The sequence below is a fragment of the Elstera cyanobacteriorum genome (assembly GCF_002251735.1).
Taxonomy (GTDB): Bacteria; Pseudomonadota; Alphaproteobacteria; order Elsterales; family Elsteraceae; genus Elstera; species Elstera cyanobacteriorum.
Window position 1 is genome coordinate 56,535 of record NZ_NOXS01000032.1, and the last position, 55,023, is coordinate 111,557.

The following is a 55,023-nucleotide window of genomic DNA, read 5'->3' on the forward strand; positions in this document are numbered from 1 at the left end:
GGGCCATCAGCGTCGCCAAAGCAATCGTCAGTGCAACCGCAACCCAGGGCGCCAAGACTAGGGGGCGGAACAGAATGAACCAGCCTGTGCCGATGACGATGGGTGGCAGGGCCAGCGGTAGCGTCCCCAGCCCCGCCACCAACCTGCGCAGCCGGGTAGGCAGGCGCCGCGCCCCCAGCAAAAGCCCAAGCGCACCGAGGACAGCAAGGGGGGCTGCCAGGGCAGTGAGGCGGAGGGAATTTAGCGCTGCCGTCCAAAGATCAGCCTCCCACAGTACCGCCAGGATCGGACCGCGTAGCCCGCCGTGGATCAGGCCGAGCAGCGGCCCGCCGATGAAGAGCAATGCCCCGCCAAGCCAGAAGCTATCGAGAATCCGCGTGCGCCAGAGGTGACGATCGGGCCGCGCCCCATTCCGCCCCGGCCCCAGGCTCAGCGGCACGGCGGGCGGGGTCAGGCGCACCAGCAGGCCACCAACGCCGATGCACAGCAGAGTTTGCAGGAGCGCTAGAATAGCCGCCCGGCTGGGGTCGAAGTCGAGCCGCAAGGCTTCATAGAGGGCCACTTCCAGCGTCGTGGCGCGCGGCCCGCCGCCGAGGGCGAGAACGATGGTAAAACTGCCGCTACACAGAAGGAAAATCAGCGCGGCAACGCTAGGCAGGCTGCGGCGCAGCACCGGCCAATCGATCCAGCGGAACACCTGCGCCGGCGAAAACCCGAGCTGCGCCGCCAGCCGCCAGCTTTCCCCCGGCACGGCCTCCAGCGGGCGCAGGAGGATACGCACGGCGAGTGGCAGATTGAAAAACACATGGGCCAGGAGAATCCCGCCGAGGCCGTAGATCGGTGGCATCTCGCCCCCCAATGTCGCGACCGCCGAGGCGACCCAGCCCGTGCGGCCATAGAGCGCCACCAGGGCCAGCACGCCCACAAGCGCCGGCAGCAGCAGCGGAACCCCCAGCATCTGCACGATCAGCCCCCGTCCCGGAAAGGCGGGTCGGCGCGCCAGTGCCCGCGCCACCGGCACGGCCCCCAGCAGCGAGAGCAGCGTCGAGAGCGCCGCCTGCCCAAGCGTAAACAGAAGCACCCGGTGCAGATAGGCATCGTGGAGAACGGTGGCGAGGCTTTCGGCAAAGCCCCGCTCCCCCGTCATCCCGAGGAATAGTACCGGGCCGATACCGGCGATCAAGGCCGCCAGCACGAGGGTTGCGCAGACGAGCGCAAGCATGGCGCGGGTAGCTTACTGGGCCAGCGCCTTCAGCCATTCGTCGGTCCAGGCCTTACGGTTTTTGGCGACCTGATCGGCGGGCAACAGCAAGGTCTTTTCGGGCTTCGGCAGGGTCTTGAAGGCGTCGGGCTGCGGCGCGCTAGCGGTGACCGGGTACATCCAGTTCGTCGTCGGCAAAATGCCCTGGGCTTTATCGCTCAAGAGGAAGGCCAGGAACTGCTTTGAAAGCGCTGCCTGTTTGCTGGTCTTGGTCGCGGCGGCGACTTCGATCTGTGGGTAATGGCCTTCGCTGAAGATCGCCGCCGCATACCGGTCAGTCTTTTCTTCGATCAGGTGATAGGCGGGCGAGGTGGTGTAGGAGAGGACCATCGGCGCCTCGCCCTTGGTGAACAGACTATAGGCGTCGCCCCAGCTTTTCGTCGTGGTTAGAATGCGGCCACGCAGTTTGCTCCACGCCTCGGGCGCCGCATCGCCATAGACGGCTTTCACCCAGAGCAGTAGGCCGAGACCGGGGGTGGAGGTGCGCGGGTCTTGGATGACGATCTTCTGCTTCGGGTCGCCCTCCACCAATTCTTTCAGGCTTTTCGGCGGCGTCGGCAGCGCCTTGGTATCATAGACCACGGCGAACGCGCCGTAATCGAACGGCACGAAGGTCGCATCATCCCAGGCGACGGGCAGGGCGAGGGAATTGGTATCGATCCCATGCGGCGCAAACAGGCCGGTCGCGGCAGCCTCCACCGTCAAATTCTGATCGAGACCGACGACGACATCCGCCTTGGTCGCCGTGCCTTCGAGCCGCAGGCGGGTGAGGAGGGCCACCCCGTCATCAACCCCAACGAAAGTGAGTGTGCAGCCGCAGTTTTCCTCAAAAGCCGCCTTCAACTTTGGCCCCGGACCCCATTTGGAGGCAAAGCCGGAATAGGTATAGACGGTCACTTCCGGCTTTTGCGCGGCGGCGGGCAGGGCGAGAAGGGAAGCAGCGAATAGCGAGCGCAGCAGAAGGTTCATGTCTCTCTCCCCAGCGGTCGGGGGAGGAGCGGCGCGTGGCCGTCACTCAATCCCTCCGCCAGTATCATCTGGATCAGGTTCGGCGGGTTGGCGAAAGCCTCTCAGCCCCGCGAAGGGCACCCCGTTGAGATGCATTAGTCCTAGCGCCCGGCCCGGTCTCTGTCCAGGCCGAAGCCAAATTTTCGCGGGGCGCGCTCTGTGTTACGGCAGGCTGTGACAAGTGCACTGGCAATTTTCCGTGTGTTTTGAATTGCCTCTAGCCAATGTCTTACAATTTTGGTAAGACAGATGTTATGAATATATCGACTAGAGAAGAGTCGAAAGTGCATCCGAAAGGCCGTGTGACACGTTAGCGCATTATGGATGGAGCGCATGGGGGACAGAATGCGGATGGGAACGATGGATAGGCCAACCCAATTCCTGCTCGGGCGGCGCGGTCTGCTGGATGTCAATCGGCTGACCGAGTTGCGGGATATTCTGCCGCCACGCGATTTGCGCAGTTTGATCGCCGACGTTATCTCGGTCGTCCAGAGCTGTACCCGCGCCATTCGCACCACCCGGGGGCGGGCGACCGATGAAACGCTACGCCAAGCCTATGATCTCTATGGGACGGCGGCCAACTTCGGACTGATACCGTTGGCATCGGCGGCAGAACGGGTTGTGGCCCACGCGAAGACGGGTAAGGCTGCGGGCTTGACCGAAGAGGCCCGCACGCTGGTCAGCCTCGGCGAGACGACGGTTGAAGCGTTGCTGGTCTGGATCGACCATGCCGCCCCGGAAAAAGCGGCCTAACTTGTCCGCACTTGGCTGGAGAAGCCATTGACTTCCGACCTCAGCGTATCCGAATCGCGCACAAGGTCGGAGGCGGTGAGCAGCACCTGCGCCGCCACCTGACTTGATTCGCCCACCGAATTATTGATCTGGGCAATATGCCGGGCAACCTCGTCGGCATCGGCGCTGGCCTGGGTAACATTCTGCGAAATTTTTGCCGACGCGCCCCGTTGTTCCTGGATGGCGGAAACAATAGTCGTCGTGATTTCATTAATATTGGAAATGGTCGAACTGATCGACTGAATTTCCGACACGGCGGCCCCGGTCGCCGACTGCATATTTTCGATCTGGGCGGTAATTTCTTCGGTTGCTTTGGCGGTTTGATCGGCGAGGTTCTTCACCTCGGTTGCGACGACTGCAAAGCCTTTGCCCGCTTCGCCCGCCCGCGCCGCTTCGATGGTGGCATTCAGCGCTAGCAGGTTGGTTTGCTCGGCGATCTCAGTAATCAGCGCCACTACATCGCCGATGCGGGCGGCGGCTTGGTTAAGACTTTCGATGGTGGTATTCGCCGATTGCGCTTGGTCAGAGGCGCGGCGGGCGATATCGGCCGAGTTTTCGACGTGGCGATGAATGCCCGCAATCGCCTGGCTTAGCCCTTCGGCAGCCTGGGCCATCTGGCTCGTCGAACTGCGTGCTGAACTCAGGGCCGCCGAAACAAGCTGGCTCCGTTCGCGGGTTTGTTCCGATGCGCTGGACATGGCTTGCGCGCAGAACTGCATCTGCCCGACCGAATTGGTCACCCCGGAAAGCACTCGCTGCACGGACACTTCGAACGTATCGGCCAGCGCGAGGCGGGTATGCTGTTTTTCGATTTCGGCGCGCCGCTCAATCTCGCGCTGTTCGGCCATATGGGCCTGCACCCGCTCGTTCATCCGGCGGATGATCAACTGCATCAATTGAAAGCCGAAATCGGGCTGCTGGGAAAATAGTTCGAAGACGCGCGCCGCCGACAGATGCAGAAGCTCGACATCGGTTTCGCAGACGGCTGAGGCGGTGCGCTTACCAGCGGGGGAGAAAATACCAATTTCCCCCAACATTTGCCCCGGCCCCAGGGTCGCATTGAACTCCACTAGCTTGATCGTGCCCGATTTGACCACGAACATCGCATCCGACCGGTCCCCGGCACGGAACAGGGTTTCCCCCGCGCGGAACTGTTGCGGCGTCATCGAGGACATCAGCCAATCGAGCGACACATCGGTCTCGCCAGACTGGCGGGCGCTTTCAACCAGCCGGGCGAGGGAGAAGGTGGCGGCAATCTGGATGGCGATCAGCAGCAAGAAGGCGGTCACCAGTCCACCATCCTGCATCCAAGCGCCATAGCCTGCGCCCAGTAGGCCAAGCGCGCCGAAGGCTAACCGCATCCAGGCGCGCGTTGGGTAAAAGAGACTGATGAGGGTGAGAAGGGCGACGCCGCCACACGCAATCCAGGTCAGCATCCCGCTCTCCTTCTACCAACCCCTCATAAGGGTTTAGGTCACGGCGCGCTTCTTCAGTTCCGCAATGAACTTATCGAGGTCGCCACCGTTGCTTTGCATCGCCGCCGCAAAATCCTGCTGCTGCGTCAACGACATGCTGACACCTTCGACGATCACGTCAACCACTTTGGCGCGCCCCTGTGGACGTAAGACCCGCCATTCAACCTTCGCCGCTTGGCTGGAACTGGGCTGTTGCAGGGAACTTGTGACAATCGCGTGATCGTCGCCTTCGTTCCGGCTGTTGGTAACCGTGAACTTAACGCCGCGATATTCACGGAAGCGCGAGGCATAAACCGAGACGATCATTTGCTGGAATGTCGCCTGGTAAGCCGCCTTCTGCTCATCGGACGCGGCCCGCCAGTAGCGGCCCAGGCAAAACCGGGCAATGGCGGGAATATCGAAACCATCCACCAGTAGTTTGGTGAATTTTTCCCGACGCTCAGTATCGCCCAGCGTGTCATCATTGATCGTGGCGATGGCCTGGACGCCAAGGGTTTCGATAAGTTCCTTGGCTTCCTTGGAAATATCGGCAGCTTGGGCAGTAAAAGTGGGGAGGAGCGCAAGACCCACCCCCCCAAGAAGAACCGCCCGACGCGACACCGTCATCTCAACGCTCCTTTAGACCAAAACGAATAAGGGAATGGGATCAGTTCCCGTCTTGTCCCGGGTAGCTGGGCTTGCTGCCTGGCTTGGTACGACCATTGCTAATATCGTCGGCGCGCTGCTGGCGATAAATGCTGCGGATGGTCGCGTAATAATCGAAGGAATTCCGGCGCAGATCATCGGTTTCCCGAATAATGCGCGAACGGCCATCGACGATGCGGGTCCCGGTTAGCGCATAAGGGCCCCAGTCCGGGCCGTGGGCGCCAAAGACATAGGTCATCGGGTCGGTGAAAATATCGACCACTTTGCCAACGGCATCGCGCGGGTTAGACGGACCGAGCAGCGGGAGAACGAGATAGGGGCCGTCGTTAACCCCCCAAGTGCCGAGCGTTTGACCGAAATCTTCCGTGTGACGCTGGATACCGACCGAGGAGGCGACATCGACCAGACCGCCAAGCCCGCCAATCGTGTTGATCCAGAAGCGGGTGAAGGTTATTCCGGCCCGGTCAAACTCGCCCTGGAGCACGTCGTTGAGGAAGACCACGGGCGACGCCAGATTGGCGATAAAGTCGCGCACGCGGTCGCGGATCGGCTCCGGCACCGCCTCGCGGTAGCCATAGGATACCGGGCGGATGACGGCTTGGTCGAGCGCATCATTCACCGCGAAAACACCGCGGTTGAACCCTTCCAGCGGGTCGTTCTCAGCGGTCGGGGACGTCGCGCAGGCCCCCAGCCCCAACGCGACCACGAGCGGCAGCACACGGCACAGGCGGGTGAGGGGCGAGGGCAAGGCTTTCATGATCGTCACATCCATACAGCTAAGACCACCAACTGGGGCCGAACTTAACATAGTCCACTCCACCAAGTGATCCAGTTCCCGCAAAACGGCAAGGATCCCCGCTAAGATAGAGGCGGACTGAGGTTTTCCTACCACAGTTTAGCGCGAAATGGCGAGTCGTCGCAGCCCCCGTAAGACAGGCTTGTTACACTGTGAGGCGGCTTAGCAACAAAGTCACCCGCGCTTGGCTGGTTGAAACTTTCTCAGCAAACTCCGTGCCGCTGTTGGCCGCTGCGGCAATCGCATCGCGGAAATCCCGGCTGCGGGCCGTGTCGGCCTGCGCGGCACAAAGGCAGAGCAGGTCACACCCGGCCGCTAGGGCCTGTGCGGCGGCTTCCGGCGCATCGAACCAGGGGGCAATCGCCTTCATGCCAAGATCGTCGGAAACGATGACCCCGTCGAACCCCAGTTTCTGCCGTAGCAAGCCGGTCAAGATTTCGGGCGCTAAGGTGGCCGGGGTCGCCCCGGCGATCTCGGGAAACAGGATATGGGCGGTCATGACGGCGGGAACCCCCGCCGCAATCAGGGCTTCAAACGGTTTCAACTCCCGCGTGGCCAGAGCCTCCTCGGATAGAGTGAGGCGCGGTAGGGCGTGATGACTATCGACATCCGTATCGCCATGACCGGGGAAATGCTTGGCGCAGCCGAGGATGCCGCCGTCGGCCAGGCCGCGCAGAAACTCGAGCGCGGCCCCGGTGACAGTTTCGGTATCACGGCCAAAGCTGCGGTCCCCTATCACGGGATTGCTGGGGTTAGAATCGATATCGCAGACGGGGGCGAGGATGAAATTCACACCGACGCCGGTCAATTCCGCGGCCATTGTCCGGGCCACGTCATAGGCACGGTCGGCATAGGCGCGCGCCGGGGGGAAATGGGTGATCCCGGGCGGCGTGCGATGAACGCGCCCGCCTTCATGGTCGAGCGCTACCAGGAAACGGTCGCGCCCCAGGGCATCCTGGCAGCGTTTCAGGAGGTCGGCGAGCCGCTGCCGCCACATCGGTTCCGAAGCAGCATGGTCGAAATTGCCCTTAAACAGGGTAATTCCTGCCGGGCGGACATCGGCCAATAGGGCGCGGTCGTGCTCCGCCAGGTCGGGCGACGGCTGAAGGCCGATCAGAAAATGCAGGCCGAAATCGTTCATAGTCTTCAAATGAAAACGGCCCCGCTGGATCGCCAGCGGGGCCGCCCCTTCTTGCGGTCTTAAGCGACCTTCATTTCCTTACGCAGATTTTCCGCCAGCTTGGCGAAGAATTGCGTGGTCGACAGCCAAGGCTGATCCGGGCCGATCAGCAGCGCCAGATCCTTGGTCATCGACCCGGTTTCCACGGTCTTCACGCAGACGCGTTCCAGCGTCAGGGCGAATTCCTTCACATCCGGCGTGCCGTCGAACTCGCCGCGATAGCCAAGGCCGCGCGTCCAGGCGAAAATCGAGGCGATCGGATTGGTGGAGGTTTCGCGGCCCTTCTGGTGTTCGCGGTAATGACGGGTCACGGTGCCATGCGCCGCTTCCGCTTCCACGGTCTGCCCGTCCGGGGTGAGCAGCACGGAGGTCATGAGACCCAGCGAGCCGAAGCCCTGGGCGACCGAGTCCGACTGCACGTCGCCGTCGTAGTTCTTACAGGCCCAAACGAAGCCGCCCGACCACTTGAGGGCCGAGGCGACCATATCGTCGATCAGGCGATGTTCGTAGACGATGCCCTTGGCGGCGAAAGCGTCCTTAAACTCGGCATCGAAGACGGCCTGGAACAGATCCTTGAAGCGCCCGTCATAGGCCTTGAGGATGGTGTTCTTGGTCGAGAGATAGACCGGCCAACCGCGCGACAGGCCATAGTGCAGGCAGGCGCGGGCGAAGCCTTTGATCGACTCATCGACGTTGTACATGCCCATGGCAACGCCCGATTCTTCGAACTTATAGACTTCGTGCGTCACCGGCGCGCCGCCATCGTCCGGCGTGAAGGTCAGGGTCAGCTTGCCCGGACCCGGCACGACAAAATCAGTGGCCTTATATTGATCGCCGAACGCATGGCGCCCGATCACAATCGGCTGCGTCCAGCCCGGAATAAGGCGCGGCACATTCTTGCAGATGATCGGTTCGCGGAAGACAGTCCCGCCCAGAATATTGCGGATCGTGCCGTTCGGCGATTTCCACATCTTCTTGAGATTGAATTCCTTCACGCGGGCTTCGTCTGGCGTAATCGTGGCGCACTTAACGCCAACGCCATACTGCTTAATCGCATTGGCGGCGTCGATGGTCACCTGATCGTCGGTCTGATCGCGGTATTCCATGCCGAGGTCATAATACTTCAGGTCGACATCGAGGAACGGGAGGATCAGTTCTTCGCGGATCATCTTCCAGATGATGCGCGTCATTTCATCCCCATCCAATTCAACCAGCGGGGTTTTGACCTTAATCTTGCTCATGGAATCAGCTCTCCAGCTTGGCGGTGCTGGTCGGCACAGGGCCGACGTTGCGATCCGTATCGGCTACACCGACGGTACTAAAATCGCGCGGCAGACTAGCAGACCGCGCGAGGCGCGCAAGACCGAAGCGCCGGATCACAGCCATTTCGTTTCAACCGGCACCGCCGGGGGCGGGGCGGCCCGGAGCGCGGGCAGAACATCGTCGAGGCGCGTAATCACCTGCCATAAGGCAGCGGTTTCGGGCTTGGCGAAGTTTTGGCCGATGATATGGTTCAGAAGCCCCGTCAAAGGTTCCCAGAACCCGCGACCATCTGTCCCAGGAAGATCAAGGATCAGGATCGGCTTATCGTGCAGCCGAAGCTGCTTCCAGGTCAGCACTTCAAACAGTTCTTCCAGCGTACCAAACCCGCCCGGCAGAACGATGAAGGCATCGGCCCGGTCCATCATCTGCTGTTTGCGGGTATGCATCGTATCGACAACGATCAGTTCCGACAGGCCCGTATGGCCAACTTCGTACTTATCGAGGAATTCCGGGATAATGCCGGTGACATGGGCGCCGCCCGCCATGACGGCATCGGCGACCAGCCCCATCAGGCCGACCCGTCCACCCCCGTAAACGAGATTGATGCCCGCTTGGGCCAGTAACCTGCCTAGGCCCGTCGCAGCGTCGCGATAGGCCGGATCCACCGCCCCGGCAGAGCCACAGTAAACGCAAACGGATGTAACGGATGTCATATCGCCTCCCACTCTGTCCCTTTCAGGGATAGCCCGAGGCTGCCGGGCGGCGCAAGCATTCGGCCCGCCCGGCGTTTCAAGAACAGCCGCCTGCCGCAAGATTGCAGCGGGGAGGCGTCCATAGTAGGGTAGCGCTCCCGAATAAGGGCGGGCAGCGCAGACTTAGGCGTAGGGATCGAAACTCATATGTCGGAACGTCTTTCCAGCCGCCGGGCGTTTTTGCTCGGTCTTATCGGGCTGATTCTAGTCATTGTTGCCCTGGTGCTGAACCGTCCGTCGAAGGACGATCCCGCCCTGCCAACGACCGCCCAAGCACCGCAACCGGTGCCATCCGCGCCGCCCGTTCAACAAACCACGCCGGTTCAACCCACACCCCCTCCCGCGCCGCCGCCACAGGCCGCTGCGGTCGAACCGCCTGCGCCGCCCCCAGTGGTCGCTGTTTCCCCCGAAAAGCCGGTAGAGCCGGCACCGACCCCTGCGCCCGTTGCGGTCGCGCCCTCGGCGCCCGCCACGCCGCCCACTGCCGCTGTGGCAGCGCCGAGCGACCTTCGCCCCAGCTTTGATGTTGTGCGCGTTAACCCGCAGGGCGATGCGGTGATCGCTGGGCGGGCACAGCCCGAAGCGCAGGTGACGGTCTTTGATGGCGGTAAGCCGATTGGGACGGTGACGGCGGATAAGCGCGGCGAATGGGTGCTGCTGCCCGACCGGGCGCTTCCCAGCGGTGACCGCGAACTGTCGCTGTCTGCGGCTGGGCCGTCGGGTCAGACGGTCGAATCGGAGCAAGTGGTCGTGCTCTCGATTCCAGCCGCAAAACCCCCGGCACAGGTTGCCTCGGTCGCCCCCGCCCCGGAAGCGGCGAAGCCCGCCGACCCCATCGACCGACCGTTAGCGCTGGTTGTTAACCGCGACGGCAGCGGCGGTAGTACGGTTCTGCAAGCGCCGGTGGAAGCTGGGGCGGCGGGGCGCTTGACCGTCGATAGTATCGACTATGGCAAGGATGGTAGTCTGCTGCTCGCCGGGCGCGGCGAGGCGGGACACGGCATTCGCGCCTATGTAAACAATGGTCCAATTGGCGATGCCGAGGTTGGCAGCAACGGTCTGTGGCGTCTGCGCCCGGAGGCGGAGATTGCTACCGGCCCTTCGACCCTGCGCATCGACCAGCTTTCGCCGCAGGGCAAAGTTACTCAGCGCCTGGAACTGCCCTTCTCCCGCGCAGCGCCGGAACAGGTGCAGTTAACGGCCGAGACAGACCGGGTGATTGTACAGCCGGGGAACAGCCTGTGGCGAATCGCCCGGCGGGTCTATGGCGGCGGTGTGCATTATACGGTGATCTATCGGGCGAATGCCGATCAGATCCGCGACCCGGACCTAATTTATCCGGGGCAGGTTTTCAGCCTGCCGCCGACGAAATAGCGTTAGGCCGCCGGTTTGGCCCTCATCCCCAGGCCGTAGAGGTTCAGCAGTTCCAGCCACGGACGGGTTTGGGCGACCAGCATCGTCACTGTGGCCAGGATGGCTTGGGCGGTTGTCGCATTTTCAACGGCGGTATTGGCGGATAGATAGACGTGCTGCTTTTCGCCGACACTAACGCGCACGTCGGGCAGATCGCGCGTCGCATAGATGATTTCCGCCACATCGGTTCGGCGGGCAACCCCTTCCGCCGAATAGGGAATTCCGCCAAGATCGGTCCAGATTTCCACAAGCCCACCGTCTTCGCCTTGAACGGCGACCGCATGAAACTGCGTGCCATCGAAGGTGAAGTGAAAGGCGATGCGTGATAGAAGCTGCTTGACCAAACGCCCATCGTCGCCTACCGCAAAACTGTGAATTGCCAGCGGTAGTTTCTGATTGGCCAGTAGGCTGATATTCTCGTTGGGTTGCATCGACGGGTCCACGAAGCTAACGGTCACGCGCATCGGCATTGTGCCACGGTTCGCGGGGCGCTCCAACCACTCGGTTGGCATGCGTTGGCATCCTTGCAAAGGGTTTGGAGGTTTTCAGGTATGCGCCCCACCGTTTTTCACCCGATCCACCGCGAAGGCTGGCCGTTCATCGCCATTTTCGCCGTGGCAACGATCATTCTGGGAACGATCCACGGCGTGCTGGGCTTTGTCGGGGTCGTGCTGACCGCTTGGTGTGCCTATTTCTTCCGTGATCCTGTGCGCGTCACGCCGATGCGGGCCGGGCTGGTGGTTAGCCCTGCCGATGGCGTTGTCGTGAGCCTCGGGCCGACCGTTCCGCCCGCCGAGCTTGGCCTTGGCGATCAGCCCTTGCCCTGTGTTGCCGTGTTCATGAATGTCTTCGATGTGCATGTGAACCGCGCGCCGGTTACGGGCCGCATCCGCCATATGGCCTATCGCCCGGGACGTTTTTTCAATGCCTCGCTCGATAAAGCCAGCGAGCATAACGAGCGCAATGGGCTGGTTTTCGACCTGCCGGACGGGCGGGCCATCGGCGTTGTGCAGATCGCCGGTCTGGTCGCGCGCCGGATCGTCTGGTGGGTCGGCACCGGCGATGCCATGACGTCGGGGAGCCGCTTCGGCATGATCCGCTTCGGCAGCCGCGTCGATGTTTATCTGCCGCAGGGCGTTGTGCCGCAGGTCTGCATCGGCCAGCGCGCCATTGCTGGGGAAACCGTGCTAGCCGATCTTCAATCCGGCGAAGCGCAGCGTCCGGGGTTTGCCAGCTAAATGCTTCGTCGCCGCCCAACCCGTCAGCCGCGCCGCCTGCGGGCGCAGTCGATCAACCGTCTTATCCCGAATATGGTGACGCTGCTGGCGCTCTGTTCCGGCTTGACGGCGATACGCTTTGCCCTGGAAGGGCGCTGGCAGGCAACGGTTGTCGCCATCTTTCTCGCGGCGATTTTCGACGGGCTGGATGGGCGGTTGGCGCGACTGATGAATGCCACGTCGAAATTCGGGGCGGAGCTCGACAGCTTATCCGATTTCGTCTGCTTCGGCGTCGTGCCGCCCGTGGTGCTGTTCCTTTGGGGCCTTAATGACGGCGGGCGCGTAGGGTGGGCTGTTGCGCTGTTTTTCACCGTCTGTATGGCGTTGCGCCTTGCGCGCTTCAATACGGCCCTTGAAGACAGCGCCCGGCCACCTTGGACCTATAATTTCTTCACCGGTGTTCCGGCACCGGCGGGGGCTGCCCTGGCGTTGATGCCCTTGATTGGTTACTTCGAGTTTCAGGCCGATGTGCTGAAGCGGCCCCTGCTTATCGGTGTCTGGCTGCTGATTGTCGGCGGGCTGATGGTCAGCCGCATCCCGACCTTCTCGTTCAAGAAGGTCCGCATTCCCAATTGGCTGGTGCTGCCCTTCATGCTTGTCGCGGGCGGGATCGCTGCCGGGCTGGCGACGGAACCCTGGTTGACCCTATTGGCGGTGCAGACGCTATACTTGGTCTCTATCCCGCTATCGATCCGCGCGGCGCGGCGCCTGCAACGGGCGCTCGACCGCAGCCAGCCCTTGCCCTCTGAGGCGAAGCCGGATTAGCGCTCCAGCCAGCGCTGCCCGTCGAACCACTCGAGCGGGTGGAAGCGAATCTTATAGGCCATCTTGCGGCAGTCTTCGATCCAATAGCCGAGATAGAGATAGGGCAGGCCGCGCGCCCGGCATTCTTCGACCAGGGCTAGGATAAGCTGAGTGCCGAGGCTACGCGCCGCCGGCTCGGGGGCGTAAAAACTATAAACGGCCGACAGGCTATCCGCCCCAATATCCGTTAAAGCGCAACCCCACAGAGCGCCGTTCGCGTCGCGCAGCTCCAGCAGACCAGTCTGTACCGGGCTTTCTTCGATCAGGGCGCGATAGTCGGACAAGACCATACCCGCCATATCGCTATCGCTATGACGATAGTGTTGATAGTGGCTGAACAGCGCAAATTGCTCCTCAGTCGCGCGTGCCGGAACAAATTGCGCGCTAAGATCGCTATTCAGCCGCCAGATTTTGCGCATTGTTCGGTTCGGGGTAAAGCGGCCGACGGGAATACGAACCGGAATACAGGCCGAACAGCCTTCGCAGACCGGCCTATACAGATAGCGTTGACTGCGCCGGAACCCATAATGTTGGAGGAAATCGAAAAACCCACCAGCCGCCATTTCCGGCGACATTTCCGTCAGCACGCGGGTCTCGTCGCGATCCGGCAGGTAGGAGCAGGGGAAGGGGCGCGTACGGTAGAAGATCGGCTCGACGATCCGATCTAACCCGGCAGCCAGTCCACGGTCCGGCGTGTCCGTCATCGCGTCCCCCCTTTCGGTCGGCCCTTGGGTTAAAGGTGACAAGCCCGACCCTAAAAATCAATCTCCCGACACAAGGCCGGGAGATGATTTTCCGAAAACTCGGTTACTGCCGCGGGATCAGTCGCCCATCGGGACCGGGGGGCGGCGGCTGGACCGGAACCGCCGGGGCCGCTGAAGCCGAGGCCGTGGGGGGCGGTGGTTCATTCAGCAAGGTGATGGAAATGCGCCGATTGCTGGCAGCCTTAGGATCTTCCGGCACCTTTGGATCGCGGTCCGCCTTGCCTTCGACCATAGCGATCCGCTCATCAGCAATCCCATTGCGCGTCAGTACCCGGCGCGAGGCGTTGGCACGGTCGGCAGACAGATCCCAATTATCATAGCGGGCGTTCGGGCCGAAGCCGGTCGCGTCAGTATGGCCGGAGATCGATACTTTATTGGGAACGGTGGCAATGATTTTCGCCACCTGGGCCATCAGTTTTTCGGTCTGGGGCAGGGGGCGGGCGCTGCCCTTGGGAAACAGTTCCTGCTTTTCGTTATCGATCAGGTCGATCCGAGTGCCATCCAAGGTCTGGGCGAACTGAACATTCGCCTGAAAGCCTTGAAGATCGGGCACGCCTTGCAGCGCTTGACGAACCTGGCGTTCAACCTCTTGCGCTGCCGGGGCCTTAGCGCCAGACTTGGCGCCGGGTTCGGCTTCCACCCCCAGCGGCTTCGGAAGCGCGCCAGGGTAGCCGGGAATATCGGTATTGCCGTCGCCTTCCTTCGGCAGCGACGGGCCGCCGCCGGGCGTACCAAGCGGGGCGGAGGGGTTTTTCAGCGCGCCTTCTTTGCTGATGGTTTCCCCATTCAGCATTTGCCCAGAGCCGGACGGATTACGTGACGCGCTGACCGGGGCAAAATATTCAGCAATGGCAACTTTCTGTTCTGGCGTGGACTGATTGATAATCCACAGCATCAGAAAGATGATGAACATGGCGGTCATAAAGTCCGCCAGTGCGATCTTCCAGGTCGAAGACCCATGCGCGTCGTGATGGCCGCCCTTGACCTTCTTGATGATAATCGGCGGAAGGTTGGAGTTACCGGCCATTCTGAATTCCTTTCACCCGTTGCGCAGCTCTGGTCGATCCGAAGATTAGACCGGCGGCAGCGACGAAACGGTTGCTTCCACTTCATAGAAGGTCGGGCGCACGTCGCTCATCAGCGCCTTACGGGCAAATTCGACCGAAACCGCCGGGGCATAGCCCTGCATATGCGCCAGAATACCGGCCTTCATGCACTGCAGGAACTTCATCTCGGCTTCCACATCGTTCTTCAGCGCCGTCGCAATCGGGCCGACGAACCCGTAGGAAAGCAACACCCCGAGCAGTGTGCCGACGAGCGCGCCGCCGATGGAGGCGCCGATGACGGCAGCCGGTTGGTCGATGAGCGCCATGGTCTTGATAACGCCGAGCACCGCCGCGACGATCCCGATGGCGGGCAGCGCGTCGGCCAGCACCTGCAAGGCGCCCGGGATCTGCATCGATTCCTGGTGATGGGTTTCGATTTCCTCGTCCATCAGCGCTTCGACTTCGTGGGGATTATCGGTCCCGAGGGTCAGCAGGCGCAGGTAATCGCAGAGGAAGACCAGCGAGGATTGATCGTTCATGAAGGTTGGGAAGCGCATGAACAGATTGCTTTCACGCGGGTTTTCCACGTGCTGTTCCAGCGCCAGCATACCCTTGGTCTTCGCGAGCTTGAAGGAGGTGTAGAGCAGGCTCAGCAGCTCAAGGTAGCTGTCCTTGCTATACCGGCGTCCGCCGAATATCTTGGCGATGGAGCCAATCGTCCGCCCCAGCACCGGGCCGCGGTTGGCGATCATGTAGGAGCCGACCCCGACCCCGCCAATGATCACCAGCTCGACCGGCTGGATCAAAATGTCAAAGCGGCCGCCGAGGAGGGCAAAACTGCCGAAGACCGCGAAAAGGATGACTGCGAAACCGGCGATCTTCAGCATGGACTCACTCCGACGTTCTGTTCCGATTGTCCAAGTCGACAAAATGAAGGCTGCGCAAGCGCTTCGCCCCAATAACTCTTTATACCGTTTACCAGTCGGGCGGAAACCCGTCAAGGTAAGCAATGAATTGTATACGTATTACAAGGGCTTGGCAAAAGGACATAAGATCGTGTTAGAAGCAGGGGCGTGGTCCCCGCTTTCCCTTTGCCGTGAGGTTGGCCGATGCAGACGCCTGCGACCCCCAAGTTTACCACACGCGAGTTCCGCGATGTGCTGGGCAATTTTGCCACAGGTATCGCCGTCGTCACAAGCCGCGATACCGAGGGGCGGCCCGTGGGCTGCACGATCAACTCCTTCGCCTCCGTCTCGCTCGATCCGCCGCTAGTGTCCTTCTGCATCGACCGGCAGGCGGGAACCTTTGCCGCTTTTCAGTCGCACGGTCACTTCGCCCTGCATTTTTTGGCGGAGCATCAGGAGGAGGTCAGTCGCCGGTTTGCCAAAGCGGGGGAGGATAAGTTTGGGGCGGTCGAGCCGGTCGCTGGGATCGGCAATGTGCCGCTGCTGTCCGATTGTTTGGCCCATCTCGAATGTTCGGTTTATCAACGGATCGATGCCGGGGACCACGTGCTGATTTTGGGGCGGGTCGAGGCGTTTTCGTCGCGGAAAGATCTGCCGCCGCTACTCTATTTTCGGGGGCGCTATGCCCGCGTCGCCTCAGAATAAGGGCTTATCTCTGACAAAGATTTAATCGTGATTTAAGCTGCGGGGAGGCGGGGGCTGCGGTACATCGGTAGGGCCAGCCCCATCTTTCTTCGAAAGCCTCGCCATGTCGCTGCGTTATGTTCTTCTCCTCGCCCCGCTTGTTGCGCTTGCCGCCTGCCAAACGCCGGAAGAGCAGATGGCCGAGTACCGCTATAAATGCGCGCAGTTCGGTCACCGCAATGGCTCGCCGGAGCATAGCCGCTGCGTTGAAGGCCTTTATCGCGATGAGCAGAAGAACGACGCTATTCGCGACGCCGCCCGCCCCCGCTCGCAGACCTGCCGGGAGGAGCGCGATAAGAAGGGCCGCAAGACGACGTATTGCTATTGATCAGTCGGTCAATAGGCGCGACGGAAACCCAGCCTCGTTCAACGCCTCTAGAATATCGCGAACGTGATCGGCGCCGCGCGTTTCCATCATCGTATCGATTTCGGTCTGCTTGATTGGCACATCGAGGAACATGCGTTGATGGTGAACCTCAACGATATTGCCACCCGCCTTACCGATCACGTCGGAATAGCGGGACAGGGTGCCCGGCAGATCGCCGAGTTCGGAGCGGATGCGCACAAGCCGCCCGTCGCGCACCAAACCGCGCATGAGGATGGACGACAGTAGCCGCGCATCGATATTCCCGCCGCAGAGCAGCGTCCCGATTTTCTGACCCGTGAAACTTTCAGGACTGGCCAGTAAGGCGGCAATACCCGCCGCGCCCGCGCCTTCGGCGATCAAGTTCTGGGTTTCGGCAACCGTCTGCACCGCCTGTTCGATCCGTTCTTCTTCGACCGTGATAATCTCATCAACCAGATCGGCGATGACGGCCCGGGTCAAGAAGCCGGGGGTTTTGACGGCAATCCCTTCCGCCAACGTCATCCCGCCCGCCGGTTGCGGCTCGTGCTGCAATTGGCGCCGCATGGCATCGAACCCCTGAACTTGCACACCAACCAATCGAATAGTGGGCTTTAAGTGCTTGGCTGCGCAGGCGATCCCCGCCAGCAACCCGCCGCCCCCGATGGGGATAACCAGCGTGTCGAGGTCGGGCCGGTCGGTCAGCAACTCAAGCCCAATAGTGCCTTGGCCAGCCATGACCCCAAGATCGTCGTAAGGATGCACCAACGTCAGCCCGCGTTCTGCCGCGAGCCGGTGCGACGCGGCTTCCGACTCGGAAAAATCCTTTCCGATCAGAACGATATTCGCCCCATAGCGAGCGGTTTTTGCGACTTTAACGAAAGGCGTATGGGCGGGCATACAGATGGTGACCGGGATGCCAAGCCGCTGACCGTGATAGGCAAGCCCCTGGGCATGGTTGCCCGCCGAGGCGGCGATCACGCCCTTGGCCCGCGCGTCCGCCGACAGCAGATGAAGCCGGTTCAACGCCCCCCGTTCCTTAAAACTGCCGGTCCGCTGCAAGGTTTCGAGCTTCAACGCCACGGTCAGCCCGAGTTTCGCCGAAAGCGCCAGGGCATCGACGGTCGGGGTATGCAGAACTGCGCCGCGCAGGCGTTCGGCAGCAGCGGTGATGGCGTCGAAAGTCAGCGTCATGAAAACACTCGATCAGCAGATTAGGGCGGGGTCAGAGTCAGCAGGGTAGCGCCGGAGCGGGCGAGAGTGCTGGGTGTTCCGGTCAGCGGGCGCAACTCGCCGTTCTGCGCGCGGGTTAGGAACGTGTCATAGAACGGCGACAGCCGATGGCCGGACTGCCCCGTCGAAATTATGAAACCCGACCGGTCAAGATCGGCCAGATCATAGACTGCGCGATACCCGGCGCCATGCCCGGCATCGAAACTATCCCCGCGATAGGCCATGCGCTGAAGCGTATCATTGCCGCCATCCGCAGGCACCGACAGGCCGAACAACCGCCCGAGAACGGGAATACGCCCGAAGGCTGGATGATCGTGCCGGGCACGGTGCGCCTCCCCCCAGGTTGCCGAAGCGCCGACGGCGCGCTCGGCCTCCGCCAGGGACCGGCTGAGCTGATCGCGGCAAGTCTCAACGGTGGGGGTGGTGGAGGTGTCGCATAGCGGCGATTCGGTGCGCAGCAGGGTTAGCAGCACGCTCGACCGGGGGCGCCAGGGCCGCCCGCCATCCTGGACCAAAGCGGCAAGATCATCGGCCAGCAGGTTTTCCATCAGTTTTTTGCTGAACTCGGCAAACAGCAGCGGTTCCCTTGCTGCCTGACGCATCTGCTTATCCCAAGCCCGCAGGTTCTTTAGCGCTTTCGCGGCGGCAGGGTCGGGCGGCTCCCACCCCTCCATCAGGCCGATCAGGCGCCGGGCAAAAAGCGAGGTCGTATCCATTTGCAGGGCGGCCTCATCGTCCCGCCGCCGCCCGTGCGCCTGGTCTAACTGTTCAGCCAGCCGGTCGCCCCGGAAGGAATCGTCCCAGTTCTGGGCGATCATGACGGGATAGTCTGGGCTAACCAGGGCGTTATTGGCATTGGCGACATAGCCCTGTGCCGGGTCGCGCGTTTGCGGTAGCAGCGCCACTGGGGCGAAGCCAGCCCATTCGCTCGACCGTTCCCACCCGGGCATCGGCATCCAGCCGTCGCTTTGACGGCGCAGGGGGATGCGCGCGGCAGAGATCATGCCGATGCTGCCTTGATCGGTCGCCATAATGAAATTCTGCATCGGGGCGCCCATCACACTCGCGGCGGCCGTAAAGCTGCCCCAGTCGGATGCGGTGCTGATCCCGAGGAGGGCATCGGCGGACCGGTCGCCCGGCTGCAGGAAGGTGGCGTGCAGGGCAACCAGCGTTCGCGCATCACCAAGCCCCGGGGTAAGGGCGGGAAGGTCCGACAGGATCGGCCCGTTTGCGGTTCGGCGGACGGTCACAATCTCATCCGCCGACCAACGCACGCGGATCGTTTCCGTATGGGTTTCAATCGGGTCGGGATCGCCCTGCGGGCGGTCAACGGTGGTCGTGCTACCCTCGGTCAGCCGTTCCAGCACTAAATCCTGCGTATCGGCACCCGTGGTGGTCAGCCCCCAGGCCAGACGGCCATTATGCCCCAGCACAAGAAACGGAACCCCGGGAGCGGTCGCACCGACCAAGGTGCCATCACCCGTGACGATGCGGGCAAGATACCAGAGCGACGGCGCCGTCAGGCTAAGATGCGGATCGGACGCCAGCAGGGGCTTGCCGCTGTCGGTTCGGCTGCCCGCCACGGCCCAGGCGTTCGACGCTGTGCGCGGCTCGGCAAGGGGGGGAAGCCCCGCCAACATCTTCCGCATCGCGGGATCAACCTGTCGCCAGAGATCATCCCCGGCATCGGATCGCTGGCTTTGCCCCCCGACCCGCCCGAACAGCAGATCAACCGTCGCTTGGGGCATGCCTTGCGCCCGCATCCGCGCCCGCACGGCCTCGTCCCGCCAATTGCCGGAAAGCGCCATTCCCATCAGCTTGCCCCAGAGCAGACTATCGGTCGGTGTCCAGCTTTCCGGGGCAGGGAACACTAAATATTCGGGCGGCAAGGCACCCTTGCGTTGATACAGGTAGCTATTGACCCCCTCGGCATAGGCAATCAGCGCGGCCCGCGTTTCTGCCGATAGATCGACGAAATCACGCGCGGCCAAAGCCCGGAGGCCGAGCGTGCGCATAAACCGGTCGTTTTCCAACCCCATCGAACCGATGGCTTCCGCAAGGCGGCCGGAGGCGACGCGGCGCATCAAATCCATCTGAAACAGCCGGTCCTGGGCATGGACATACCCTAAGGCCCGATACCCATCGGCGGCGGTGCGGGCAAAGATATGCGGTACGCCGTCGCTATCCCGGTAAATGCCAACCTCGTGCTGAAGCCCGGCAACGGCGACGCGCCCGGTGATTTCAGGCAGGCCGGTCCGCAGATAAAACCACAGCGCCGCCAACGCGAGGACCGGCACGAGCAGAACGCCGATCAGGAGACGCCCCCAACGCCGCCCCCGTATCCGTGGTCCTGTTCGCCCGTACCCGATCCGCGTCATGCTCCCCGTCCTCTTTTTCACGCCTCCTATAGCAGAAACCGCGCGGGTTTGCCGCTGATTCCGCAGCGAAACTTGCCCGGCGGTAGTCGGTGGACGCAGGGAGCGATCGTGATTTATTTCTTAATTTTTATGTATTCATCGCGATGTTTTGATCGATAGTAGGCATATGAAACGATAGTCATAAATATACGAATTGTTAATATCATGTCTCCTGGGCTCTAATAATTTTTTAAGTATTGTTCGGTTAAATAGACGGATCGCGTTTAGGGAGGGGCCTACCCATGCAAATGTTTCGCAATCTGACTTTGACCGGAAAACAGGTGCTCGTATTAAGCGTTATGGCGCTGGTCACCCTGTTCATCGGTCTCTTCGGTGTGCAGTCGGTCCGCACGGGCGAGCATCTTGCATCTCTCGCCAATCGCTACCAACGGGTCGCTTTACAAGCCGAAACCGCCAACCGGCTGATTACTGCCGTCGTGATGGATAGTCGCGGCATTTACATGTCCACCGCCCCGGCAGAGATGGAGCGATTCGCCCCGGCGTTGCTCGGTAATCTCGTTAAGTTGGAACAGACCGTTCAGGAGTGGCGTGATCTGATCGATCCCGCAGAGCGAGCCGACTTTAACAAAGCATCCGCGCTGATCGCAGAGTTTGCAAAATTTCGCCGCGAGTTAGTGCGCTTAGGCCGCGAGGTGTCGATCCCTGAAGCCCGCGCCTTTGGCGATAATGAGGCTAATCGGCGAAACCGGCAGGCTTTGAATGCCGAAGTTGATCGCTTATCCGAAAAGGCCGAGGCAGACGGCCATCGGACGCTCGCTGAACTCGAAGCCTATTTCGCGCAGCGGATTGTCATTTTTGCCGCCCTAATCGCCCTGGCGATTGGCGCCGGGTTTACGGTTGGCCTACTGATGGTCCGCCGTCAGATCATCTCGCCGCTGAAGGCCTTGACCGACCGCATGGGGGCTATGAGCGACGGTACGCTCGATCAACCGATAGAGGACGGTGGCCGCCGCGACGAAATTGGGGCGATGCTCCGCTCCATCGAAGGGTTCCGGGTCGGGCTATTGCGCTCGCAAGAACTCGCCCGGAAGCAGCGGGAAGCCGCCGAGGCCGAAGAACGCCGCCGCCAGATGACCGACCGCGCGACCCACTCTTTCACCGGCAATATCGACGCGATCCTAGTCAACCTCGGGAAAGCCTCCGAACGGGCCAATGGTATTGCCCGAACGATGCGCGACTATGCCGACCATACGGCGCAGCAGTCGCAACTGGTTGCCGGAACCGCTCGGCAAGCTTCGGCGAACGTGCAGACCGTGGCGACGGCGGCGGAAGAACTGTCGGCATCGATTGCCGAAATCGGCCGCCAGGTCGAACAATCGGCGGCGACGACCTACAGGGCGGTGCAGGAAGCCGAGCGCACCGATAAGATCGTGCAGAATCTCGTGCAGTCGGCCCACCATATTGGTGAAGTAGTGACGATCATCAATCAGATCGCCGGACAGACCAATCTTCTGGCGCTGAATGCCACCATCGAAGCGGCGCGCGCCGGGGATGCCGGGAAAGGGTTTGCGGTGGTCGCCTCGGAAGTGAAGGCGCTTGCCAACCAAACAGCCCGGGCGACCGAGGATATTGGCCAACAAGTCACGCAAATTCGGGCCGCATCCGATGAAGCCGCCAAGGCGATCCACGGGATCGGCGAGATCATCACTGAAGTTTCCACCATTGCCGGGGCAATTGCGTCTGCCGTGGAGCAGCAGGGGGCGGCAACGTCTGAAATCGCCCGCAATGTTCAGGAAGCGGCGCGCGGGGCGGAACTCATGACCGATACCATCGGCACAATGGCCAAGGCCGCCCTTGAAACCGGCTCTGCTGCTGAAATGATGCTGGAGTCGGCGGGCGAACTACAAGCTGCGTCGGTGGGTATCCAGAAGTCGGTCGGAACGTATGTGCAGGAAGTGAAACTCGCGGCCTAACCGGTCGATCCTATCGCCCCTTGATCCCGGGGCAAGCCCGATGCGGCGACCGGGGCAGGGGGCGATGAGGCCTCGGGTCTCAAGAGACAATTGGCATCGGTCCGGCTTGCCTCGAGACCAGCGAGATAGGCAGATAGCCGCATTTGGATCGACCGCAGCCCATCTATAAACTGCTGATCAATCGGCAGCTCGGGCCGGAGCACACTATTCTTGCGGGCAACCGCCTTGTTAATGATGCCGACATTAGACTTAATGCTGACCGTCAATCGGTAGGCGGAGGAGCCGAGGGAAAAAATTTTCTCAATGTGATCGCCAAAATAGAAATAAATGTCAGGAAGAATGCTATCCCGACGCTTCATGTGGATGGCGATAATTTCATTAATCTGAAAATTAACGCTGAGAATGTCATGCGTCAATTTTTCATAAGTTTCGTTTTTCTCTTCCCGGCGTCGATTGTTTTCATGCCACCGGGGTAAATAGGCCGCCCCGCCGACCGCGAGAACAGACCCGATGGCCTGAATCCATGCCGCAACATCCGAAGCCCCCATGCCCGCCCGGGCCGAAAGATACTGTCCGGCCAATACCAGCGTGACGATCCCAAACAGAACCGCCGCATAGCCAATGCGTATCTCCGCTAGTTTCCCACGGATCATTGCTGTCCCCGCACCGCCAATTGTCTGTCGGCATATCGCGACGCGGCACGGAAACAGCAATAGGCGGCCTGGGAGACCACCCAGCCCGGTAAGCCCTACAGGGTAAGGCAGCACGATTAACGCGCAGCTATCGTGATGATTGTCGTTTTGCCCTAGAAGAGCGGTTGGCGGAAGGGATGAGATTCGAACTCACGGTACGGTTTAACCCGTACAACGGTTTAGCAAACCGTCGCCTTCAGCCACTCGGCCACCCTCCCGCCGGAGATACAACCGCTTTGGTCGAGCTGAAAACACACGACGTATGCGAGGGATTGTCTAGCCGCCGAAGGGGCAGACTGTCAACCCGTTTAGCTTTCGGCAGTGCTTAGCCGCTGGCGCTCGGCAATCCAATCGCGCACGGTATGGAGATCGTCCATCACGTGATGGGCCACGTCGCGCAGGCTATCGGTCGGGGCGATCAGGTCCGGCACCATGATCACGGTCATGCCAGCGGCCCGCGCGGCGCGCAGACCGTTCGGACTATCTTCGAGGGCGAGGCAGCGGGCCGGGTCCACGTCCAGCAGTTTGGCGGCCTTCAAATAAGGGTCGGGCGCGGGTTTACCCGCCGCCACTTCGTCGCCGCCGACAAGCCCGTGGAAGCGGTCGAACAGGCCAACCTTGGTGAGCTTATAGATCGCATTCTGCCGCGCCGTAGAGGTAGCGACGGCGCGTGGAAAGGCGTGGGCCTCTAGATGATCGAGCAGTTCACCGACGCCGGGTTTTAGGGGAATAGCGTCATGGCCGCCGATGGCGTGCCAGTGGTGATCGATACGGACATTGAGCGCCTCGTGATCCCAATCGGGGCCATAATGATCCTTTAGCCGCGCTTCCGCCGAACGACGGTTGAGACCGATGAGCGAGAGGAACACGGCGTCGTTCATCTCAACGCCCAAATCCGCCGCTGCCAATTGCCAGACGGTGCGGAACATCCGCTCGCTATCCAGCAACAACCCATCCATATCGAAAATTACGGCGTCGAACGGCATTCTACTTCCTAACTCGGGCTCCAAGCGGAAACGCAGCGCGGCAGCCCTACCGCACCGAGGGCGGACGCTAGCAGGGCTGTGTCTTCGCGACCCGTGAAAAAGGCGCAGGACGGACCGTCGCACCAGTCGGGCACCACATCGCGCACCCGCCGGGCAATGGCGGCGCCGCTGTCGAGAAACCGGACCGTGGGGGCGACAGCTTCCAAGGCGGGGCGCAGGAGCGGGAAATGGGTGCAGCCGAGGATAATCGTATCAAGCCCCGTAACTGCCGTCAGCGGCGTAAGCTCGGTAGCTATCGCCGCAGGGTCGGGGAGAATGCCGCGCAGGGCGGCTTCGGCCATCAGCACCAGTTTGGCCGACCCATGCCGATGCAAGGTTACACCGTCGCCGTAACGCGCCATCAGGTCTTCGATATAGGGCCGGTTCACCGTCGCGGGGGTGGCGAGCAAGCCAATGATCTTGCTGGCTGACGTTTCGCAGGCCGGTTTCACGGCGGGGACCGTGCCAATCACGGGGATCGTTAACCGATCGCGCAGGGCGGGCAGGGCGATGGTGCTGGCGGTGTTGCAGGCGACCACCAGTGCGCAGGGGGCGAGCGCCGTGCAGGCGTCCGACAGCAGGCCGACGATTCGGTCGAGCAGTAAGCTGTCGGGCTTGGTGCCATAGGGCAACCAAGCGCTATCGGCGAGATAGGCGATAGCGCCGCTTGGGTGGCTTTCCCGCAGCGCTTGGACGACCGAAAGGCCACCCAGGCCTGAATCGAAGACGAGCAGCGGGCGCGTCATCTTATTCGGGGGAGGTCGGGGGCAAAGCCCCCGACGGTCCCTAACCCTCCAGCTTTGCGCGCAGCAGGTCGTTCAGCATGCCCGGGTTGGCCTTGCCGCCGGTGGCTTTCATCACCTGACCGACGAAGAAGCCGAACAGCTTGTCCTTCCCGCTGCGGAACTCCGCCACCTTGTCGGCATTCTTCGCCAGAATATCGTCGATAGCGGCTTCGATGGCGCCGGTATCGGTGACCTGACGCAACCCACGCTTTTCCACTATCTCCGCCGCGCTTTCACCGGTTTCCAGCATGATCTGGAAAACGTCTTTAGCGATCTTGGTGGAGATGGTGTTGTCGGCGATCAGGTCGATCAGCCCGCCCAAGGCTTCCGCCGAAACCGGCGGTTCCTCGATGGTCTTGCCGAGCTTATTGAGCGCGCCGAACAGTTCCACCGTCACCCAATTGGCGGCGGTTTTGGCATCGCGGCCCTTGGCGACCGCTTCGAAATACAGCGCGGTTTCCTTTTCGGCAACCAGCACGCTAGCGTCGTAGCGCGACAGGCCGAGGGCCATGTAGCGGTCGCGGCGGGCGTCTGGCAGTTCCGGCATCGCCGCGCGGGCGGCATCGATCTCGGCGGGGTCGATTTCGAGCGGCAGCAGGTCGGGGTCGGGGAAATAGCGATAGTCATGCGCCTGTTCTTTGGAGCGCATGGCGCGGGTTTCGCCCTTGGCACTATCCCACAGCCGCGTTTCCTGGCGGATGGAGCCGCCGTCTTCCAGAATTTCGATCTGGCGGCGGGCTTCGTAATCAATCGCCGCCGCGACGAAGCGGATGGAATTAACGTTCTTGATTTCGCAGCGCGTCCCAAACTCCGCGCCTGGACGGCGGACGGAGACATTGGCGTCGCACCGCATCGAGCCTTCTTCCATATTGCCGTCGCAGGTTTCGAGATAGCGCAGGATAGCCCGCAGCTTCTTGAGGTAGGCGGCGGCTTCTTCCGACGAGCGGATATCCGGCTCCGACACGATTTCCATCAGCGCGATGCCCGACCGGTTCAGGTCGATGTAGGACAGGCGCGGGTCTTGATCGTGCAGTGACTTACCCGCATCCTGCTCTAGGTGCAGGCGGGTGATGCCGATGCGCTTTTCCGTACCGTCCGCCAGATCGATCATCAGATGCCCGTCCGAGACGATCGGCTGGGTGAACTGCGAGATCTGATAGCCCTGCGGCAGATCGGCGTAGAAGTAATTCTTGCGGTCGAAGACCGACAGCGTGTTGACCGTGGCGTTGATGCCAAGGCCGGTCTTGATCGCCTGTTCGACGCAGACGCGGTTGATCACCGGCAGCATGCCCGGCATGGCGGCATCGACGAAGGAAACCTGCGCATTGGCGTCGGCGCCGAAGGCGGTTGCCGCGCCAGAGAACAGCTTGGCCTTGGAAATCACCTGGGCATGCACTTCCAGCCCGATGACCATTTCCCAAACGCCGGTCTTGCCCTGAATGAGGTTCTTGTTTTCGGACATGCTCATTAAGCTCCCTGGCCGAAGCTGGGACGGGCGCTGAACTGCGCGGCCGTTTCCAGCACGCCGCCGACGCGGATCAAAGTTTCTTCATCAAAGGGCTTGCCCAGCAGTTGCAGCCCCAGCGGCAACCCATCGCCCGACAGACCCGCCGGAACTGCGAGGCCTGGCAAGCCAGCAAGGCTGGCCGGCACGGTGAAGACGTCGTTGAGATACATGGCGATGGGATCGTCATTCTTCTCATTCAACCCGAAGGCCGGGGTCGGCGCGGTCGGGGTCAACAGCACGTCACACTGCTCGAAGGCCTTCTTGAAATCGTCGGCAATCAGCGCGCGGACCTTTTGCGCCTTTAGGTAATAGGCGTCGTAATAGCCCGCCGACAGCACGTAAGTGCCGATCAGGATGCGGCGCTGCACTTCATGGCCGAACCCGGCAGCGCGGGTGTTTTCGTACATTTCGTCCAGCGTATTGCCCGGCACGCGCAGCCCGAAGCGCACGCCGTCGTAGCGCGCCAGATTGGCGGAGGCTTCGGCGGGGGCGATGATGTAATAGGTCGCCAGCGCGTATTTGGTGTGCGGCAGCGAGACGGAAACCACCTCCGCCCCCGCCTGCTTCAGCCAGTCGATCCCCTGATCCCACAGCTTCAAGATTTCGGGGTTAGTGCCGTCCACCCGATATTCTGCCGGAATACCGACCTTCAGCCCGCGAATATCGCCGGTTAAGGCTTTGCTGAAATCCGGCACCGGAAGATTGGCGCTGGTCGAATCCTTGGGGTCGAACCCGGCCATGCTGGTCAGCATCAGCGCCGCATCCTTGACCGAGCGGGTCATCGGCCCGGCCTGATCGAGCGAGGAGGCGAAGGCGACGATGCCCCAGCGCGAGCAGCGGCCATAGGTCGGCTTCAGCCCGACAATCCCGCAGAAGGCTGCGGGCTGGCGGATCGAGCCGCCCGTATCGGTCCCCGTCGCGCCCATGACGCCGCGCGCCGCGACAATCGCCGCCGATCCACCGGAGGAGCCGCCGGGGACCAAATCGACGTCTGCCCCTGTGCGCTTCCACGGCGAAATCACCGGCCCGTGGTAGGAGGTGCCGTTCGACGAGCCCATGGCAAATTCATCGAGGTTCAGCTTGCCGAGGCTGATCGTCCCGGCGGCCTTCAGCTTGCCCGAAACGGTCGATTCGTAAGGAGGGACGAAGCCATCGAGAATATGGCTGGCCGCCGTGGTCCGCACGCCTTCGGTGCAGAACAGATCTTTGATCCCAACGGGAATACCGTCCAGCGCCCCTGCCGTGCCAGCCGCGCGCCGGGCATCGGAGGCTTTGGCCGCCTCGCGCGCCAGATCGAAGGTTTCGGTGATATAGGCGTTCAGCGGGCGGGCGGCTTCCGACGCAGCAATATGCGCGTCGGTCAGTTCAACCGAGGTAAACTGTTTCGCGGCCAGCCCATCCAGGGCCTCGGCAATGGTCAGATCGGTCAGCTTGGTCATTATTCAACCACCTTCGGAACCGTGAAGAACCGGCCTTCCGCCGACTGCGGGGCGTTTTTCAGCACTTTTTCGTGCTGGTCCGGTTCGGTCACCACATCGTCGCGCATCGGCAATTTCATATTCACGACGCGGGCGAGCGGCGCCACGCCATCGGTATTCACTTCACCCAATTGCTCGATCCACCCCAGGATCGCCGAAATTTCGGTGGCCAGCGGGGCGAGGTCTTTTTCCTCGATCTTGATGCGTGCCAGAGTGGCGACGCGGCGTACCGTGTCTTGATCCAAGGCCATGACGGGCGCGACCTTCCTGCAAACGAAACTAAAACAACCGGGTGGATTGCTAACACCCCAGGCGCGGGCGGCGCAACAGCGGCGCGTTTATTTTCAATAGATGGCCAGGGTTCGCGCGGCTTACGCCAGCGTCCACAGGCCAAAACCGGCAAGACCGAGGGCCGCGAGGGCGTTTAGCAGCGCCAGACGGGGCGGCGATAGGCGCGGGCGTAACCATCCCGCCGCCAGAACCAAAGCCAAAAGGCTGCCGAAGGTGCTCGTGACCAACCCGGCGGCAAGGGCCAGCCGGTCGCTTAACCCGGCTTCCATCCCGCCGAGGGAGGAAAACAGCCCACCAAAATAAAGAATGGTCAGCGGGTTGCTGAGCGTCAGCGCCATAACCGTCAGCACGTCACCGAGAAAGCTCGTTTCGGCCACAACATCGGCTGCCATCCGCTGTTTGGCGCGGCTGCGCCAAGCGCCCCAGGCCAACCAGAGCAGCAGCAGTCCGCCGCCGATCTGCACGGGCAGCGCCACGATCTGCACCCAGGCGCCCAGAGCCGCAAGGCTGAACAGGGCGATCAGCGCATAGGTTGCATCGGCGAGCGAGGCCCCGAGCGCGACGGCGAACCCGCGATGAAAGCCGCCTTGCAGAGAGCGGTCGAGGCACAGCAGCGCAATCGGCCCGACCTGTATCGCCAGCAGCAGCCCCAGGGCGAACCCCTGGCCGTAAAAACCGAGCATCGCCTTATTCCTCCGGCGGTAGGGGCAGCGGCAGGGCCAGGGTTTCCTTGGCCGTCGAGAGGGCGAGCATCGTATGGCTGCGCACGATGCCCGGCAGGCGCTTGATGCGGTCCGAGATCAAGGCTTCCAGCCCGGCAACGCTACCCGCGCGCACTTTCAGCAGATAGGACCAATCGCCGGTGATGTGGTGGCATTCGAGCACCGAAGGGTCAGCCGCCATCGCCGCACGAAACCCGTCGTCGCGGCTTGGGGTGTCGAGCGCAACGAAAATAAAGGCCAGCAGGGTCATATCGACCGCCTGCGGATCGGCCTGCCCAACGATCTTTACGGCGCCGCTGGCGGTCAGTCGCTTTAGCCGCTCGTTTACCGCCGATTGGCTAAGGCCGGTGCGGGCCGCCAGGGTGGCTTGCGACAGACGGCCATCCTGCTGCAGGAGGGCGATAAGATTCCGGTCGATCTGATCCATCTCCGGATGTTAAATCTGCTTATATCGATTATCAACGATAATTTATCGTTTTTTGACCTTCGAAGGAGATCGTTTCGCGGCGTCGACGGCTAATCTTACCCAAGGGCCGAGGGTATCGGGCGCTTGCTGATCCATCGGGATGCGGTAGTAGGGCATGGTTACCAGGGTGCCCTTATCGTTCGTATAGTCGAAGGGCGAAAATCCGGCGTCGGCAAACCGGGCTTTTGTCTGAGCATCGACCTTCAAAAACAGGCCATCGTAAAGCCACAGGCCAAAGATCTTATCGTCAAGGTAAAAACCGTAGCCGCCGAACATGCCGCGCGGGCGCACTTCGCCCTGATCGGCTAGGCAAACCTGAAGCAGCAGAACGGCGGCGGAAACCGGGGCGGGAAGGGGTTTGGCCATGATCAGCGCCTTAAAACCTGGACGGTATTGCCCCGTAAGACGGCCGTTCCCGCCGGTCGGAAGCCAAGTTTCTCCGCGACCCGCAGGGAGGGGTGATTTTCGGGATCAATAATGCAGAAGGCCGCGGGCAGCCCCTGCGCCTCGGCCCAGGCAAAGACCGCCTGCATGGCTTCGGTCGCATAGCCCTTGCCCTTATGCTCCGGGTGAATGGTCCATCCGGCTTCGGGTTCGCCGTGGAACGGCGGATCCATCTCACGCCGATAATCCCCCAGCCCGGCACTGCCAACGAAGGCGCCGCTCGCCCGATCCTCGATGGCCCAATAGCCGTACCCGATGGCGGCCCAATGGCCGATATGCCGAAGAATGCGGAACCAGACATCGTGACGTGACCCGATGACGCCGCCGCCGATATGGCGCACCGTTTCGGGATGGGTCCAGAGCGCGGTCATCGGCTCCCAATCGTCGGCGGTATGCATGCGCAGGCGCAGGTGGGGGGTTTCGAGCAGGGGGGCTAGGGTCGGCACGCCTCGGTCTCCGGCATTGTTTTACGGCGGATACCAGTGCTAGGACAGGTTATGGCTCTTGTCGACCTTCCCGAACTCGCCGCGGTCCTGACCGCCCGCCGCCGCCTGCTGGGGCTTGACCTTGGCACCAAAACCATCGGGCTTGCCATTTCCGACGGTCTCGGCCTGTCGGCCACCCCGGTCGAAACCATTCGCCGAACGAAGTTTACGGCGGATGCCGACGCGCTGTTGAAGCTCTGCACAGCCCGCGAGGTTGGCGGGCTGGTATTCGGCCTGCCGGTGAATATGGATGGATCAGAAGGGCCGCGCGCCCAATCCACCCGCAGTTTTATCGATAATCTGTCGGAAAAGACCGGTCTGCCGATGGCCCTTTGGGACGAACGCCTTTCAACCGTCGCCGTCACCCGCTTGATGTTGGAAGCCGACCTGTCCCGCGCCCGGCGGGCGGAGGTGGTAGATAAAATGGCCGCCGCTTATATCCTGCAAGGCGCGCTGGATCGATTGCGTTTCGCCCGGAGCTAACCGTCTTACGATTTTGCTCGAGGTTTTCTGTTATACGTATTGAATCTAAACATTATTGCAGTTAGGGTGACTGGAAATTCCAGCGCCGGGGGCCTTATGACTCTCCTGACCTCGACCACGCCGAAAACCGGCAAACCCTTGGCTATCCGCCGTCCTCGGCGCGATAATCAGCGTATGACCGCGCCGCGCCTGACGGTGAAGATCCAGGGCCAGTATTACCAGACCTTGGACTGGTCTTACGGCGGTCTGCGCCTTAGCCTGCCGCCGACCAGCGTCGTGCCGCAGCCGCCGCTGATGGGCATTATCATCGGCTCGGACGACGACATCGGCGTGTTTAGCGGCACGATCACCCGCGTCGATCCGGCCAACCGCTCGATCTCGATCCACTTTATCGAAGTGAGCGACGATACCTTCGATTTGCTAGATCGGCTGGTGCGGGAAAAGCTGGTCGGCGCGGTGGTTTAAGCCGCGACGAACAATCCCCCGCGCACGGTTAGCGCAACCCGCGCCCCCGGCGTCGGCACTAAGTCGAGCGTCGGGCCGCGCGGCACTTCGATGCTCAGCGCCTGACCGTCGTCGGTCTCCACCTCGACCCGCAGCATCGCCCCAACGAGCGTGACGTGTTTGACCACCGCCGGGCCGTGCGGGTCCGGGGCAAGCGTCAGAAGATGCGGACGAACGAACAGGGTGCCGTCCCCCTCCGTCTCACGTTCCGCCAGATTGATGCTAGCGGCATCGGCAATTGGCGTATTCTGAACCTTCACCCGGCCCGCCTGAAGCGAAGCGCGCAGCTCGTTGGTTTCCCCGAGGAACCGATAGACGAAGGCATTGGCGGGTGCGTCGTAAAGCTCCTGCGGCGCGCCGATCTGCTCGATCCGCCCCTGGCCCATCACCACCACCCGGTCGGCGAGGTCCAGCGCTTCCTCCTGATCATGGGTGACGAAAATCGTCGTCATCCCCAGGCGGCGGTGTAGATCGCGCAACCAGCGGCGTAATTCACGGCGGACCTTGGCATCGAGCGCACCAAAGGGTTCGTCGAGCAGCAGCACCTGCGGCTCGATAGCCAGCGCCCGCGCCAGGGCGACGCGCTGACGCTGCCCGCCCGAAAGCTGGGTCGGGTAGCGGTCCGCCAGCCAATCGACCTGTACGAGGTTCAAAAGCTCGTGAACGCGCTTTTGAATTTCGGCTTCCGGCGGTCGGGTTTTCGCCGGGCGGACGCGCAGACCGAAGGCGACATTCTCAAAAACCGTCATATGCCGGAACAGGGCATAATGCTGGAAGACGAAGCCGACATCGCGGTCGCCGGGCAGATGCCCCGCCACATCGCGGGTGCCAAAGCGAATGCTGCCCGCGTCCGGCTGCTCCAGCCCAGCAAGCAGACGGAGCAAAGTGGTTTTCCCCGACCCGGACGGGCCAAGGATCGCCAGCAACTCGCCGTTATTGATCGTCAGATCGACGCCATGCAGGGCGGTGAAGGTTCCAAAGCCTTTGATGAGACCGCTGACGGTAATATCCATGCGGATTGCTCCTGGCGTTAGGGTGCGCGCCCCTCGCGCCGTTCCAACACGGCATCGAGCAGGCTTTTGGCAACCAGCGTCACCAGTGCCAGCAAAGCCAGCAGCGAAGCGACGGCAAAGGCCCCCGTGAACGCATATTCGTTATACATGATTTCGACGTGCAGCGGCATCGTGTTGGTTTCGCCCCGGATGTGCCCAGAGACGACCGACACCGCGCCAAATTCCCCCATCGCCCGGGCGTTGCACAGAAGCACGCCATAGAGCAGGCCCCAGCGGATATTCGGCAGCGTCACCCGCCGGAAAATCTGCCAGCCGGACGCACCGAGAACGCGGGCCGCTTCCTCTTCCTGCCGTCCTTGCTCCTGCATCAGCGGGATCAACTCGCGTGCAACGAAGGGGAAGGTGACGAAGATCGTTGCCAGGATAATGGCAATCGGGGTGAAGAGAATCTGAATATCATGGTCGCGCAGCCAAGGGCCGAACCAGCCCTGCAAGCCGAACAACAGCACGAAAATCAGACCGGCGATCACCGGCGATACGGAAAAGGGCAGGTCGATCAGGGTGATCAGCAGGCTCTTGCCCTTAAAGTCGAACTTGGTGATCGCCCAGGCCGCCGTCACGCCGAAGATCAGGTTCAGCGGCACGGCAACGGCGGCGGTCAGCAAGGTCAGCTTGATCGCGGCCCAAGCGTCGGCATCGGTCAACGCGGCAAAATAGGCTTTGATGCCTTGCCGGAAGGCTTCGGTGAACACCAGCGCCAACGGCAGCACGACGAGGGCAAATAAGAAGGCGAGCGCGACTGTAATCAGCAGCAGCCGCACCCAACGCGGTTCGGTCGGTGGGGCCATTACGACGCCTCCTCGTGCCGGCGGGACCAGCGCTGTAAGCCATTAAGGGCGAGCAGCATCAAAAAGGCAAAGCCCAGCATCACCGTCCCGATGGCCGTCGCTTCGGCGTAGGAGAATTCTTCGAGCTTGATCACGATCATCAAGGGCGCGATTTCCGACACCATCGGTAGATTGCCCGCAATGAAGATCACCGATCCATATTCGCCGACAGCGCGAGCGAAGGCGAGGGCCGCCCCCGTCACCAGAGCCGGAAACAGCGAGGGCAACAGCACCCGCCGCACGGTCTGCCAGCGGCTCGCGCGCAGGCACAGGGCCGCTTCTTCCACCTCCGGGTCGAGATCGGCCAGCACCGGCTGCACCGTTCGTACAACGAAGGGAAAGCCGACGAAGATCATCGCGACGATCACACCAAGCGGCGTATAGGCAACTTGGATGCCCAGTTTGGCCAGCGGCGCCCCCAGCCAACCGTTTTCGGCAAACAGCGTGGTGAGCGAAATCCCGGCCACCGCCGTCGGCAGGGCAAAGGGAATATCCACCAGCGCATCGGCAATCCGGCGACCGGGGAAGCGATAGCGCACCAGCACCCAGGCGATGATCGCGCCGAATACGGCATTGATCAGCGCCGCGATCAGCGACCCGCCGATGGAGAGCCGCAGCGCTGCCAGCACGCGCGGGCTGCTGATGGCGTGAAAGAAAGCGTCCCAGCCAAGGGTCGCCGATTTCAGCACCATGCCGCCCAAGGGAATGAGCACGATGGCGCTAAGCCAGAAGAGGGTCAGCCCGAGGCTAAGCCCAAAGCCGGGAAGAACGGAGGGCTGCTTCCAACGCCAGCGCCGCCGAAGAAGGGGCGACGCTGGGGCCGAAGCCTGCTCAACTGTGGGTGGCAGGGTTGTCATCCCCTTACTTTATGATGTCGTCGAAGGTGCCGCCATCGGCGAAATGAACCTTCTGGGCATTCCGCCAGCCGCCGAACTGCCCGTCGATGGTCACAAGTTCCAGCTTCGGGAACTTATCGGCGACCTTGGCGGCTACCGAGGCGAGACGTGGGCGGTAATAATGCTTTGCCGCCAGTTCCTGACCTTGCTCGGTATAGAGGAACTGGAGGTAGGCATCGGCCACGGCGCGGGTGCCGCGCTTATCGACCACCTTATCGACGATGGCGACCGGCGGTTCGGCCAGGATGGATAGCGACGGCACGACGATATCGAACTTATCCGGCCCGAGTTCGTTCAATGCCAGAAACGCCTCATTCTCCCACGCCAGCAGCACATCGCCGATATTGCGCTGCACGAAGGTGATGGTGGACGCACGGGCGCCGCTATCGAGCACCGGAACGTTCTTATAGAGCTTGCGCACGAACTCCTTGGCCGTCGCATCGCTGCCACCCGGCTGCTTTAGCGCATAGGCCCAGGCCGCCAGATAGTTCCAGCGCGCCCCGCCCGAGGTTTTCGGGTTCGGGGTGATGGTCTTCACGTCGCCGCGCAGCAGATCATTCCAATCCTTCACGCCCTTCGGGTTGCCCTTGCGAACCAAGAAAACGATGGTCGAGGTATAGGGCGACGAATTATCGGCATACTGCTTCTGCCAATCCGGGCGCAGCAGACCTTTATCGGCGATTTCATCAATGTCATAGGCCAGCGCGAGCGTCACGACATCCGCCCCCAGCCCGTCGATGACGGAGCGGGCCTGTTTGCCCGACCCGCCGTGCGAGGCTTTAACCGTCAGCGTATCGCCGCTTTTCGCTTTCCACTGTTCCCGAAACACTTTGTTCACGTCGGCATAAAATTCGCGCGTCGGGTCGTAGGAGACATTGAGCAGCGATACGTCGGCGGCGAAACTGGGCAAGGCGGCCAGGGCAAGCGCCCCGGCGAGAACAGTACGGCGGAACAGGGTCATCGGAGCCTCCGTCAATTGGTTCTGTCTTAGATATAGGCAGGACCGAGAACATAGTTCTCGTGGCGGCGGGCGAATTGAGCCTGCGCATAGGTTAGCAGCATATCGGTCGCATCTTCCAGGCTAAGCGTGGCGGTATCGAGCCGAAGGGCTGGGTCTTGCGGCGCTTCATAGGGCGACGAGATGCCGGTGAAATTCGGGATTTCCCCGGCCTGGGCGCGCTTATAAAGCCCCTTGGGATCGCGGGCGATGCAGGTTTCGAGCGCGGCATCCACAAAAATTTCGTGGAAGGCATCGCCGATGATTTGCTCCGCCAAATCCCGATCCGCCTGGCGCGGCGAAATCAGGCTTGCGATGACGATCAGCCCGCTATTCGCGAGCAGTTTGGCGACTTCTGCCGTGCGGCGTACCTGTTCGGCACGGTCTTCGGCGGAAAAGCCAAGGTCACGCGACAGGCCGAGGCGCAGCGTATCGCCATCCAGCACTGTGGCGAGACGGCCCTGGTCGGTCAGCTTGCGCAGCAGGCGCTGGGCAATAGTGGATTTGCCCGACCCAGAGAGGCCGGTCAGCCATAGCACGCCGCCGCTATGCCCGTTGAGGGCGGCGCGTTCTTCCGGCGTTACGCTGGTTTCGGGGGCGGAGAGAACAACTTCGGCCAAATCCTCAACGATACCGCCGCCGACCAAGCGATAGTCGCGCGCCAAGACGGCACGGCCCAAGCGCGGATTATCGGCAAAACGGTCGCCGATGATCGGACGGCGGCTGTGCAGAGTGACGCGGGCGATACCGCCGCTTTCGAGCTTGCCAGGGCCTTCAGATTGATTGAGGGCGAGGCTTTCAAGGTCCAGCGCCTCATCGATCCGGCGGACGGTGACTTCGTTCGACGCCGTGCCGAGCCGCAAAGTCAAGCGGTCGCCTTCGTTGAGGGCCGACCGGTCGAGCCAGAAAATCCGCAGGGTGATCACATGTCCTTGCCGAGCGCTGGTGTCGCCTTCGGTGATCAGCGCACCGCGTTCGACGAAGACATCTTCATCGACCGCCAGCGCCACGCTTTCACCCGCTATGGCCGAAAGCTTCGGCACGGTCAGGTTCCAGCCCTCAAGCCCGGCGACCTTCACGGTGCGGTTGCCCGGCAGCAGGCGAATGGTATCGCCGACGCGCAACCGCCCGGTTTCGATACGCCCGACGACGATGCGCCGCTCGCCCCGGCGATAAAGGTCTTGCACCGGCAGGCGCAGCGGCTGCGCCGATAGGCTGGGACGGCCCGCGAAATTATCGAGCGCTTCCAACAGCGACGGGCCTTTGTACCAGGGCGTCTGCGGGCTGACCGCGACGATACCGTCGCCATGCCGGGCCGATAGCGGAATGAGAGCGGTCGGATTGATGCCGATCGACCGCAGATAGCCACCAACGTCATCGACCACCTGGGCGAAGCGCGCTTCGTCATGGTCGATCAGATCAATCTTATTCACGGCGACCGCCACCTGGGTAATCCCCAGTAGGCGCAGCAGATAGGCGTGACGGCGGGTCTGTTCGGCCAGCCCGGCGCGCGCATCCACCACCAGAATGGCGGCATCGGCGGCGGCGGCGCCCGTCACCATATTCTTCAGGAATTCCTTATGCCCCGGCGCGTCGATAATGACGTAGCGGCGCTTCGGCGTCGTGAACCAGACCTGCGTAGTGTCGAGCGTAATGCCCTGGTCGCGTTCGATCTGAAGCGCATCCAGCAGATGCGACCATTCAAACACCGATCCGCGCTTGGCGGAGGAGGCTTGCAGGGCTTCGACCGCGCCATCGGCAATCGCGCCGGTATCATGCATCAACCGGCCAACCAGGGTGGATTTCCCATGATCGACGTGACCGACGATGACGATGGGGAAAGCGGTTGTCTGGCTCATAGATACCCCCCGGCGCGCAGGCGTTCGAAGACGTCTTCGGATTCATGGTCCATCGTGCGGCCCGACCGTTCGGACGTGCGGGTCGCGGCGAGTTCGGCGATAATTTCGTCGATAGTGGCGGCCGTGCTGTCGAACGGCTCGGTGATACCTTTTTCCCCCAGCGACCGATAGCGCTTGCCGTTCTTGGCGAAATAAAGCTCGCAGACCGGGATGCCTTCGCGGCGGATGTACCGCCAAATATCCAGCTCGGTCCAATGCAGCAGCGGATGAATGCGGATGTGCGTGCCGGGCGGGAAATCGGCGTTGAACTGGTCCCAGAATTCCGGCGGCTGATCGCGCACGTCCCAGGTACCGTCAAGACCGCGCGGGCTAAACACGCGCTCCTTCGCGCGGGTTGCCTGCTCGTCGCGGCGGATGCCTGCGAAAATCCCGGCGAACCCATATTTATCGACCGCTTGGGCTAGGCCCAGGCTCTTGCGCGCGGCAACACGAGCGCCGGGCGGCAGCGTCGGGTCGGTCGCTTCAATCGGCGGGCAGGCGTCGGCGATCAGGTTAAGGTTCCATTCCTTCGCATAACGGTCGCGGAAGGCATAGGTTTCGTCAAACTCCAACCCGGTATCGAGATGGGCGACCGGGAAGGGTAGTTCCCCCAGGAAGGCCTTACGCGCCAGCCAGATCATCACATTCGAATCTTTGCCCAGCGACCACAGCAGGGCGAGGGGGCGAATGCGGGCAAAGGCTTCGCGGAAGATGAAAATGCTCTGCGCTTCCAGCGCGTCGAGGTCGGTCAGCCGGTCGGAACTATTGGCCGGTTCGAGAACCGGCGGTACGGGCGAGGAATGGGACACCGAAGCACCTGATAGAACGGGAGAAACTTGGGGCGGAAGAGGCGTAGCAGGGGCGGGGAACAGCGGAACAACGGGCGTGGCGCGGTGCAGACCGCATTCGGTCTTCTCGCGCCCACGCCAGCGCCCGGCGCGGGCATCCTCCCCCTCCAGCACGGGAGTGGTACAGGAGAGGCAACCAATCGACCGATACCCCTGTTCTACCAGGGGATGCGCGGGCAGACCATGCGTTAGCCGATAGGCCTCCACCTCCGCTTCCGTCCAATCGGAAAGCGGGGAGAGTTTCAGGCGACCGTCTTCCGCCTCGACGCGGGCAATCCCCTGGCGGGTTTGCGCCTGATCGCGGCGGCGGCCTGTCGCCCAAACCGTGTAGGGGCGCAGGGCGAGTGCCAGCGGCTGAACCTTGCGCAGATCGCAGCAGGCATCCGGGTCTTGGTCGAACAGCAGCCCAACCGGGTCGTGCGCGGCGACCGTCTCGGCGTCCGGGCGAATGAGGCGGACGTTGGTCAGCCCAAGCGCCTCGGTCAGCGTATCGCGGTAGCGATGGGTGGCCGGAAACAGCTTCTGGGTATCGAGCGTCAGCACCGGAATGGCCGGATCGACCTGGGCGGCGAGGTGCAGCAGCACCGCTGAGTCGGCGCCGAAGGAGGAGACGAGGGCAAATTTCTCGCCGTGGGCGTCCCACGCGGCGCGGATCAGATCGAGCGCCGATAACGCCTGCCAATCCGACGGGATCGTCGGGGGGATGGAGTGGATCGTCGCAGCATCGGTTACACCCGACATCGGCATCATTCCTTGGCGCGCGGGGCGTGCCCCTCGTTCTGGCTGAACCGAAATTACTGTTCCCAATGATCGAATGTCCAGATAAAACATTATACAATTGTAAATGTAAAAATACAATATCACACGACTATTCTGTTTTATACCGGCTTCCACCCGAATTGACCATCTGCGCACGCCGCCGCTATAAGCAGCCGTTCAAGTCAGAGTGCCCCATGCAGATCACCGAAACCCGAATCCCCGCCGTAAAGCAAATTGTTCCGAAAAAACATGGCGATGCGCGCGGCTATTTCATGGAAACCTTTTCCGCCCCGATCTTTGCCGCTGCCGGTATTACAGAGAGCTGGGTGCAGGATAATCAGTCGCTGTCCGGGCCGAAGGGCACCGTGCGCGGGCTGCACTTCCAGATCGCGCCTGCGGCACAAGCAAAGCTGATCCGCGTCATTCAAGGGGCGATCCTCGATGTCGCCGTGGATTTGCGCCACGGCTCGCCAACCTTTGGTCAGCATGTCGCCGTGGAATTGACGGCTGACGGCGGGGAACAGCTTTATGTGCCCGCCGGGTTCGCGCATGGGTTCTGCACCCTCGCGCCCGATACGGCGGTGGCTTATAAGGTTAGTCACATATACGCGCCCGCAGAAGACAAGGGGCTGCGGTGGAACGACCCCGCCCTTGGCATCGGCTGGCCGGTCACGGAAGCCGAAGCGCTACTGTCGGCCAAAGACCGCCAGCAGCCACTGCTAGCCGATCTGCCCGCCTATTTCACTTACGCCTAAGCCGGAGGACGCTTCCCATGCGCACGATCATCGTTACCGGCGGCGCGGGCTTCATTGGCTCGGCGGTCATTCGGCATATCCTGACGGAGACCGACGCCAGCGTCGTTAATCTCGACAAGCTGACCTACGCCGCGAACCTCGATAGTCTCGCCAAGCTCAGCGATACCCCGCGTTATCGTTTCGAGCAGGCGGACATCACCGACCGTGCGGCGATGGACCGGATTTTGGCGACCTATCAGCCCGACGCCATCATGCATCTGGCGGCAGAAAGCCATGTGGACCGGTCTATCGACGGTCCGGCGGCTTTCATTCAAACCAATATCATCGGTACCTTCACGCTGCTGGAAGCGGCGCTTGCCTATTGGCGGACCTTATCCGCCGAGGCCCAGGCGGCTTTCCGCTTCCACCATATCTCGACCGATGAAGTTTACGGCACCCTGGGCGACGACGGGCTATTCACCGAAGAAACGCCCTATGCGCCCAACTCGCCCTATTCGGCCAGCAAGGCCGCGTCGGACCATTTGGTGCGGGCGTGGCATCATACCTATAAGCTGCCGGTGGTGACCTCCAACTGCTCGAACAATTACGGGCCGTGGCAGTTCCCGGAGAAACTCATTCCGCTGATGACCATCAACGCGCTGAAGGGCAAGCCGCTGCCGGTCTACGGTCAGGGCACCAATGTGCGCGACTGGCTGCATGTGGAAGACCATGCCCGCGCACTTTGGACCATCCTGAATACGGGGGTGCCGGGCGAAAGCTATAACGTCGGCGGCAATTCCGAGCGCAAGAATATCGACGTGGTGACGGCGATCTGCGATCTCGTCGATAAGCTGGCAGGCCCACTTGCATCCGGCCAGAGCCGCCGCTCGCTGATTTCCTATGTGACCGACCGTCCGGGCCATGATGCGCGCTATGCCATCGACGCGAGCAAGATTAAGCAGGAACTGGCGTGGGAGCCGCAGGAAACCTTCGAAAGCGGGCTTGAGGCGACCGTGCGCTGGTATCTCGACAATCCCGAGTGGTGGGAAAAACTGTCGAACGTCTATGCCGGGGACCGCCTCGGGCTCAAGAAAGCCGCGTCATGAGCGGCGCGGTCCTGATCTTCGGTGCCAATGGGCAGGTCGGGCGCGAGCTGCTGCGCGCGGCTTGGCCGGATGGGCTGATGCCGGTCGGCCTGGGACGGGGCGAGGGGGATATCACCGATCCCGCCGCAATTGCTGCCGCCATCGCCACGCATCGCCCCGTTGCCCTGGTGAATGCCGCCGCCTATACCGCCGTCGATAAGGCCGAAAGCGAGGCGGAGACCGCCTTTGCCATCAACCGCGACGGGCCGCGCCATTTGGCGGACGCTGCGGCGCGGGCTGGGATTCCGCTGCTGCATCTCTCGACCGATTATGTCTTCGACGGCAGCAAAGCCGGGGCGTATGCGGAAAGCGACCCGGTGGCCCCCCTCGGCGTCTATGGCGCGTCGAAAGAAGCTGGGGAGCAGGCGATCCGGGCGGCAACGGATCAGCATATCATCCTGCGCACCGCGTGGGTTTTCGGGGCGCTTGGGCATAATTTCGTGAAGACGATGTTCCGTCTTGCCACCACCCGCCCAGAATTGCGCGTCGTCGCCGATCAGCGCGGCTGCCCGACCCCGGCGGCAGCAATTGCGGCGGCATTGGCGACGATCACCGGCGCGCTGCTGCGCGGCAACACGGCCTATGGCACCTATCATTTCGCCGGGGATACCCCCACAAGCTGGCATGGGTTCGCCGAAGCGATCTTCGCGGCAGGGCACCGCTACGGTTGGCCGGTGCCGAAGGTCCACGCGATTGCAACGGCGGATTTCCCCACCCCAGCGCAGCGCCCGGCTAATTCGGTGCTGGACTGCGCCAAGCTGACCGCCGCTTTCGGCATCCCCGCCGCCGACTGGCACGCGGGCCTAAGCGCCATGCTGGCCGAATGCCGGGCAGAAATCGACGCAGGCTTTTCGGCCTTGATTGAGGAAAAGCGATGAAGGGCATCATTCTGGCAGGCGGCTCGGGCACGCGGCTCTATCCCGTCACGGTTGCTGTCTCGAAACAGCTTATGCCGATCTACGACAAGCCGATGATCTATTATCCGCTGTCGATCCTGATGCTGGCGGGCATTCGCGAAATCCTGGTCATCACCACGCCGCACGACGCGCCGCAGTTCGAGAAACTGCTTGGCGACGGCAGCCAATGGGGCCTGAAGATCGCCTATGCCCAACAACCCTCGCCGGACGGGCTGGCGCAAGCCTTCCTGATTGGGGAAGAGTTCATCGCGGGCGACCGCTGCGCCCTGGTGCTGGGCGATAATATATACTTCGGCCACGATCTCGAACCGCTGCTGACGGATGCCGTCGCCCGCCAAAGCGGTGCGACCGTCTTCGGCTATCACGTCCGCGATCCTGAACGCTATGGGGTGGTGGAATTCGACGCGACGGGCAAGGCGATTTCCATCGAAGAAAAGCCAAAGCAGCCGAAAAGCAATTACGCCGTTACCGGCCTCTATTTTTACGATGCCGACGTGGTGGCCCTCGCCAAGCAGGTGAAGCCGTCCGCGCGCGGCGAGCTTGAGATTACCGATCTTAACCGCCTCTATCTCGAACGCGGTGCCCTAACTGTCGAACGGATGGGCAGGGGCTATGCTTGGTTCGACACCGGCACGCATGAAAGCCTGCTGCAAGCGGGCGAATTCGTTCGCACCGTCGAAGAACGCCAGGGCCTGAAAATCGCCTGCCCGGAGGAAATCGCCTGGCGCAAGGGGTTCATCTCCTCAGAACAAGTGCGCACCCTCGCCGCGCCGATGGCGAAGAACGGCTATGGCCAGTATCTGCTGCGGATGATTGAGGGGCGGGGGCAATAAGGCGGGGCTTTGCCCCGGCCCCCACTTAAGGGGCTACCGCCTCTAACGTCATACCAATTTCGCCCGCCGCTTGATCAGGGCCATTGGGCTCCAGCTTAGCACCCGGGCGATGCGGAACGCTCCGACACGGGTTTTCTGAAGCTCTGCCCGGTCTGCCCAGAAGGGCGCAAGGCCGGTTAGACCGTCGAAGGTCGCCTTCAGCACCACCCAGATCATGCCGGGCCGCTTCAGCAGCAGGCAGCGCAGCAGCAGCAGCGGCAGATAGGTGAAGATCGTTACCGGCAGGATCGGGCCGGGCATATTTTTGGCGATCACCCAGATCTGATTGCGGTAGCCGTGATAGAGCGAAAAACTGCTGTGCGCCCCGCCGGAGGTGGCGGAACCGACGTGCGCCACCCGCGCCCGGTTCGACTGCCAGATGCGCCCGCCCGCGAGCCGCAGGCGAAAGCACAGGTCTACATCCTCGCCGTAGCAGAAGAAACGCTCGTCAAAGCCGCCGAGTTTTTCGAACCAGTCGCGGCGGATCATCATGGCGGCGGCGCAAGCTGCGAAACTTTCGCCAGCGGGAACAGGAACGGGCAGGGGCTTACGGCAGCCGCCGCGCCATGCAAACCCATAGGGGGAGAAACAGTCGCCCAAACCATCGGCCTTACCGGGATCGGCGCTCATCACCTGGGTCGAGCCGAAAGCAACGCAGTCGCCGTGCAGGGCCGCCTCATCGAGCAGCAGTTCCAGCCAATCGGGGGCGGGGAAAGCGTCGGGGTTCAGCATCACCAGCCAGGGCGTCGCGGCACCGGCCGCAGCTTGATTATTCCCGGCGGCAAAGCCTAGGTTCTTGCCCATGCGCAGCACTGTGACGCGCGGATCGGCCGGCAGCCCATCGAGCGACCCATCGATTGAACCGTTATCGACGATCACCGCCTCGAAATCTGGCATCGTCTGCGCCAGCAGCGCTTCAACACAGCGGGCAAGGTCGGTGCCGCCATTGTAATTGACGATCATCACCCGGATGGGCGGCGGCCCGGCGAGGCTAATCGGGTCATCGGCTGTCGGAAGGGAAAATTCAGGATCAACCGACGTCACAGGATTCCTCGTGGCACCAATGCGGTCGCGCATCTTTCCTTTTCACGGCGGCCCGCGCAAGATCGTTCGCATATGTTAACGGGGGAAACCGATTCATGAAGCTGGTGCGCTGGGGCCTTGAGGGGCAAGAAAAGCCGGGGATTTTGGATGCAGAAGGGCAGGTGCGCGACCTGTCGGCGGTGATCCCGGATATCAGCCATTCGGTTTTATCGGACTCGGGGCTGGATGTGCTGCGCCGTCTCGACCTCAGCCATCTGCGCGTCGTGCCAGACTATGTGCGCCTGGGCGCCCCCGTGGGGCGGGTCGGCAAGATCATCGCCATCGGCCTTAATTACGCCGATCACGCCGCCGAAGCAGGGCTGAAGCCCCCTGCGGAACCGATAGTGTTCCAGAAGGCCACCTCCTCGCTCTGCGGCCCTTATGACCCCATCGAAATCCCGCGCGGGTCGGTGAAAACCGATTGGGAAATCGAGCTTGGCGTCGTCATTGGGCGGCGGGCTAAGTATATCGCAGAGGCCGACGCGCTGGACCATGTTGCGGGCTATTGCACCGTCAACGATGTTTCCGAGCGGCATTTGCAGACCGAGCGCGGCGGGCAGTGGACGAAGGGCAAGAGCCATGACACTTTCTGCCCGGTCGGCCCCTGGCTGGTGACCAAGGACGAAGTGCCCGACCCGCAAACCCTGCCGCTCTGGTGTTCGGTCGATGGGCAGCGCTACCAAGACGGCACGACGGCGCCGATGATCTTCACCGTCGCTCATATTATCGCCTATCTCAGTCAGATGATGACCCTAGAGCCGGGCGATATTATCGCCACCGGCACGCCCCCCGGCGTTGGCATGGGCATTAAGCCGGACCCGATCTTCTTAAAGCCGGGGCAGATTGTCGAATGTGAAGTCGTCGGCCTCGGCAAGCAACGCCATCTGACCATCGCGGTCTAAGGCGATGAAACACGCCGCCGCGACCGATTTCGCCATTCCCATCCTGACGGTGCTGCTGTGGTCCGGTAACACCGTGGTCATGCGCGCCGCCGTTGGGGTGATTGAGCCTGAAACGATCATGGCCTGGCGCTGGGTGCTGGCGGCCCTGTTGCTCACGCCCTTTGTCGCGAAACCCCTGTGGCAGCACCGCAAGACCATCCGCCGGAATCTTGGGAAGCTCGGCGGTCTTGGCCTGCTCGGCATGGTGCTGTACCAAGGCTGCGCCTATTATGCCGCACAAACAACGACGGCGACCAATATGGGCATCATCGCCTCGCTGGTGCCGCTGATTACCTTCGGCCTGAGTTCACTGATCTTGGGCGAAAAGCCGGGCTGGTCCACTGCGGCGGGTGGGGTTCTGTCGCTCGCGGGCCTCAGCATTCTGATCGGGCAGGGGCAGCCGCTGAATATCCTGCACGGCGGTTTTCATGTGGGCGACGGCATTATGCTGATCGGGGCGATCTGCTACGCGCTGTATAGCGTTATGCTGCGCCGCTGGCAGGTGCCGATCCCGATGTGGCCGTCGCTCTATATGCAAATTCTGACGGCCCTTCTGGTGCTCGTACCGCTCTATCTGGTGACGCCGACCGCGCCCGTCACGATGAAAGCGGCGCCGATCATTCTGTATTCGGTGATCCCGATTTCGATTGTCGCGCCGATGCTGTGGATGCTCGCCGTGGCTAGGTTGGGGGCGAACCGCAGCAGTATCTTTATGAACCTGCTGCCGGTTTTTACAGCGATCATCGCCACGTTGGGACTGGGGGAGAAGCTCTACGCCTATCACCTTGTCGGCGGCGTGCTTACTCTGTCTGGGGTGATGCTGGCGCAATTGGTGCGCGCGCGGCCAAAGTGATCGGGCGGCTGGGGGCGCGTGCCACGGGGATTGTCAGTTCGCGGATCAGCTTCTGGCGGATCGCCTGCGTAAAATCGGCATAATCCGCCGCGCGCAGCACAAAAGCCCCCGGCCCACCGATCAACGCATCGCGATAATAGGCCTCAAGGTCCGGCTCTTCATTGACGATGGCGAGGCCGTTGAGCGTGATCCCCGCTTTCAGCGCCGTCGCCCGCACGGGGGCCAGTGCCCGCCCGAGGTTCTGGGCACCATCGCCGGAAATATCGATAATCTTGCGCTCGGCCCTCACTGGCGCCGACTGGATCAACCGCACCGCGACCGATAGAGCATTGCCTAGCGCGGTGCCGCCGCCATCGATGAGGCGCGGTGTCGTGTCGATCTCCTCCGCCAGTTTCAGCGCGTCGTCCGCCGACCGCAGAATGCGCCAGGGAATGCCGACGCGCTGCCAGCTTGGGTCCGACCATTCCATCAGCGTCACGGCAATCGCCCGACGCGGACCGCTCGTGATCGCCGCGTGCACATCGGGATCGCGGAAGGCGGCGGTCAGCCCTTCCATTTGCAGTGCAAACTCCGCCCGGTCAACGCTGGTTGAACTATCGACCGCCAGGACCAACGCCGCATCCACCTCGGGCAGCGGTGCAGCAAGGGCCGGGGCCGACACAGCGATCAGGGCGGCAAAAATCGAGGCGTAAACCCGCACGGAAGGCATCTCCTATAAAAGATGCGGCACCAAAGCCCGGCTTTCCGGCGAAATTAGGACGGGCGTGCTTGCCCTTCCACAAAATCCCCGCATCATGCCCTCATGGCACTCGATCTTCTCACGGTAGCACCAGATTATCCGCTCGACCTCTTGACCCCCGCTCAAATGGGCGCGGTGGACGCGCAGGCGGCACTAGCGGGGCTAGTCGTCTTCGATCTTATGGACCGCGCGGGAACAGAAGTGGCCGAGGTCGTGCAGACCCGCTGGACGCCGCGCCCCGTGCTTGTGCTCTGCGGGCCGGGGAACAATGGCGGTGACGGCTGGGTTGCCGCGCGGCGGTTGCGCGACGCCGGATGGCCGGTGCGGCTGGTCTCCCTGGTGCCGCTTTCGGCCCTCACCGGCGCGGCGGCAGCGCATGCGGCGCGCTGGTCTGCACCGGTCGAGGTTTGGGAGGGGGCCGGGCCATCTCTTGGCGAGACGGCCTTGATTGTCGATGCCTTATTTGGCGCCGGGCTGACGCGCCCGTTGCCGCCCGCCGTTCGACGTTGGTTGGCTCGAACCACGGCGCTGCCGCTGGTGGCGGTCGATGTACCCTCGGGCCTCGACGGCGGCACAGGCGTCCCGCTCGGTTGGGCGCCGCAGGCGGCGCTAACGGTGACGTTTCATCGCTACAAGCCTGGGCATTTCATTATGCCTGGAAAAAGCTTATGCGGCGATCTTCATCTCATTGATATTTGTATTCCAGCCAACATCCGCCCCCCTGACCGGATCGAAACCCAGCTTAATCACCCCCGCCTATGGCAGACCGCCCTTCGCCCACCCCGCCTAGCCGATCACAAGTTTACGCGCGGATGGGCAATGATTCGCGCCGGGCATCCCGAGAGCGGCGGCATGGCGGGGGCGGCGATCCTGTCGAGCCGGGCAGCGCGGCGTGTGGGGGCGGGGCTGGTCTCGCTGGTGACGCCCGCCGCCCTGAGCGACTGGCCGGGGACTATGGTAACGACGAAGCCGTGGGCCGATGCCTGCGCCGAAAAACGGGCGACGGGCTTTCTGCTCGGCCCTGGCAATGGCGTCAGCCCGGCAACGGCGGCGGCGGTTCTGGCCGCAGCGGCCACTGGCGCCCCGCTCGTTCTCGATGCCGATGCCTTGACGAGTTTTGCGGGGGATGCCGACCGGCTACGACGGGGCCTCGCCGGACCGTGTGTTCTCACACCGCACGAAGGCGAATTCGCCCGCCTGTTTGCCGGAACGCCCGTCGATTTAACGCAGGGGCGGCTATCCCGTGCCCGGCAAGCGGCGCGTTGGATGGGGGCGACCATCGTGCTGAAAGGGCCGGATACGCTGATCGCTCACCCCGATGGCCGGGTGATTGTGCAGCCCTGGGCGCCCCCGGCGCTGGCAACTGCCGGATCGGGCGATGTATTGGCGGGGATCATCCTTGGCCTGATGGCGCTGGGGATTTCAGCTTCCGACGCGGCGGCGGCAGGCGTTTGGCTGCATGCCGCCGCTGGGCAACGGGCGGGCGCACACGGGATGATTGCCGAGGATCTTGTGGACTTTCTTCCCGAAATCCTCGACAAGTTTATCGAAAAATCACTGTATTAAAATAGGCTTAGGTGATTTTTTTAAAGTGACGTAAGCGGAAAATTAACTTAACGTACTCCTGTTCAACGATAATCCCCTCTTGAAGGGCAGGGAGAGCGCAAATGATTGGACGGGGCTTCTTCGGCGGCAAATCCTCCAGCGATATTGCGCCGGGCGCGATTTTCCGCCAGCGCGATGCCGTCAGCATCGCCGGATCGGCGGAAGTCATGTATGTCGATACGGATGCGCGCGGCATCGCCCACGTTCATTACCGGTTTACGGTCGAACCGCGCTCCGGCTGCGGTCCCGCTGCCCGCCATTCCGAAAACCGGGTTCTGGCGCTGTCGGCATTCCGCGAAAGTTTCGCCCGTAGTTTCTAACGCTCGGCACTGCTCGCGTCCGCACCATTGACAGGGGCGGGCGCTTGCGGGCATCGTGACGCCCGTTCCCGGTTAGCGGGGGCAGGATGCGGGCGTGGTGGAATTGGTAGACGCGCTGGATTTAGGTTCCAGTTCCGCAAGGAGTGGGGGTTCAAGTCCCTCCGCCCGCACCAAACTTTCCTTCTCAAGGTTTTTTCGGCGGCAATGCTACGGTCCGTTGCGCGCGCGTCTTGACGGGCCGCGTGAAACCGTTTAGCTGGGTCTGCCTTAAAAATCCGCGCAGCCGGTACGCTGGCTTGCGGCGGTGATGATCCGTTGATTAGGAATAAGTGGAACTCCGTTCATGCAGGTTACTGAGACCCTTACCGAAGGCCTGAAGCGCCAATATAAGATCGCCGTTCCCGCGGCGGACGTGGAGGCCCAGGTCACCGCGAAGCTGGCCGAGCTGGCGAAAAAAGTCAGCGTTCCGGGCTTCCGTCCGGGCAAGGTGCCGATGAACCTCGTGCGCCAGCGCTATCTGGGGTCGGTGATGGGCGAAGTCCTGGAAGCGACCGTCCAATCCTCCTCCGCCAAGGCGATGGAAGAGCGTGGCCTGCGCCCCGCGTTCCAGCCCAAAGTGAATGTCGATAGCTTCGAGTTGGAAAAGGGTGTCGAGTTCACCATTGACCTCGAAGTCCTGCCGGAAATCACCATCGCTGATTTCGCCAGCCTGGAAATCGAGCGTCCGACCGCGCCGGTCGCCGACGAAGACGTCGAAAAGGGCTTGGAAAAGCTGCGCTCTGAATCGCGCGCTACCAAGAAGGTCGAAGAAGACCGCGCCGCGCAGGCGGGCGATACCATCGTCATCGACTTCGTGGGCAAGGATGGCGGCGAGCCGTTCCAAGGCGGTTCGGGCACCGATTTCCACCTGACCCTCGGCTCGGGCATGTTCATTCCGGGGTTCGAAGACCAGTTGATCGGCGCCAAGGTCGGCGAGGAAAAGGTGCTGAATGTCACCTTCCCGGCTGATTATCATGCCGAAAATCTGAAGGGTAAGCCGGTGACCTTCGACGTCACCGTGAAGGAACTGCGCGAGCCGGAGCAGGTCGAACTGACCGATGATTTCGCCAAGGCTTTCGGCCTCGATAGCCTGGATGCGCTGAAGACGGCCATCCGTGGCCAGATCGAGCGCGAATATGCCGCGGCTGGTCGCTTGAAGGCCAAGCGCATCCTGCTCGACAAACTCGACGAAACCCATAGCTTTGACGTGCCGCCGACGCTGGAAGATGCCGAATTCAACGGCATTTGGACTCAGTTCGAGCAGGCGAAAGCCGCCGGCGAAAAGGATCCGCTGCTGGAAGGCAAGTCGGACGATGAAGTGCGCGAAGAATATAAGCGCATTGCCAATCGCCGCGTTCGCCTGGGGCTGCTGCTGGCCGAAATCGGCCGCGTCAGCAATGTTCAGGTGGAAGATCAGGAAATCCGCGCGGCGATCTTCAACATCGCCCGCCAGTATCCGGGTCAGGAGCGTCAGGTTCTTGAATTCTTCACGAATAATCAGGATGCCATAACGCAAATCCGCGGACCTATTTTCGAAGACAAGGTTGTGGACCATATTCTGTCTACGGCCAAAGTGACCGACAAGACGGTTACCCCCGAAGAGCTGCTGAAGGCTGACGCCGAGTAAGGCAGGGAAAGGGCGGCACCAGCCGCCCTTTCGTTTCTAGGGTACCGATTTCGGATTGAGAGGGATAGATGCGCGACGCGACCGATTTCACGATGAACACGCTGGTGCCGATGGTGATCGAGCAGACGGCTCGCGGCGAGCGCGCGTTCGATATTTACTCCCGCCTGCTGAAAGAACGGATCATCTTCCTGGTCGGCCCGGTTAACGACCATGTTGCCAGCCTGATCTGCGCCCAGTTGCTGTTTTTGGAAGCCGAGAATCCGACCAAGGAAATCAGCTTCTACATTAATTCGCCGGGCGGCTATGTGTCCGCAGGTCTGTCGATCTACGACACGATGCAATACATCCGCCCGAAAGTGACGACCATGTGCCTGGGCCAAGCGGCCAGCATGGGGTCGCTGCTGCTTGCGGCGGGCGAGCCGGGTCAGCGCTATGCGCTACCGAATGCCCGCATCATGATCCATCAGCCGTCGGGCGGCGCGCAGGGGCAAGCGACGGATATCGAAATTCAGGCGCGCGAAATTCTCAAACTCCGCGCCCGGCTGAACGATATTTACGTAAAGCATACCGGCCAAGCGCTGGAGACCATCGAAGCCGCGATGGAACGCGACAATTTCATGGACCCGGAGGAGGCAAAAGCCTTTGGCCTGATCGATCAAGTTGTGACGGCCCGGCCGAAAACCGCCGATGGGCAGGCGTCTTGATCGTTGGGGTCTGTCAGAAGGTGATTGCGCCCCGGCGCTGCTTCATATTCAATAAAGCAGCGATTAGAGGAATGCGGTTTTGTCAATGGCAAATCCTCCTCTCAAAGCCGAAAGGCCGGGGCGCCGGTGGGCGGCGCCTAAGGGGTATCGGAAGCGGTGAGGGGGCGAAAGCGAGTTTAGCATGACCAGGGCAAGCAGCGGCGACAGCAAGAATACGCTCTACTGCTCCTTCTGCGGCAAAAGCCAGCATGAGGTGCGCAAGCTGATCGCCGGACCGACGGTGTTCATCTGTGATGAATGCGTCGAACTCTGCATGGATATCATCCGTGAAGAGCATAAGACCACCTTGGTCAAAAGCCGCGACGGCGTGCCGACGCCAAAGGAAATCCGCAATGTTCTCGATGATTACGTCATCGGCCAGGAACATGCGAAGCGGGTGCTGTCGGTCGCGGTGCATAATCATTACAAGCGCTTGGCCCACGCCCAGAAGAACAACGACGTCGAACTCGCGAAGTCGAACATTCTGCTGGTTGGCCCGACCGGCAGTGGTAAGACGCTGCTGGCCCAGACACTCGCCCGTATTCTCGACGTGCCGTTCACGATGGCCGACGCCACGACGCTGACCGAAGCCGGTTACGTTGGCGAGGATGTGGAAAACATCATCCTCAAGCTGCTGCAATCCGCAGATTATAATGTGGAGCGGGCGCAGCGCGGCATCGTTTATATCGATGAAGTCGATAAGATTTCCCGCAAGTCGGATAATCCATCGATCACGCGCGATGTGTCGGGCGAAGGCGTGCAGCAGGCGCTGCTGAAGATTATGGAAGGTACCGTCGCGTCCGTGCCGCCGCAGGGCGGGCGCAAGCATCCGCAGCAGGAATTCCTGCAGGTGGATACGACGAACATTCTGTTCATCTGCGGCGGTGCGTTTGCGGGTCTCGAAAAGATCATCGGTCAGCGCTCCAAGGGTACCTCCATCGGCTTTGGCGCCGATGTGCGCGGCCCGGATGAACGCCGTACCGGTCAGGTTCTGCGCGAAGTGGAGCCGGAAGATCTGCTGAAGTTCGGTCTGATCCCGGAATTCATTGGTCGTTTGCCCGTTGTTGCAACGCTGGACGATCTCGACGAAGCGACGCTGGTCGAAATCCTGTCGAAGCCGAAGAACGCCCTGCTGAAGCAATATCAGCGTCTGTTCGACATGGAAGACGTGCGGCTGGAGTTCAGCGACGATGCGCTGTCGGCGGTTGCCCGCAAAGCGCTGGAACGCAAAACCGGCGCCCGCGGTCTGCGGTCGATCATGGAAAGCATTCTGCTGGAGCCGATGTTCGATCTGCCGGGCAATACCGATGTCGAAAGCATCGTCGTGAACCGGGAAGTCGTCGAAGGGCGGGCGGCGCCGCTCTATATCTACGCCGAAAAGAAGGCCGAAACGGGGGCGGGGGCGTAACGCGCCCGCTTCCCTTGAATAGGGCCGGTTTCGGTGCCACCTTAATATTTGTTGGGCCCTGACTGCTGGGGCCCGTTAAGGGTAGACACTATATGACCCAATCCCCCCATGAGGCTCGGTATCCGGTACTCCCATTGCGGGACATTGTTGTTTTTCCGCATATGATCGTGCCGCTCTTTGTAGGGCGCGAAAAGTCCGTCCGGGCGCTTGAAGATGTGATGCGGGAGGATAAGCAGATCCTGCTGGTGACGCAGAAAAATGCGTCGCAGGACGATCCGGCTGCCACCGATCTCTATGACGTTGGAACCGTTGCCACGGTTCTGCAATTGCTGAAACTGCCGGATAAAACGGTGAAGGTGCTGGTCGAAGGCGTTGCGCGCGCCCGGATCGACAGTTTCACGGAAAATGCCGATTTCTTTCAGGCCGTCGCCCATCCGATTGCGGAAGTTGAGGACGAGAGCCCGGAAATCGAAGCGCTGGCCCGCGCCGTCGTCGGTCAGTTCGAGCAGTATCTGAAGCTCAACAAAAAAATTCCGCCGGAAGTGCTGGTCTCGGTCAATCAGATCGAAGAGCCGGGCAAGCTCGCGGATACGATCGCCTCGCACCTGGCGCTGAAGATTCCCGAAAAGCAGCAACTGCTGGAACTCACCTCGCTGACCGAGCGGCTGGAACGTATCTACGGCTTCATGGAAGGCGAGATCGGCGTTCTTCAGGTCGAAAAGCGCATCCGTAACCGCGTGAAGCGGCAGATGGAAAAGACGCAGCGCGAGTACTACCTCAACGAACAGCTCAAGGCCATTCAGAAGGAATTGGGCGAAGGCGAGGATGGCCGCGACGAGGCTGCTGAGTTCGAGGAGCGGATCAAAAAGGTCAAACTATCGCCGGAAGCGCGCGATAAGGCGTTGGCGGAGTTGAAGAAGCTGCGCTCCATGTCGCCGATGTCCGCCGAAGCGACGGTGGTGCGCAATTACCTAGACTGGCTTCTGACCATTCCTTGGAAGCAGCGGTCCCGCGTGAAGCGCGACCTGAAGGAAGCCCAGAAGGTTCTGGACACGGATCATTACGGTCTCGAAAAGGTCAAGGAACGCATCGTCGAATATCTCGCGGTGCAACTACGCATTTCGAAGATCAAAGGCCCGATCCTGTGCCTCGTCGGTCCGCCCGGTGTTGGCAAGACCTCGCTCGGCAAGTCCATCGCTAAGGCAACGGGGCGGAATTTCGTTCGCATGGCGCTGGGCGGCGTGCGGGATGAATCCGAAATCCGCGGTCATCGCCGCACCTATATCGGCTCCATGCCCGGTAAGATCGTGCAGGGGATGAAGAAGGCCAAAACGTCTAATCCGCTGTTCCTGCTGGATGAAGTGGACAAGATGGGGTCTGATTGGCGCGGTGATCCGGCTTCGGCGCTGCTAGAAGTGCTCGATCCTGAACAGAATGCGACCTTCAGCGACCATTACCTTGAGGTCGATTACGATCTGTCGGACGTGATGTTCGTGACCACGGCCAATAGCCTGCGCATGCCGCAACCGCTGCTGGACCGCATGGAGATTATCCGCATCCCCGGTTATACCGAGGATGAAAAAGTCGAAATCTGCCGCCGTCATCTTCTGCCGAAAGCCATGAAAGAACATGGGCTTAAGAAAGAAGAATGGTCGGTTTCAGAAGAAGCGCTGCGCGATCTCGTGCGCTATTACACCCGGGAAGCCGGGGTGCGGAGCATGGAACGCGAAATCTTCAACCTTGCCCGCAAGTCGGTGAAGGAAATCCTTCTCGGTAAAGCGAAATCGCTGCACATCACGCGGCGGAACCTCGAAAAATTCGCTGGGATCAAGCGGTTCCGCTATGGCGAAGCCGAGGGCGAGGATCAGGTTGGCGTTATCACAGGCCTGGCGTGGACAGAAGTGGGCGGCGAACTGCTGACCATCGAATCGGTCACGCTGCCCGGTAAGGGTAAGGTCACGGCGACCGGCAAGCTCGGCGACGTGATGAAGGAATCGGTGCAGGCGGCGGAAAGTTTCGTCAAATCCCGCGCGGCGGCTTACGGTATTAAGCAAGCGGTGCTGGAAAAGCGCGACATTCATGTCCATGTTCCGGAAGGGGCGACGCCGAAGGATGGCCCATCGGCCGGGATTGCCATGGTGACCTCGATCGTCTCGGTCCTAACGGGGATTCCGATCCGCCGCGAGGTGGCGATGACGGGCGAAGTCACGCTGCGCGGTCGGGTGCTGCCTATCGGCGGCCTGAAAGAAAAACTTCTGGCCGCCCTGCGCGGTGGGTTGAAGACCGTGTTGATCCCGCAGGACAATGCCAAGGATCTCGCCGAGATCCCTGACAATGTCAAAAAGGGTCTTGATATCATCCCGGTTTCGACCGTCGATGAGGTGCTGGCGAAAGCGCTGGTCTCGCAACCCGTTGCCCTGCCAGCGGAAGAAGAGGTTCCCGCCACCCCGCCGAAACCGGAGGCGCCTGCCGCCGGAGTCGTCGCCCACTGATCGACGGCGACGGCCCCATCTGGCATTTGTCACAGAATGCGCCCGCGAAATCACCTCGTTGGGCGCATTTTTCCCACTTTTACAGGGGTTTCCGCGTTTTCCACCCATTGACGTATGGGGGAAACGCGGTCTAAAGTCCGCCAACGATTTGCCATAATCCCGGGTCGCTAGGTCAGCGGCACGGACATATCGAACCGTCCTGATGAGGGGGCTCAACGTGAATAAAAACGATCTCGTCGCTTCGGTCGCAGAAGCCACTGGTCTGTCTAAACAGGATTCCGCCAAAGCGATCGACGCCGTGTTCGATGCGATTACGTCGGCCCTGACGGCAGGCGACGAAGTGCGTCTGGTCGGCTTCGGCACCTTCGCCGTGTCGGAACGCGCGGCCAGCGAAGGCCGCAATCCGCGCACTGGGGAAAAGATTCAGATTTCGGCTTCGAAGCAGCCGAAGTTTAAGGCCGGTAAGGGCCTGCGCGACGCGGTGAACGGTATCACCGAATAACGTCAGGCATCATACGGAATACCAAGGGCCGCCTTCGGGTGGCCCTTGACTATTTTCGGCAAAGGCGATTATGTCGCGCCTAGCACGAAAGTGGAAAGGGCGGTTAGCTCAGCGGTAGAGCGTCTCGTTTACACCGAGAGGGTCGGGGGTTCAATCCCCTCACCGCCCACCATTTCTTGCTTCTTTGTTGAAGAGTTTTCGGGAACCCTGGCTTTTGCCGGGGTTTTTGCTTTGGCGGTCCCAATCAAAATTAGCTTTGCTGGGCTTGTGTTTAAAAAACTTATCCAGGGCTGCTGCCTTTTGCGATTTTGAGCGCTTGACACTCTCCGCGCCGGGTCGTATCAACCCCTCCACTTGCTGCGTGGGGGTGTAGCTCAGCTGGTTAGAGCGCCGGCCTGTCACGCCGGAGGTCGCGGGTTCGAGCCCCGTCACTCCCGCCATTCAGCAAGTCCTCCTATGGGGGTGTAGCTCAGCTGGTTAGAGCGCCGGCCTGTCACGCCGGAGGTCGCGGGTTCGAGCCCCGTCACTCCCGCCATCATAAAAGACCGCTGCCTTCGGGCGGCGGTTTTTTGTTTTGCGCCAAGCGCTTGCTTCTTCCTGTGAACCTTGCCGGATGCGCCGCTTTTTTGTCGCAATCCCAGCAGGGGGGCTTTTCACGGGCGGGGGGGATGCCTATAGTGGCGCGTCGCCTCCCGCACTGCGGGCAAAGCCGCTAGGGCTTGCGTCCGGGCCGGAAGGGGGGTATAGCCGCGCCGTTCCCAGCGGACGGAG

The 55,023-nt window shown here is 61.8% G+C and carries 55 protein-coding genes, 5 tRNA genes and 1 riboswitch (1 of these 61 cut by a window edge); of the genes, 26 read left to right on the plus strand and 34 right to left on the minus strand.

What is annotated here, in order from left to right; translation table 11 throughout:
* Together thiP and thiB are read right to left on the minus strand one after the other, a co-directional pair.
* Positions 1-1,222: the 5' portion of a thiamine/thiamine pyrophosphate ABC transporter permease gene (gene thiP, locus CHR90_RS09295; RefSeq protein ID WP_094408734.1), read on the minus strand. 359 nt of this gene lie to the left of the window's left edge; only the first 1,222 of its 1,581 coding nucleotides appear in the window; it begins with the start codon at positions 1,220-1,222; its stop codon lies beyond the left edge, outside the window.
* Between the two features lie 12 nt (positions 1,223-1,234).
* Positions 1,235-2,230: a thiamine ABC transporter substrate binding subunit gene (gene thiB, locus CHR90_RS09300; RefSeq protein WP_094408735.1), complete on the minus strand. Its 996-nt coding sequence runs from the start codon at positions 2,228-2,230 to the stop codon at positions 1,235-1,237.
* Positions 2,231-2,263: 33 nt separating this feature from the next.
* A riboswitch (TPP riboswitch) is annotated at positions 2,264-2,364 on the minus strand.
* Positions 2,365-2,629: 265 nt separating this feature from the next.
* On the opposite strand from thiB, the gene CHR90_RS09305 reads away from it, so the two are divergent.
* Positions 2,630-3,022: a hypothetical protein gene (locus CHR90_RS09305; protein ID WP_141210915.1), complete on the plus strand. Its 393-nt coding sequence runs from the start codon at positions 2,630-2,632 to the stop codon at positions 3,020-3,022.
* Here CHR90_RS09305 and CHR90_RS19830 read toward each other — a convergent pair.
* From CHR90_RS19830 to CHR90_RS09335, 7 genes are all read right to left on the minus strand, one after another.
* Positions 3,019-4,497: a methyl-accepting chemotaxis protein gene (locus tag CHR90_RS19830; RefSeq protein WP_094408737.1), complete on the minus strand. Its 1,479-nt coding sequence runs from the start codon at positions 4,495-4,497 to the stop codon at positions 3,019-3,021. The genes CHR90_RS09305 and CHR90_RS19830 overlap by 4 nt on opposite strands.
* Before the next feature lie 33 nt (positions 4,498-4,530).
* Complete coding sequence (locus CHR90_RS09315) at positions 4,531-5,142, minus strand: MlaC/ttg2D family ABC transporter substrate-binding protein (RefSeq protein WP_094408738.1); 612 nt, start codon at positions 5,140-5,142, stop codon at positions 4,531-4,533.
* Positions 5,143-5,182: 40 nt separating this feature from the next.
* A complete protein-coding gene (locus CHR90_RS09320) occupies positions 5,183-5,989 on the minus strand; it encodes an MlaA family lipoprotein (protein ID WP_229671460.1) in 807 nt (268 codons plus the stop codon).
* 133 nt (positions 5,990-6,122) lie between these two features.
* Entirely contained in the window at positions 6,123-7,118 is a 996-nt protein-coding gene (nagZ, locus tag CHR90_RS09325; protein WP_094408739.1) for a beta-N-acetylhexosaminidase, read from the minus strand.
* A 59-nt stretch (positions 7,119-7,177) separates the two neighbouring features.
* Positions 7,178-8,398 (minus strand): NADP-dependent isocitrate dehydrogenase, encoded by a 1,221-nt coding sequence (locus CHR90_RS09330; protein WP_094408740.1) that lies wholly within the window; start codon positions 8,396-8,398, stop codon positions 7,178-7,180.
* Positions 8,399-8,402: 4 nt separating this feature from the next.
* Positions 8,403-8,543 (minus strand): hypothetical protein, encoded by a 141-nt coding sequence (locus CHR90_RS19425; RefSeq protein WP_170941360.1) that lies wholly within the window; start codon positions 8,541-8,543, stop codon positions 8,403-8,405.
* Positions 8,534-9,133, minus strand: a complete 600-nt coding sequence (locus tag CHR90_RS09335) for an LOG family protein (protein WP_094408741.1) — start codon at positions 9,131-9,133, stop codon at positions 8,534-8,536. The genes CHR90_RS19425 and CHR90_RS09335 overlap by 10 nt, the downstream gene beginning before the upstream one ends.
* A gap of 186 nt (positions 9,134-9,319) precedes the next feature.
* Here CHR90_RS09335 and CHR90_RS09340 point away from each other — a divergent pair, with 186 nt between their 5' ends.
* The gene (locus CHR90_RS09340) at positions 9,320-10,546 is read left to right on the plus strand and encodes a LysM peptidoglycan-binding domain-containing protein (RefSeq protein ID WP_094408742.1); all 1,227 of its coding nucleotides are present in this window, start codon (positions 9,320-9,322) and stop codon (positions 10,544-10,546) included.
* Positions 10,547-10,548: 2 nt separating this feature from the next.
* Here the strand turns inward: CHR90_RS09340 and CHR90_RS09345 are convergent, their stop codons facing one another.
* Positions 10,549-11,097 carry a hypothetical protein gene (locus CHR90_RS09345; protein WP_094408743.1) on the minus strand — a complete coding sequence of 183 codons (549 nt, stop codon included), beginning with the start codon at positions 11,095-11,097 and terminating at the stop codon, positions 10,549-10,551.
* Between the two features lie 39 nt (positions 11,098-11,136).
* Here CHR90_RS09345 and CHR90_RS09350 point away from each other — a divergent pair, with 39 nt between their 5' ends.
* Positions 11,137-11,823, plus strand: a complete 687-nt coding sequence (locus CHR90_RS09350) for a phosphatidylserine decarboxylase (protein ID WP_094408744.1) — start codon at positions 11,137-11,139, stop codon at positions 11,821-11,823.
* Complete coding sequence (gene pssA / locus CHR90_RS09355; RefSeq protein ID WP_094408745.1) at positions 11,824-12,627, plus strand: CDP-diacylglycerol--serine O-phosphatidyltransferase; 804 nt, start codon at positions 11,824-11,826, stop codon at positions 12,625-12,627. It begins immediately after the preceding gene.
* Here pssA and CHR90_RS09360 read toward each other — a convergent pair.
* The 3 genes from CHR90_RS09360 to motA all read right to left on the minus strand — a co-directional run bounded on the left by CHR90_RS09360 (position 12,624) and on the right by motA (position 15,363).
* Positions 12,624-13,370 (minus strand): arginyltransferase, encoded by a 747-nt coding sequence (locus CHR90_RS09360; protein ID WP_094408746.1) that lies wholly within the window; start codon positions 13,368-13,370, stop codon positions 12,624-12,626. The two genes, pssA and CHR90_RS09360, sit on opposite strands and share 4 nt — an antisense overlap.
* Before the next feature lie 103 nt (positions 13,371-13,473).
* Positions 13,474-14,457 (minus strand): OmpA family protein, encoded by a 984-nt coding sequence (locus CHR90_RS09365; protein ID WP_094408747.1) that lies wholly within the window; start codon positions 14,455-14,457, stop codon positions 13,474-13,476.
* Between the two features lie 45 nt (positions 14,458-14,502).
* On the minus strand, positions 14,503-15,363 hold the full coding sequence (gene motA / locus CHR90_RS09370; RefSeq protein WP_094408748.1) for a flagellar motor stator protein MotA: 861 nt from the start codon (positions 15,361-15,363) through the stop codon (positions 14,503-14,505).
* A 222-nt stretch (positions 15,364-15,585) separates the two neighbouring features.
* Between motA and CHR90_RS09375 the strand changes: the two genes are divergently transcribed.
* Together CHR90_RS09375 and CHR90_RS09380 are read left to right on the plus strand one after the other, a co-directional pair.
* Positions 15,586-16,086: a flavin reductase family protein gene (locus CHR90_RS09375; RefSeq protein WP_094408749.1), complete on the plus strand. Its 501-nt coding sequence runs from the start codon at positions 15,586-15,588 to the stop codon at positions 16,084-16,086.
* 103 nt (positions 16,087-16,189) lie between these two features.
* Complete coding sequence (locus CHR90_RS09380) at positions 16,190-16,453, plus strand: hypothetical protein (RefSeq protein WP_094408750.1); 264 nt, start codon at positions 16,190-16,192, stop codon at positions 16,451-16,453.
* Here the strand turns inward: CHR90_RS09380 and CHR90_RS09385 are convergent, their stop codons facing one another.
* Together CHR90_RS09385 and CHR90_RS09390 are read right to left on the minus strand one after the other, a co-directional pair.
* Entirely contained in the window at positions 16,454-17,662 is a 1,209-nt protein-coding gene (locus CHR90_RS09385) for a threonine ammonia-lyase (RefSeq protein ID WP_094408751.1), read from the minus strand. It abuts the gene before it with no gap.
* Between the two features lie 20 nt (positions 17,663-17,682).
* Positions 17,683-20,079, minus strand: a complete 2,397-nt coding sequence (locus tag CHR90_RS09390; RefSeq protein WP_094408752.1) for a penicillin acylase family protein — start codon at positions 20,077-20,079, stop codon at positions 17,683-17,685.
* Between the two features lie 281 nt (positions 20,080-20,360).
* On the opposite strand from CHR90_RS09390, the gene CHR90_RS09395 reads away from it, so the two are divergent.
* Positions 20,361-22,052: a methyl-accepting chemotaxis protein gene (locus tag CHR90_RS09395; RefSeq protein WP_094408753.1), complete on the plus strand. Its 1,692-nt coding sequence runs from the start codon at positions 20,361-20,363 to the stop codon at positions 22,050-22,052.
* On the opposite strand, the gene CHR90_RS09400 is transcribed toward CHR90_RS09395, so the two are convergent.
* From CHR90_RS09400 to CHR90_RS09450, 11 genes are all read right to left on the minus strand, one after another.
* On the minus strand, positions 22,049-22,705 hold the full coding sequence (locus tag CHR90_RS09400; protein WP_094408754.1) for a hypothetical protein: 657 nt from the start codon (positions 22,703-22,705) through the stop codon (positions 22,049-22,051). The two genes, CHR90_RS09395 and CHR90_RS09400, sit on opposite strands and share 4 nt — an antisense overlap.
* A 165-nt stretch (positions 22,706-22,870) precedes the next feature.
* Positions 22,871-22,962: transfer RNA gene (locus CHR90_RS09405), tRNA-Ser, on the minus strand.
* Between the two features lie 90 nt (positions 22,963-23,052).
* Positions 23,053-23,730, minus strand: coding sequence for an HAD family hydrolase (locus CHR90_RS09410; protein ID WP_094408755.1), 678 nt, complete (start codon positions 23,728-23,730; stop codon positions 23,053-23,055).
* A gap of 8 nt (positions 23,731-23,738) precedes the next feature.
* Complete coding sequence (murI, locus tag CHR90_RS09415) at positions 23,739-24,515, minus strand: glutamate racemase (RefSeq protein ID WP_094408756.1); 777 nt, start codon at positions 24,513-24,515, stop codon at positions 23,739-23,741.
* Between the two features lie 40 nt (positions 24,516-24,555).
* A complete protein-coding gene (gene gatB, locus CHR90_RS09420; protein WP_094409242.1) occupies positions 24,556-26,016 on the minus strand; it encodes an Asp-tRNA(Asn)/Glu-tRNA(Gln) amidotransferase subunit GatB in 1,461 nt (486 codons plus the stop codon).
* Positions 26,017-26,021: 5 nt separating this feature from the next.
* On the minus strand, positions 26,022-27,500 hold the full coding sequence (gene gatA / locus CHR90_RS09425; RefSeq protein WP_094408757.1) for an Asp-tRNA(Asn)/Glu-tRNA(Gln) amidotransferase subunit GatA: 1,479 nt from the start codon (positions 27,498-27,500) through the stop codon (positions 26,022-26,024).
* Positions 27,500-27,790 carry an Asp-tRNA(Asn)/Glu-tRNA(Gln) amidotransferase subunit GatC gene (gene gatC / locus CHR90_RS09430; protein ID WP_094408758.1) on the minus strand — a complete coding sequence of 97 codons (291 nt, stop codon included), beginning with the start codon at positions 27,788-27,790 and terminating at the stop codon, positions 27,500-27,502. Before gatC ends, gatA begins: the two co-directional genes overlap by 1 nt.
* Before the next feature lie 120 nt (positions 27,791-27,910).
* Positions 27,911-28,513 (minus strand): LysE family transporter, encoded by a 603-nt coding sequence (locus CHR90_RS09435; RefSeq protein ID WP_094408759.1) that lies wholly within the window; start codon positions 28,511-28,513, stop codon positions 27,911-27,913.
* Between the two features lie 4 nt (positions 28,514-28,517).
* Positions 28,518-28,979, minus strand: coding sequence for an Lrp/AsnC family transcriptional regulator (locus CHR90_RS09440; RefSeq protein WP_094408760.1), 462 nt, complete (start codon positions 28,977-28,979; stop codon positions 28,518-28,520).
* Positions 28,980-29,021: 42 nt separating this feature from the next.
* Positions 29,022-29,384, minus strand: a complete 363-nt coding sequence (locus CHR90_RS09445; RefSeq protein WP_094408761.1) for a TfoX/Sxy family protein — start codon at positions 29,382-29,384, stop codon at positions 29,022-29,024.
* 2 nt (positions 29,385-29,386) lie between these two features.
* The gene (locus CHR90_RS09450; RefSeq protein ID WP_212668662.1) at positions 29,387-29,908 is read right to left on the minus strand and encodes a GNAT family N-acetyltransferase; all 522 of its coding nucleotides are present in this window, start codon (positions 29,906-29,908) and stop codon (positions 29,387-29,389) included.
* A 51-nt stretch (positions 29,909-29,959) separates the two neighbouring features.
* On the opposite strand from CHR90_RS09450, the gene ruvX reads away from it, so the two are divergent.
* Positions 29,960-30,430, plus strand: a complete 471-nt coding sequence (gene ruvX / locus CHR90_RS09455; protein WP_094408762.1) for a Holliday junction resolvase RuvX — start codon at positions 29,960-29,962, stop codon at positions 30,428-30,430.
* A 96-nt stretch (positions 30,431-30,526) separates the two neighbouring features.
* Complete coding sequence (locus tag CHR90_RS09460; RefSeq protein WP_094408763.1) at positions 30,527-30,895, plus strand: PilZ domain-containing protein; 369 nt, start codon at positions 30,527-30,529, stop codon at positions 30,893-30,895.
* Here the strand turns inward: CHR90_RS09460 and CHR90_RS09465 are convergent.
* Genes CHR90_RS09465 through CHR90_RS19930 form a run of 6 tightly spaced genes read right to left on the minus strand, consistent with a single transcriptional unit; the run spans position 30,892 to position 38,214 of the window.
* The gene (locus CHR90_RS09465; protein WP_094408764.1) at positions 30,892-31,947 is read right to left on the minus strand and encodes a sulfate/molybdate ABC transporter ATP-binding protein; all 1,056 of its coding nucleotides are present in this window, start codon (positions 31,945-31,947) and stop codon (positions 30,892-30,894) included. The two genes, CHR90_RS09460 and CHR90_RS09465, sit on opposite strands and share 4 nt — an antisense overlap.
* A 17-nt stretch (positions 31,948-31,964) precedes the next feature.
* Positions 31,965-32,795: a sulfate ABC transporter permease subunit CysW gene (gene cysW, locus CHR90_RS09470; protein ID WP_094408765.1), complete on the minus strand. Its 831-nt coding sequence runs from the start codon at positions 32,793-32,795 to the stop codon at positions 31,965-31,967.
* The gene (gene cysT / locus CHR90_RS09475) at positions 32,795-33,691 is read right to left on the minus strand and encodes a sulfate ABC transporter permease subunit CysT (RefSeq protein ID WP_094408766.1); all 897 of its coding nucleotides are present in this window, start codon (positions 33,689-33,691) and stop codon (positions 32,795-32,797) included. The genes cysW and cysT overlap by 1 nt, the downstream gene beginning before the upstream one ends.
* 4 nt (positions 33,692-33,695) lie before the next feature.
* On the minus strand, positions 33,696-34,691 hold the full coding sequence (locus CHR90_RS09480; protein WP_094408767.1) for a sulfate ABC transporter substrate-binding protein: 996 nt from the start codon (positions 34,689-34,691) through the stop codon (positions 33,696-33,698).
* 26 nt (positions 34,692-34,717) lie between these two features.
* The gene (gene cysC / locus CHR90_RS09485; RefSeq protein ID WP_094408768.1) at positions 34,718-36,586 is read right to left on the minus strand and encodes an adenylyl-sulfate kinase; all 1,869 of its coding nucleotides are present in this window, start codon (positions 36,584-36,586) and stop codon (positions 34,718-34,720) included.
* Entirely contained in the window at positions 36,583-38,214 is a 1,632-nt protein-coding gene (locus tag CHR90_RS19930) for a phosphoadenylyl-sulfate reductase (RefSeq protein WP_170941361.1), read from the minus strand. Before CHR90_RS19930 ends, cysC begins: the two co-directional genes overlap by 4 nt.
* A 212-nt stretch (positions 38,215-38,426) precedes the next feature.
* On the opposite strand from CHR90_RS19930, the gene rfbC reads away from it, so the two are divergent.
* Genes rfbC through rfbA form a run of 4 tightly spaced genes read left to right on the plus strand, consistent with a single transcriptional unit; the run spans position 38,427 to position 41,861 of the window.
* A complete protein-coding gene (gene rfbC / locus CHR90_RS09495) occupies positions 38,427-38,987 on the plus strand; it encodes a dTDP-4-dehydrorhamnose 3,5-epimerase (RefSeq protein WP_094408770.1) in 561 nt (186 codons plus the stop codon).
* A 17-nt stretch (positions 38,988-39,004) separates the two neighbouring features.
* Positions 39,005-40,072 carry a dTDP-glucose 4,6-dehydratase gene (rfbB, locus tag CHR90_RS09500; protein ID WP_094408771.1) on the plus strand — a complete coding sequence of 356 codons (1,068 nt, stop codon included), beginning with the start codon at positions 39,005-39,007 and terminating at the stop codon, positions 40,070-40,072.
* On the plus strand, positions 40,069-40,989 hold the full coding sequence (gene rfbD, locus CHR90_RS09505) for a dTDP-4-dehydrorhamnose reductase (protein ID WP_094408772.1): 921 nt from the start codon (positions 40,069-40,071) through the stop codon (positions 40,987-40,989). Before rfbB ends, rfbD begins: the two co-directional genes overlap by 4 nt.
* Positions 40,986-41,861, plus strand: coding sequence for a glucose-1-phosphate thymidylyltransferase RfbA (gene rfbA, locus CHR90_RS09510; RefSeq protein ID WP_094408773.1), 876 nt, complete (start codon positions 40,986-40,988; stop codon positions 41,859-41,861). The genes rfbD and rfbA overlap by 4 nt, the downstream gene beginning before the upstream one ends.
* Before the next feature lie 48 nt (positions 41,862-41,909).
* Here the strand turns inward: rfbA and CHR90_RS09515 are convergent, their stop codons facing one another.
* Complete coding sequence (locus CHR90_RS09515; protein ID WP_170941362.1) at positions 41,910-42,944, minus strand: glycosyltransferase family 2 protein; 1,035 nt, start codon at positions 42,942-42,944, stop codon at positions 41,910-41,912.
* Positions 42,945-43,039: 95 nt separating this feature from the next.
* Here CHR90_RS09515 and CHR90_RS09520 point away from each other — a divergent pair, with 95 nt between their 5' ends.
* Both CHR90_RS09520 and CHR90_RS09525 read left to right on the plus strand, forming a co-directional pair.
* Positions 43,040-43,885 (plus strand): fumarylacetoacetate hydrolase family protein, encoded by an 846-nt coding sequence (locus tag CHR90_RS09520; protein WP_094408775.1) that lies wholly within the window; start codon positions 43,040-43,042, stop codon positions 43,883-43,885.
* A gap of 4 nt (positions 43,886-43,889) precedes the next feature.
* Complete coding sequence (locus CHR90_RS09525; protein ID WP_094408776.1) at positions 43,890-44,777, plus strand: DMT family transporter; 888 nt, start codon at positions 43,890-43,892, stop codon at positions 44,775-44,777.
* On the opposite strand, the gene CHR90_RS09530 is transcribed toward CHR90_RS09525, so the two are convergent.
* A complete protein-coding gene (locus CHR90_RS09530; RefSeq protein ID WP_229671459.1) occupies positions 44,725-45,477 on the minus strand; it encodes a DUF1194 domain-containing protein in 753 nt (250 codons plus the stop codon). The two genes, CHR90_RS09525 and CHR90_RS09530, sit on opposite strands and share 53 nt — an antisense overlap.
* 102 nt (positions 45,478-45,579) lie before the next feature.
* Here CHR90_RS09530 and CHR90_RS09535 point away from each other — a divergent pair, with 102 nt between their 5' ends.
* The 11 genes from CHR90_RS09535 (at position 45,580) to CHR90_RS09585 (ending at position 54,787) form a co-directional block, all read left to right on the plus strand.
* Complete coding sequence (locus CHR90_RS09535; RefSeq protein ID WP_094408778.1) at positions 45,580-47,082, plus strand: NAD(P)H-hydrate dehydratase; 1,503 nt, start codon at positions 45,580-45,582, stop codon at positions 47,080-47,082.
* A 101-nt stretch (positions 47,083-47,183) separates the two neighbouring features.
* Positions 47,184-47,441, plus strand: coding sequence for a hypothetical protein (locus CHR90_RS09540; protein ID WP_094408779.1), 258 nt, complete (start codon positions 47,184-47,186; stop codon positions 47,439-47,441).
* An 88-nt stretch (positions 47,442-47,529) separates the two neighbouring features.
* A tRNA-Leu gene (locus CHR90_RS09545) sits at positions 47,530-47,614 on the plus strand.
* A 170-nt stretch (positions 47,615-47,784) separates the two neighbouring features.
* Positions 47,785-49,107 (plus strand): trigger factor, encoded by a 1,323-nt coding sequence (gene tig, locus CHR90_RS09550; RefSeq protein WP_094408780.1) that lies wholly within the window; start codon positions 47,785-47,787, stop codon positions 49,105-49,107.
* A gap of 68 nt (positions 49,108-49,175) precedes the next feature.
* A complete protein-coding gene (clpP, locus tag CHR90_RS09555; protein ID WP_094408781.1) occupies positions 49,176-49,811 on the plus strand; it encodes an ATP-dependent Clp endopeptidase proteolytic subunit ClpP in 636 nt (211 codons plus the stop codon).
* Positions 49,812-49,992: 181 nt separating this feature from the next.
* On the plus strand, positions 49,993-51,258 hold the full coding sequence (clpX, locus tag CHR90_RS09560) for an ATP-dependent Clp protease ATP-binding subunit ClpX (RefSeq protein ID WP_094408782.1): 1,266 nt from the start codon (positions 49,993-49,995) through the stop codon (positions 51,256-51,258).
* A gap of 92 nt (positions 51,259-51,350) precedes the next feature.
* Positions 51,351-53,750 (plus strand): endopeptidase La, encoded by a 2,400-nt coding sequence (gene lon / locus CHR90_RS09565; protein WP_094408783.1) that lies wholly within the window; start codon positions 51,351-51,353, stop codon positions 53,748-53,750.
* Positions 53,751-53,952: 202 nt separating this feature from the next.
* The gene (locus CHR90_RS09570) at positions 53,953-54,252 is read left to right on the plus strand and encodes an HU family DNA-binding protein (RefSeq protein ID WP_267890168.1); all 300 of its coding nucleotides are present in this window, start codon (positions 53,953-53,955) and stop codon (positions 54,250-54,252) included.
* Between the two features lie 97 nt (positions 54,253-54,349).
* Positions 54,350-54,424 (plus strand) — tRNA-Val (locus tag CHR90_RS09575).
* 191 nt (positions 54,425-54,615) lie between these two features.
* A tRNA-Asp gene (locus tag CHR90_RS09580) sits at positions 54,616-54,692 on the plus strand.
* A gap of 18 nt (positions 54,693-54,710) precedes the next feature.
* Positions 54,711-54,787 (plus strand) — tRNA-Asp (locus tag CHR90_RS09585).
* The last annotated feature ends 236 nt before the right edge of the window (positions 54,788-55,023 follow it).

Coding starts and splice junctions, on each gene's coding strand:
- lon (WP_094408783.1), top strand. CDS start 51,351: ATGACCCAATCCCCCCATGAGGCTCGGTATCCGGTACTCCCATTGCGG.
- tig (WP_094408780.1), top strand. CDS start 47,785: ATGCAGGTTACTGAGACCCTTACCGAAGGCCTGAAGCGCCAATATAAG.
- CHR90_RS09315 (WP_094408738.1), bottom strand. CDS start 5,142: ATGACGGTGTCGCGTCGGGCGGTTCTTCTTGGGGGGGTGGGTCTTGCG.
- CHR90_RS09540 (WP_094408779.1), top strand. CDS start 47,184: ATGATTGGACGGGGCTTCTTCGGCGGCAAATCCTCCAGCGATATTGCG.
- gatC (WP_094408758.1), bottom strand. CDS start 27,790: ATGGCCTTGGATCAAGACACGGTACGCCGCGTCGCCACTCTGGCACGC.
- CHR90_RS09350 (WP_094408744.1), top strand. CDS start 11,137: ATGCGCCCCACCGTTTTTCACCCGATCCACCGCGAAGGCTGGCCGTTC.
- CHR90_RS09410 (WP_094408755.1), bottom strand. CDS start 23,730: ATGCCGTTCGACGCCGTAATTTTCGATATGGATGGGTTGTTGCTGGAT.
- gatB (WP_094409242.1), bottom strand. CDS start 26,016: ATGTCCGAAAACAAGAACCTCATTCAGGGCAAGACCGGCGTTTGGGAA.
- nagZ (WP_094408739.1), bottom strand. CDS start 7,118: ATGAACGATTTCGGCCTGCATTTTCTGATCGGCCTTCAGCCGTCGCCC.
- clpP (WP_094408781.1), top strand. CDS start 49,176: ATGCGCGACGCGACCGATTTCACGATGAACACGCTGGTGCCGATGGTG.
- cysT (WP_094408766.1), bottom strand. CDS start 33,691: ATGACAACCCTGCCACCCACAGTTGAGCAGGCTTCGGCCCCAGCGTCG.
- CHR90_RS09520 (WP_094408775.1), top strand. CDS start 43,040: ATGAAGCTGGTGCGCTGGGGCCTTGAGGGGCAAGAAAAGCCGGGGATT.
- CHR90_RS09385 (WP_094408751.1), bottom strand. CDS start 17,662: ATGACGCTGACTTTCGACGCCATCACCGCTGCTGCCGAACGCCTGCGC.
- CHR90_RS09380 (WP_094408750.1), top strand. CDS start 16,190: ATGTCGCTGCGTTATGTTCTTCTCCTCGCCCCGCTTGTTGCGCTTGCC.
- CHR90_RS09345 (WP_094408743.1), bottom strand. CDS start 11,097: ATGCCAACCGAGTGGTTGGAGCGCCCCGCGAACCGTGGCACAATGCCG.
- CHR90_RS09360 (WP_094408746.1), bottom strand. CDS start 13,370: ATGACGGACACGCCGGACCGTGGACTGGCTGCCGGGTTAGATCGGATC.
- CHR90_RS09305 (WP_141210915.1), top strand. CDS start 2,630: ATGGATAGGCCAACCCAATTCCTGCTCGGGCGGCGCGGTCTGCTGGAT.
- CHR90_RS09390 (WP_094408752.1), bottom strand. CDS start 20,079: ATGACGCGGATCGGGTACGGGCGAACAGGACCACGGATACGGGGGCGG.
- pssA (WP_094408745.1), top strand. CDS start 11,824: ATGCTTCGTCGCCGCCCAACCCGTCAGCCGCGCCGCCTGCGGGCGCAG.
- CHR90_RS09525 (WP_094408776.1), top strand. CDS start 43,890: ATGAAACACGCCGCCGCGACCGATTTCGCCATTCCCATCCTGACGGTG.
- CHR90_RS09340 (WP_094408742.1), top strand. CDS start 9,320: ATGTCGGAACGTCTTTCCAGCCGCCGGGCGTTTTTGCTCGGTCTTATC.
- gatA (WP_094408757.1), bottom strand. CDS start 27,500: ATGACCAAGCTGACCGATCTGACCATTGCCGAGGCCCTGGATGGGCTG.
- CHR90_RS19425 (WP_170941360.1), bottom strand. CDS start 8,543: ATGGCTGTGATCCGGCGCTTCGGTCTTGCGCGCCTCGCGCGGTCTGCT.
- CHR90_RS09320 (WP_229671460.1), bottom strand. CDS start 5,989: ATGTTAAGTTCGGCCCCAGTTGGTGGTCTTAGCTGTATGGATGTGACG.
- CHR90_RS09395 (WP_094408753.1), top strand. CDS start 20,361: ATGCAAATGTTTCGCAATCTGACTTTGACCGGAAAACAGGTGCTCGTA.
- rfbD (WP_094408772.1), top strand. CDS start 40,069: ATGAGCGGCGCGGTCCTGATCTTCGGTGCCAATGGGCAGGTCGGGCGC.
- ruvX (WP_094408762.1), top strand. CDS start 29,960: ATGGCTCTTGTCGACCTTCCCGAACTCGCCGCGGTCCTGACCGCCCGC.
- CHR90_RS09400 (WP_094408754.1), bottom strand. CDS start 22,705: ATGATCCGTGGGAAACTAGCGGAGATACGCATTGGCTATGCGGCGGTT.
- CHR90_RS19830 (WP_094408737.1), bottom strand. CDS start 4,497: ATGCTGACCTGGATTGCGTGTGGCGGCGTCGCCCTTCTCACCCTCATC.
- thiB (WP_094408735.1), bottom strand. CDS start 2,230: ATGAACCTTCTGCTGCGCTCGCTATTCGCTGCTTCCCTTCTCGCCCTG.
- motA (WP_094408748.1), bottom strand. CDS start 15,363: ATGCTGAAGATCGCCGGTTTCGCAGTCATCCTTTTCGCGGTCTTCGGC.
- CHR90_RS09435 (WP_094408759.1), bottom strand. CDS start 28,513: ATGCTCGGTTTTTACGGCCAGGGGTTCGCCCTGGGGCTGCTGCTGGCG.
- CHR90_RS09330 (WP_094408740.1), bottom strand. CDS start 8,398: ATGAGCAAGATTAAGGTCAAAACCCCGCTGGTTGAATTGGATGGGGAT.
- CHR90_RS09480 (WP_094408767.1), bottom strand. CDS start 34,691: ATGACCCTGTTCCGCCGTACTGTTCTCGCCGGGGCGCTTGCCCTGGCC.
- cysC (WP_094408768.1), bottom strand. CDS start 36,586: ATGAGCCAGACAACCGCTTTCCCCATCGTCATCGTCGGTCACGTCGAT.
- CHR90_RS19930 (WP_170941361.1), bottom strand. CDS start 38,214: ATGTCGGGTGTAACCGATGCTGCGACGATCCACTCCATCCCCCCGACG.
- rfbB (WP_094408771.1), top strand. CDS start 39,005: ATGCGCACGATCATCGTTACCGGCGGCGCGGGCTTCATTGGCTCGGCG.
- murI (WP_094408756.1), bottom strand. CDS start 24,515: ATGACGCGCCCGCTGCTCGTCTTCGATTCAGGCCTGGGTGGCCTTTCG.
- CHR90_RS09365 (WP_094408747.1), bottom strand. CDS start 14,457: ATGGCCGGTAACTCCAACCTTCCGCCGATTATCATCAAGAAGGTCAAG.
- CHR90_RS09570 (WP_267890168.1), top strand. CDS start 53,953: ATGAGGGGGCTCAACGTGAATAAAAACGATCTCGTCGCTTCGGTCGCA.
- CHR90_RS09375 (WP_094408749.1), top strand. CDS start 15,586: ATGCAGACGCCTGCGACCCCCAAGTTTACCACACGCGAGTTCCGCGAT.
- cysW (WP_094408765.1), bottom strand. CDS start 32,795: ATGGCCCCACCGACCGAACCGCGTTGGGTGCGGCTGCTGCTGATTACA.
- clpX (WP_094408782.1), top strand. CDS start 49,993: ATGACCAGGGCAAGCAGCGGCGACAGCAAGAATACGCTCTACTGCTCC.
- CHR90_RS09460 (WP_094408763.1), top strand. CDS start 30,527: ATGACTCTCCTGACCTCGACCACGCCGAAAACCGGCAAACCCTTGGCT.
- CHR90_RS09335 (WP_094408741.1), bottom strand. CDS start 9,133: ATGACATCCGTTACATCCGTTTGCGTTTACTGTGGCTCTGCCGGGGCG.
- CHR90_RS09535 (WP_094408778.1), top strand. CDS start 45,580: ATGGCACTCGATCTTCTCACGGTAGCACCAGATTATCCGCTCGACCTC.
- rfbC (WP_094408770.1), top strand. CDS start 38,427: ATGCAGATCACCGAAACCCGAATCCCCGCCGTAAAGCAAATTGTTCCG.
- CHR90_RS09465 (WP_094408764.1), bottom strand. CDS start 31,947: ATGGATATTACCGTCAGCGGTCTCATCAAAGGCTTTGGAACCTTCACC.
- CHR90_RS09445 (WP_094408761.1), bottom strand. CDS start 29,384: ATGGCCAAACCCCTTCCCGCCCCGGTTTCCGCCGCCGTTCTGCTGCTT.
- CHR90_RS09440 (WP_094408760.1), bottom strand. CDS start 28,979: ATGGATCAGATCGACCGGAATCTTATCGCCCTCCTGCAGCAGGATGGC.
- rfbA (WP_094408773.1), top strand. CDS start 40,986: ATGAAGGGCATCATTCTGGCAGGCGGCTCGGGCACGCGGCTCTATCCC.